The 57,671-nt window shown below is 39.9% G+C and carries 55 protein-coding genes and 1 pseudogene (1 of these 56 cut by a window edge); 10 read left to right on the plus strand and 46 right to left on the minus strand.

Features of this window, described 5'->3' with window-relative positions; all coding sequences use genetic code 11:
- The coding region (locus AC1Q59_RS06085; protein WP_492364907.1) for a hypothetical protein at window positions 1-326 on the plus strand (326 nt) is incomplete at its 5' end.
- 407 nt (window positions 327-733) lie between these two features.
- Here the strand turns inward: AC1Q59_RS06085 and AC1Q59_RS06090 are convergent.
- Both AC1Q59_RS06090 and AC1Q59_RS06095 read right to left on the minus strand, forming a co-directional pair.
- Window positions 734-1,603 carry a proline iminopeptidase-family hydrolase gene (locus tag AC1Q59_RS06090; protein ID WP_492364908.1) on the minus strand — a complete coding sequence of 290 codons (870 nt, stop codon included), beginning with the start codon at window positions 1,601-1,603 and terminating at the stop codon, window positions 734-736.
- Window positions 1,604-1,615: 12 nt separating this feature from the next.
- Window positions 1,616-2,251, minus strand: coding sequence for a hypothetical protein (locus tag AC1Q59_RS06095; RefSeq protein WP_492364909.1), 636 nt, complete (start codon window positions 2,249-2,251; stop codon window positions 1,616-1,618).
- Window positions 2,252-2,424: 173 nt separating this feature from the next.
- On the opposite strand from AC1Q59_RS06095, the gene AC1Q59_RS06100 reads away from it, so the two are divergent.
- On the plus strand, window positions 2,425-2,937 hold the full coding sequence (locus tag AC1Q59_RS06100) for a DUF3231 family protein (RefSeq protein ID WP_492364910.1): 513 nt from the start codon (window positions 2,425-2,427) through the stop codon (window positions 2,935-2,937).
- Window positions 2,938-3,055: 118 nt separating this feature from the next.
- Here the strand turns inward: AC1Q59_RS06100 and AC1Q59_RS06105 are convergent, their stop codons facing one another.
- The 4 genes from AC1Q59_RS06105 to AC1Q59_RS06120 all read right to left on the minus strand — a co-directional run bounded on the left by AC1Q59_RS06105 (window position 3,056) and on the right by AC1Q59_RS06120 (window position 5,917).
- Window positions 3,056-3,370 (minus strand): phage holin family protein, encoded by a 315-nt coding sequence (locus AC1Q59_RS06105; RefSeq protein WP_492364911.1) that lies wholly within the window; start codon window positions 3,368-3,370, stop codon window positions 3,056-3,058.
- Window positions 3,371-3,516: 146 nt separating this feature from the next.
- The gene (locus tag AC1Q59_RS06110) at window positions 3,517-4,398 is read right to left on the minus strand and encodes a DMT family transporter (RefSeq protein ID WP_492364912.1); all 882 of its coding nucleotides are present in this window, start codon (window positions 4,396-4,398) and stop codon (window positions 3,517-3,519) included.
- Window positions 4,399-4,720: 322 nt separating this feature from the next.
- On the minus strand, window positions 4,721-4,915 hold the full coding sequence (locus AC1Q59_RS06115; RefSeq protein WP_492364913.1) for a hypothetical protein: 195 nt from the start codon (window positions 4,913-4,915) through the stop codon (window positions 4,721-4,723).
- A 150-nt stretch (window positions 4,916-5,065) separates the two neighbouring features.
- Window positions 5,066-5,917, minus strand: coding sequence for a VOC family protein (locus AC1Q59_RS06120; protein WP_492364914.1), 852 nt, complete (start codon window positions 5,915-5,917; stop codon window positions 5,066-5,068).
- Window positions 5,918-6,081: 164 nt separating this feature from the next.
- Here AC1Q59_RS06120 and AC1Q59_RS06125 point away from each other — a divergent pair, with 164 nt between their 5' ends.
- Entirely contained in the window at window positions 6,082-6,390 is a 309-nt protein-coding gene (locus tag AC1Q59_RS06125; protein ID WP_492364915.1) for a winged helix-turn-helix transcriptional regulator, read from the plus strand.
- Between the two features lie 55 nt (window positions 6,391-6,445).
- Here the strand turns inward: AC1Q59_RS06125 and AC1Q59_RS06130 are convergent, their stop codons facing one another.
- The 21 genes from AC1Q59_RS06130 to AC1Q59_RS06230 all read right to left on the minus strand — a co-directional run bounded on the left by AC1Q59_RS06130 (window position 6,446) and on the right by AC1Q59_RS06230 (window position 28,958).
- Window positions 6,446-6,976 carry a chromate transporter gene (locus AC1Q59_RS06130; RefSeq protein ID WP_492364916.1) on the minus strand — a complete coding sequence of 177 codons (531 nt, stop codon included), beginning with the start codon at window positions 6,974-6,976 and terminating at the stop codon, window positions 6,446-6,448.
- Window positions 6,973-7,545 (minus strand): chromate transporter, encoded by a 573-nt coding sequence (locus AC1Q59_RS06135; protein WP_492364917.1) that lies wholly within the window; start codon window positions 7,543-7,545, stop codon window positions 6,973-6,975. The genes AC1Q59_RS06130 and AC1Q59_RS06135 overlap by 4 nt, the downstream gene beginning before the upstream one ends.
- A 309-nt stretch (window positions 7,546-7,854) precedes the next feature.
- Window positions 7,855-8,304 carry an Lrp/AsnC family transcriptional regulator gene (locus tag AC1Q59_RS06140; protein ID WP_492364918.1) on the minus strand — a complete coding sequence of 150 codons (450 nt, stop codon included), beginning with the start codon at window positions 8,302-8,304 and terminating at the stop codon, window positions 7,855-7,857.
- 152 nt (window positions 8,305-8,456) lie between these two features.
- Window positions 8,457-10,607: an acetate--CoA ligase family protein gene (locus tag AC1Q59_RS06145; RefSeq protein WP_492364919.1), complete on the minus strand. Its 2,151-nt coding sequence runs from the start codon at window positions 10,605-10,607 to the stop codon at window positions 8,457-8,459.
- A 33-nt stretch (window positions 10,608-10,640) separates the two neighbouring features.
- Window positions 10,641-11,639 (minus strand): TAXI family TRAP transporter solute-binding subunit, encoded by a 999-nt coding sequence (locus AC1Q59_RS06150; protein ID WP_492364920.1) that lies wholly within the window; start codon window positions 11,637-11,639, stop codon window positions 10,641-10,643.
- Between the two features lie 79 nt (window positions 11,640-11,718).
- Window positions 11,719-13,683, minus strand: coding sequence for a TRAP transporter permease (locus AC1Q59_RS06155; RefSeq protein ID WP_492364921.1), 1,965 nt, complete (start codon window positions 13,681-13,683; stop codon window positions 11,719-11,721).
- The gene (locus AC1Q59_RS06160) at window positions 13,680-14,102 is read right to left on the minus strand and encodes a MaoC family dehydratase (protein WP_492364922.1); all 423 of its coding nucleotides are present in this window, start codon (window positions 14,100-14,102) and stop codon (window positions 13,680-13,682) included. Before AC1Q59_RS06160 ends, AC1Q59_RS06155 begins: the two co-directional genes overlap by 4 nt.
- Window positions 14,103-14,113: 11 nt before the next feature.
- Window positions 14,114-14,896 (minus strand): OB-fold domain-containing protein, encoded by a 783-nt coding sequence (locus AC1Q59_RS06165; RefSeq protein ID WP_492364923.1) that lies wholly within the window; start codon window positions 14,894-14,896, stop codon window positions 14,114-14,116.
- A 15-nt stretch (window positions 14,897-14,911) separates the two neighbouring features.
- Window positions 14,912-16,060 (minus strand): thiolase family protein, encoded by a 1,149-nt coding sequence (locus tag AC1Q59_RS06170; RefSeq protein ID WP_492364924.1) that lies wholly within the window; start codon window positions 16,058-16,060, stop codon window positions 14,912-14,914.
- 25 nt (window positions 16,061-16,085) lie between these two features.
- Window positions 16,086-17,258: an acyl-CoA dehydrogenase family protein gene (locus AC1Q59_RS06175; RefSeq protein ID WP_492364925.1), complete on the minus strand. Its 1,173-nt coding sequence runs from the start codon at window positions 17,256-17,258 to the stop codon at window positions 16,086-16,088.
- A 16-nt stretch (window positions 17,259-17,274) separates the two neighbouring features.
- On the minus strand, window positions 17,275-18,063 hold the full coding sequence (locus tag AC1Q59_RS06180) for an enoyl-CoA hydratase/isomerase family protein (protein ID WP_492364926.1): 789 nt from the start codon (window positions 18,061-18,063) through the stop codon (window positions 17,275-17,277).
- A gap of 8 nt (window positions 18,064-18,071) precedes the next feature.
- On the minus strand, window positions 18,072-18,836 hold the full coding sequence (locus tag AC1Q59_RS06185; RefSeq protein WP_492364927.1) for an enoyl-CoA hydratase/isomerase family protein: 765 nt from the start codon (window positions 18,834-18,836) through the stop codon (window positions 18,072-18,074).
- Window positions 18,837-18,854: 18 nt separating this feature from the next.
- A complete protein-coding gene (locus tag AC1Q59_RS06190; RefSeq protein ID WP_492364928.1) occupies window positions 18,855-20,012 on the minus strand; it encodes an acyl-CoA dehydrogenase family protein in 1,158 nt (385 codons plus the stop codon).
- A 55-nt stretch (window positions 20,013-20,067) separates the two neighbouring features.
- Window positions 20,068-21,240: an acyl-CoA dehydrogenase family protein gene (locus AC1Q59_RS06195; RefSeq protein WP_492364929.1), complete on the minus strand. Its 1,173-nt coding sequence runs from the start codon at window positions 21,238-21,240 to the stop codon at window positions 20,068-20,070.
- Window positions 21,240-22,787: an acyl-CoA synthetase gene (locus AC1Q59_RS06200; RefSeq protein ID WP_492364930.1), complete on the minus strand. Its 1,548-nt coding sequence runs from the start codon at window positions 22,785-22,787 to the stop codon at window positions 21,240-21,242. Before AC1Q59_RS06200 ends, AC1Q59_RS06195 begins: the two co-directional genes overlap by 1 nt.
- Window positions 22,788-22,807: 20 nt before the next feature.
- Window positions 22,808-23,593, minus strand: coding sequence for an enoyl-CoA hydratase/isomerase family protein (locus AC1Q59_RS06205; RefSeq protein ID WP_492364931.1), 786 nt, complete (start codon window positions 23,591-23,593; stop codon window positions 22,808-22,810).
- 16 nt (window positions 23,594-23,609) lie between these two features.
- Window positions 23,610-25,313 (minus strand): dihydrolipoyl dehydrogenase, encoded by a 1,704-nt coding sequence (gene lpdA / locus AC1Q59_RS06210; RefSeq protein ID WP_492364932.1) that lies wholly within the window; start codon window positions 25,311-25,313, stop codon window positions 23,610-23,612.
- Between the two features lie 11 nt (window positions 25,314-25,324).
- Complete coding sequence (locus tag AC1Q59_RS06215; RefSeq protein ID WP_492364933.1) at window positions 25,325-26,335, minus strand: dihydrolipoamide acetyltransferase family protein; 1,011 nt, start codon at window positions 26,333-26,335, stop codon at window positions 25,325-25,327.
- Between the two features lie 15 nt (window positions 26,336-26,350).
- Window positions 26,351-27,352, minus strand: a complete 1,002-nt coding sequence (locus AC1Q59_RS06220; RefSeq protein WP_492364934.1) for an alpha-ketoacid dehydrogenase subunit beta — start codon at window positions 27,350-27,352, stop codon at window positions 26,351-26,353.
- A gap of 14 nt (window positions 27,353-27,366) precedes the next feature.
- Window positions 27,367-28,332 carry a thiamine pyrophosphate-dependent dehydrogenase E1 component subunit alpha gene (locus AC1Q59_RS06225; protein ID WP_492364935.1) on the minus strand — a complete coding sequence of 322 codons (966 nt, stop codon included), beginning with the start codon at window positions 28,330-28,332 and terminating at the stop codon, window positions 27,367-27,369.
- Window positions 28,333-28,355: 23 nt separating this feature from the next.
- On the minus strand, window positions 28,356-28,958 hold the full coding sequence (locus AC1Q59_RS06230) for a TetR/AcrR family transcriptional regulator (RefSeq protein ID WP_492364936.1): 603 nt from the start codon (window positions 28,956-28,958) through the stop codon (window positions 28,356-28,358).
- Window positions 28,959-29,971: 1,013 nt separating this feature from the next.
- On the opposite strand from AC1Q59_RS06230, the gene AC1Q59_RS06235 reads away from it, so the two are divergent.
- Window positions 29,972-31,465, plus strand: coding sequence for a pyruvate kinase (locus AC1Q59_RS06235; protein WP_492364937.1), 1,494 nt, complete (start codon window positions 29,972-29,974; stop codon window positions 31,463-31,465).
- 60 nt (window positions 31,466-31,525) lie between these two features.
- On the opposite strand, the gene AC1Q59_RS06240 is transcribed toward AC1Q59_RS06235, so the two are convergent.
- From AC1Q59_RS06240 to AC1Q59_RS06310, 15 genes and pseudogenes are all read right to left on the minus strand, one after another.
- Window positions 31,526-31,948, minus strand: a complete 423-nt coding sequence (locus tag AC1Q59_RS06240; protein ID WP_492364938.1) for a MarR family winged helix-turn-helix transcriptional regulator — start codon at window positions 31,946-31,948, stop codon at window positions 31,526-31,528.
- Window positions 31,949-32,107: 159 nt separating this feature from the next.
- Complete coding sequence (locus AC1Q59_RS06245) at window positions 32,108-32,842, minus strand: SDR family NAD(P)-dependent oxidoreductase (protein ID WP_492364939.1); 735 nt, start codon at window positions 32,840-32,842, stop codon at window positions 32,108-32,110.
- A 13-nt stretch (window positions 32,843-32,855) separates the two neighbouring features.
- Window positions 32,856-33,639 (minus strand): annotated as a pseudogene (locus AC1Q59_RS06250) (SDR family NAD(P)-dependent oxidoreductase).
- A 126-nt stretch (window positions 33,640-33,765) separates the two neighbouring features.
- Window positions 33,766-35,181: an MFS transporter gene (locus AC1Q59_RS06255; protein WP_492364940.1), complete on the minus strand. Its 1,416-nt coding sequence runs from the start codon at window positions 35,179-35,181 to the stop codon at window positions 33,766-33,768.
- Window positions 35,182-35,267: 86 nt separating this feature from the next.
- Complete coding sequence (locus AC1Q59_RS06260; protein WP_492364941.1) at window positions 35,268-36,743, minus strand: aldehyde dehydrogenase family protein; 1,476 nt, start codon at window positions 36,741-36,743, stop codon at window positions 35,268-35,270.
- Between the two features lie 39 nt (window positions 36,744-36,782).
- Window positions 36,783-37,916 (minus strand): acyl-CoA dehydrogenase family protein, encoded by a 1,134-nt coding sequence (locus AC1Q59_RS06265; protein ID WP_492364942.1) that lies wholly within the window; start codon window positions 37,914-37,916, stop codon window positions 36,783-36,785.
- 23 nt (window positions 37,917-37,939) lie between these two features.
- Window positions 37,940-39,136, minus strand: a complete 1,197-nt coding sequence (locus AC1Q59_RS06270; protein ID WP_492364943.1) for an acyl-CoA dehydrogenase family protein — start codon at window positions 39,134-39,136, stop codon at window positions 37,940-37,942.
- A gap of 29 nt (window positions 39,137-39,165) precedes the next feature.
- Entirely contained in the window at window positions 39,166-39,585 is a 420-nt protein-coding gene (locus AC1Q59_RS06275; RefSeq protein WP_492364944.1) for a Zn-ribbon domain-containing OB-fold protein, read from the minus strand.
- 11 nt (window positions 39,586-39,596) lie between these two features.
- A complete protein-coding gene (locus AC1Q59_RS06280; RefSeq protein WP_492364945.1) occupies window positions 39,597-40,760 on the minus strand; it encodes a thiolase C-terminal domain-containing protein in 1,164 nt (387 codons plus the stop codon).
- A 12-nt stretch (window positions 40,761-40,772) separates the two neighbouring features.
- Window positions 40,773-41,189: a MaoC/PaaZ C-terminal domain-containing protein gene (locus AC1Q59_RS06285; RefSeq protein ID WP_492364946.1), complete on the minus strand. Its 417-nt coding sequence runs from the start codon at window positions 41,187-41,189 to the stop codon at window positions 40,773-40,775.
- Between the two features lie 45 nt (window positions 41,190-41,234).
- Window positions 41,235-41,672, minus strand: coding sequence for a MaoC family dehydratase N-terminal domain-containing protein (locus tag AC1Q59_RS06290; protein ID WP_492364947.1), 438 nt, complete (start codon window positions 41,670-41,672; stop codon window positions 41,235-41,237).
- Between the two features lie 6 nt (window positions 41,673-41,678).
- Window positions 41,679-43,865 (minus strand): acetate--CoA ligase family protein, encoded by a 2,187-nt coding sequence (locus AC1Q59_RS06295; RefSeq protein WP_492364948.1) that lies wholly within the window; start codon window positions 43,863-43,865, stop codon window positions 41,679-41,681.
- A 489-nt stretch (window positions 43,866-44,354) separates the two neighbouring features.
- Complete coding sequence (locus AC1Q59_RS06300) at window positions 44,355-46,400, minus strand: helix-turn-helix domain-containing protein (RefSeq protein ID WP_492364949.1); 2,046 nt, start codon at window positions 46,398-46,400, stop codon at window positions 44,355-44,357.
- A 323-nt stretch (window positions 46,401-46,723) separates the two neighbouring features.
- On the minus strand, window positions 46,724-47,188 hold the full coding sequence (locus AC1Q59_RS06305; protein ID WP_492364950.1) for a CD3072 family TudS-related putative desulfidase: 465 nt from the start codon (window positions 47,186-47,188) through the stop codon (window positions 46,724-46,726).
- Window positions 47,178-47,753 carry a CD3073 family putative ECF transporter S component gene (locus AC1Q59_RS06310; protein ID WP_492364951.1) on the minus strand — a complete coding sequence of 192 codons (576 nt, stop codon included), beginning with the start codon at window positions 47,751-47,753 and terminating at the stop codon, window positions 47,178-47,180. Before AC1Q59_RS06310 ends, AC1Q59_RS06305 begins: the two co-directional genes overlap by 11 nt.
- A gap of 215 nt (window positions 47,754-47,968) precedes the next feature.
- On the opposite strand from AC1Q59_RS06310, the gene AC1Q59_RS06315 reads away from it, so the two are divergent.
- The gene (locus tag AC1Q59_RS06315) at window positions 47,969-48,910 is read left to right on the plus strand and encodes an alpha/beta hydrolase (protein ID WP_492364952.1); all 942 of its coding nucleotides are present in this window, start codon (window positions 47,969-47,971) and stop codon (window positions 48,908-48,910) included.
- 184 nt (window positions 48,911-49,094) lie between these two features.
- Here AC1Q59_RS06315 and AC1Q59_RS06320 read toward each other — a convergent pair whose 3' ends face one another.
- Window positions 49,095-50,237, minus strand: a complete 1,143-nt coding sequence (locus AC1Q59_RS06320; RefSeq protein ID WP_492364953.1) for an acetyl-CoA acetyltransferase — start codon at window positions 50,235-50,237, stop codon at window positions 49,095-49,097.
- On the minus strand, window positions 50,234-50,662 hold the full coding sequence (locus AC1Q59_RS06325; RefSeq protein ID WP_492364954.1) for a Zn-ribbon domain-containing OB-fold protein: 429 nt from the start codon (window positions 50,660-50,662) through the stop codon (window positions 50,234-50,236). Before AC1Q59_RS06325 ends, AC1Q59_RS06320 begins: the two co-directional genes overlap by 4 nt.
- A gap of 261 nt (window positions 50,663-50,923) precedes the next feature.
- Between AC1Q59_RS06325 and AC1Q59_RS06330 the strand changes: the two genes are divergently transcribed.
- Entirely contained in the window at window positions 50,924-51,535 is a 612-nt protein-coding gene (locus AC1Q59_RS06330) for a DUF502 domain-containing protein (protein ID WP_492364955.1), read from the plus strand.
- Window positions 51,536-51,639: 104 nt separating this feature from the next.
- Here AC1Q59_RS06330 and AC1Q59_RS06335 read toward each other — a convergent pair whose 3' ends face one another.
- Window positions 51,640-52,188, minus strand: a complete 549-nt coding sequence (locus AC1Q59_RS06335) for a DJ-1/PfpI family protein (protein WP_492364956.1) — start codon at window positions 52,186-52,188, stop codon at window positions 51,640-51,642.
- A 168-nt stretch (window positions 52,189-52,356) separates the two neighbouring features.
- On the opposite strand from AC1Q59_RS06335, the gene AC1Q59_RS06340 reads away from it, so the two are divergent.
- Window positions 52,357-53,217, plus strand: coding sequence for an NTTRR-F1 domain (locus AC1Q59_RS06340; RefSeq protein ID WP_492364957.1), 861 nt, complete (start codon window positions 52,357-52,359; stop codon window positions 53,215-53,217).
- A 102-nt stretch (window positions 53,218-53,319) separates the two neighbouring features.
- Here AC1Q59_RS06340 and AC1Q59_RS06345 read toward each other — a convergent pair whose 3' ends face one another.
- Entirely contained in the window at window positions 53,320-53,706 is a 387-nt protein-coding gene (locus AC1Q59_RS06345) for an FxsA family protein (RefSeq protein ID WP_492364958.1), read from the minus strand.
- A gap of 355 nt (window positions 53,707-54,061) precedes the next feature.
- On the opposite strand from AC1Q59_RS06345, the gene AC1Q59_RS06350 reads away from it, so the two are divergent.
- The 3 genes from AC1Q59_RS06350 to AC1Q59_RS06360 all read left to right on the plus strand — a co-directional run.
- Window positions 54,062-55,072, plus strand: coding sequence for a DUF3231 family protein (locus AC1Q59_RS06350; protein WP_492364959.1), 1,011 nt, complete (start codon window positions 54,062-54,064; stop codon window positions 55,070-55,072).
- 449 nt (window positions 55,073-55,521) lie between these two features.
- Window positions 55,522-56,949 carry a sodium:solute symporter family transporter gene (locus tag AC1Q59_RS06355; RefSeq protein WP_492364960.1) on the plus strand — a complete coding sequence of 476 codons (1,428 nt, stop codon included), beginning with the start codon at window positions 55,522-55,524 and terminating at the stop codon, window positions 56,947-56,949.
- A 155-nt stretch (window positions 56,950-57,104) separates the two neighbouring features.
- Window positions 57,105-57,671, plus strand: partial view of a 5-formyltetrahydrofolate cyclo-ligase gene (locus AC1Q59_RS06360; RefSeq protein ID WP_492364961.1) — the 5' portion only. 177 nt of this gene lie beyond the right edge of the window; only the first 567 of its 744 coding nucleotides appear in the window; the start codon lies at window positions 57,105-57,107; its stop codon lies beyond the right edge, outside the window.

The raw sequence follows: 57,671 nt of genomic DNA on the forward strand, positions 1-57,671 counted from the left end.
GTGATTTGCTAGTTTCTTTGTCCGAAGACCGCTTGGGTTTAGACTCGCTTGTGTGGTTTACTTGTTCCTTTGTCCGAAGTCCGCTTGGCTTTAGACTCCTTTGTGTGGGTTTACTAGTTTCTTTGGCCGAAGACCGCTTGGGTTTAGACTCGCTTGTGTGGTTTACTTGTTTCTTGTCCCGAGGACCGCTTGGCTTTAGACTCCTTTGTGTGGGTTTACTTGTTTCTTTGTCCGAAGACCGCTTGGGTTTAGACTCGCTTGTGTGGTTTACTTGTTCCTTTGTCCGAAGACCGCTCGGCTTTAGACTCCTTTGCGTGATTTGCTAGTTTCTTTGTCCGAAGACCGCTTGGGTTTAGACTCGCTTGTGTGGTTTACTTGTTCCTTTGTCCGAAGACCGCTTGGCTTTAGACTCTTTAAAGTGTTTTACTAGTTTCTCTGTCCAAAGTCTGCTTGCCTTTAGACTCTTTAGAGTGTTTTACTAGCCTCTTAGTCCAAAGTCCGCTTGCCTTTAGACTCTTTAAAGTGTTTTACTAGATTCTCTGTCCAAAGTCTGCTTGCCTTTAGACTCTTCAGAGTGTTTTACTAGCCTCTTAGTCCAAAGTTCGGTCTTCTTCAGACTCCTTCGATAGTTTTACCGCCGCTTCTGTCCAAAAAGCAGCTCACCCCGCCCCCAACCAAGCCCACAAATTAAAAAAAGACCCAGCAAAACAAGCTTAGGTCTTTAGTAATGCATTCATTCAGCCTCACGCAAAAATTCACTAACCACTCTAACATACTCTTCTGTTTCTTCAAGATAAGGCATGTGTGCGCTGTTTTCGTAGACATGAAACTTCGCGTTAGGTGTGAGGCTGCTGAAGTATTCAGTTGATTTTGGTGTGGCCTCATCATTGCGGCCGCAGGTGAATAGAGCTGGGATCGTGATTTCATGCAGGCGTGAAGTGCAGTCAAAATTTTTCAAATTACCCGTTACATGGAATTCTGAAGGTCCCCACATAATATTATAGATTTCAGAATTTCTATTTTTGGCACTTGCTGCGATTTCCTCTGGGGTTCGCTCCAAACTGGAAACAAAACGCTTATTAAATACTGCTGTAGCTTCTTTGTATTCCTCAGAGTCAGTCGTTCCGTTTTCCTCGCATCGCCGTAAGGTTTCCTGAACATCTTCAGGCAATAATTGCCGATTTTTTTCCTGGTCTTCTGCCCATAATGGCGCGCTTAAGCATGGGCTTGAAAAAATTACACTTTTCACGCCTTCTGGCTTTGTAAAAAGATAGGCCGCAGCTAACGTTGTCCCCCAGGAATGACCGAGTATATGTACATTTTTAAGTGAAAGTGTTTTTCGGATTTGCCCTAATTCCTCGACAAAACGATCAATCGTCCATAATGAGGTATCATCAGGCCGATCCGACTTACCGCATCCTAATTGATCGTAAAAAATAACCGGACGTTCATCAGCAAGCACCTTTAAGCCTTGTAACGAAAAATGCGATGACCCCGGACCGCCATGCAGGATGATAACCGGAGTATTGCCAGTTCCATTGTCATGACGCTGATACCATACCTTTCCACCTGTAACCTCTACAAAACCTTCTTGTATAGACATTGAAGTTCCCCCTTACCCATTTATCATTTGATTAGATTCTTTATCAGCTTTAAGAATTCCTTTAATTCCAAGATCACCAAGAATACTTATTACCTTTTCTATCTGCTCGCTTTCCTCTATAACGATTTCATGCGGCTGTATAAGCTGATTTTTTATTTTAAAAGTAAGCTTATACCCATGATCCACGCGTGAATGGAGCCCATATAACTCATGCCAGCGGATAATTTTTTCTGCCTGGTATGAGGCGATTTGATTTAACGAATAATATCTGCTGTTAAGGATAATTCCTTTTGGCAGCAGGTAAAGATTGCCTTTATGCTTGACCATATTGATCAGCAAGAAGAAAAAATAGGCAAAGCTAAGCAGCTGAGAATCAAGCCAATCCGTAAAGATAAGGATTCCAAAAAGAATAGCGAAAAATATAATCACGCCAACAGTTCCCCATTTGACCAGCTGATAGGTGCCCGTATTTTTCATCAGCGGCTGCATCTCTTTCCACTCTGTCGAGATCAGTATGCTTGAAAACTCATGCTGATCTTTAGGATAAATTGCCGAGTCGGTCATTTCAGCCGCTTTCTTTAGGTTTAGCCTATAACGGATTAAATAATAAATACCGAGAATAAAAAAAGCAGCATAAATAAAACTCATTGCTTCCCCCTTAGGAGTCCTTTTTTATAAGTATATCATTAAATATTTACTGTCTTTTAAAAAGGCTCTCCATACCATCAATAATGTCATAACTCATTGGATAAACTACCATCGTGCAGGTGAAAGGTGGCACGAAAATGAATAATATTTCTTACCAATTAAGGAGGCTCACGATGGGAATTTTAAGCGGAAATCCAAAGGAAGAACCATTGCACTACGGAGAAGTCTTTGATCTTTGGGCATCTGATTTAGCTGAAAATGCGATGATTGCCGGTCATCAGGTGATGTTAAATCATGCGGGGGACGAGGATTTAAAAAAATTATTAAAAGAGTCTGTTGAGCTTGGCCAGCAGCAAAAGAAACAAATCGAACAGCTGCTAAAGGAAAACGGAATTGCCTTGCCGCCAGCGTCACCAGAACCGCCTGATGCATGTCTTGAGGATATCCCTGCTGGGGCCAGAGTTCCCGATCCTGCGATAGCGGCCACCCTTGGTGCTCATATTGCCGCAGGTATGGTTGCATGCAGCACTATGATGGGAAAGTGCATAAGAGAAGATCTCGCCATGATGTATGGGCAATTTCATATGCAAAAAGCTGCCCTCGCGGAAAAAGTTCTTCGCATGAACAAAGAAAAAGGCTGGCTCATTCCGCCTCCGCTGCATCATAATAAAGTTCAGGATTGCTAATAATTTTTGCTAATAACGCTTGGATTAAAATGAGTCCAAGCGTTCAATTATTCCGGAGATATGTAATAATGCCAACACTTGTTGGCATTTTTAAATGGGCTGCCTCCGTTTATTAAGATCAGCTCTCTCGATCATTTTCTAATTCTTTATTTTTCCGCTTGTTTCTTGATTCATTCACCCCAAAAATAGTGTGGTCAATCAAATCCCTTGAGATAACTGCTAATCCCGATACAAGAATTCCTTGGATCACAGATTGAATTTCAACTCCATAATAAAGCAGACAGGCAACGCTTGCAAAAATCAATTGAATCCACGGATGAACCCATGAAGGAACGTGCGGAGTTTGCCTTAAAAACAATCCAATAATATATAGCACCGGAACCAAAATCAGTGATTCTTGTCTAATATACACATACAGATTAAAATCCACCATTTCACCTTCTGTTTATATAATCTGTAATATACCCTATTCCTCCCATCTCCAAATCGTATAGATGTTCTCATTAATCTTTTGAAAAAAGGTCCAATAAACATAAAAAAAACCGAAATCAGCTGGATTCCGGTTCCTAAAAACTTCATTTATACAGTAGCGGCCTGTGCCTTCATGGCCCTTCTCTCACTGAGAAAGGTTGACCCAAGAATAAGCATACCCCCGGCTATTTGAATCACGCTCATGTTTTCACCAAGGAAAATTGCGGCAAAAATAACGGCAGAAACAGGATCAAGATAACTAAGCACAGCAATGGTCTGCCCTTTTAATTCTTTTAATGAAGTAAAGTACAGGAAGTAAGCAATCCCTGTGTGGACGATTCCGATAATAAGAATAAATAGGATGGCATTCCAGCCTAGACCGGAAAAGTCCATTGGCTCTTTTGCCCAAACGTATGGGAAAAGCACCACAACCGCGACAATTAACTGCACAAGCGTGGTTTCAAACCCCGATAAATTTTTAATAAACTTATTAATTAAAATGATGGCTGCATATTGCACGGCTGCGAGCAAGCCATAAAGGATGCCAATGAGATGTTGATCGGCGCCGCCCCCGCTACCGCCGCCAAAGTTGACCAAAGCCAAACCAATCATCGCGGCAAGGATGCAGCCTGCATTAAATAGCGTCAATTTTTCTTTGAGAATAAATGGGGCTAAGATTAGTACGATAATCGGCGCTAAGTAATAGCTTAACGTCGCATTGGAAATGGTTGTATATTGATACGCCTGGAATAAGCAGATCCAATTAAAGCCAAGGGCAGCCCCGGATAGGATTAGCAGAAGCGCATTTTGCTTCAATGCCTGGATAGAAATTTTTTGCCTCATTAATATAAAAATCCCCAGCAAAAATATACTCCCTATAGCACCCCTCAGCAAAGCTATTTCGCTCGATGATAGATTGATATTCTTCACAAATAAACCGATGCTTCCCCAAATGAACATCGCAGTTAATAATTTAAATTGAGCTCTCACCAAAGATCACCTTATTTTACTTAAGATTAATAAATATTATTGTAAAATAAATTTATTAAAAAGGGAATAATGAATATTTTTAGAAAAAATGTTTTAGAGGATAATGTTGGTTTAGCTGCTAAGTTGATTGGAGCAAAAGGCGCGAAGACTCCTGCGGGAGTGCGGGACAGGGGAGACCCCGCAGGAGCGTTAGCGACGAGGAGGCTTCCCGAACCGCCCTAAGGTGCGCGTAGCGCCTGGAGTGGAAATCAACGGCTAAATTTAACATTACCTTTAGAAAAGAAAAAAGACACTGCCGGTATGGCGATGCCTTTTGAAAATCCTAGTAGACGAAACTTATATAAACACCAAGGGCAACAACTGATAGCAGAATAATGACACCATATATCATTGATAAATTCTTTGCGTTTCTTTTCGTCTTTTTGCCGTAGTCTTCCTCAATTTTTCCCGCAGCGCGAAGGGTTAAAACGATTGCCGCTAAAATAATGATGACAACCAGAGCGTACATAAAAGCCATGATTTCACCTCTATGATTGTTTATTAGTTTCATATATTGTAGCACATAAATTGGGATTTGGTTTCTCATATTATCATGATGCTTTTAGTAATTGTTAAAAAATTGTCAAAAAAAGATTGCCAGGAATTTCCTGGCAATCTTTTAGGTTTTTTAAACAGTCAGCTTAATCCGATTACCAGAAGGGTCAACCGTAATATATGTTCCCTGTTCTTCTGTTACGGGTGCTCCTACGTTCTTCAGCTGTTCAATTATTTCATTTCGCTTTTCTTCATTTTCCAGCACTACTGTGTATGACTCTAGGCCCACACCGTTCTCTGGAGCAGCTGGTGCACCAATGCCGCTCCATGTATTGATGGCAATATGATGATGGTATTTTCCAGTAGACATAAACAGTGCCTGGCCGGCAAACGAACATACAACCTCAAATCCTAGGCCCTTTGTATAAAATTCACCGGATTTTTCCAGCTCTGAAACATGCAGATGAATATGGCCCATCACCGTGCCAGCTGGAAGGCCGTTCCAGGCAGCACCTTGTCCAGCAGCTAACACTCCTTGCACATCCATTGGCTCTGTTGTCATTACAACCTCGCTGCCATTCCATTTCCATTCTGATGAAGGACGGTCGCTGTAAATTTCAATACCATTACCATCAGGGTCAGCTAAATATAACGCTTCACTGACGAGATGATCCGATGCTCCCTGTACCGGATATTGAATTTGGATCATATGGCTGATAAATTTTCCTAAGTCCGCTCGAGTCGGCAATAGAATGGCAAAGTGATAAAGACCTGACGTCCGCGGCTGTTTAGGAATAACATTTTCAGGCTGCTCAATTTTTAAAAGCACATTTTTTCCATCTGCTGTAAAACTTGCGGAAGAGTCTGTTTTTTCCAGCACCTTAAAGCCGATGATTTGTTCATAAAATTTAAGTGAGCGATCCAGATCCTGCACCTTTATCGTTAACTGGCTCACAAATGTTGTTGGCTTTGAATGAAAATTCATTGTTTTGTCCCCCGTCTTGAAAGAATTTATCTCTATTTTTCCCATTTTATTATTTTTAAGTTACTTACTTTATATAAGTAAGTATATTTTCATAAATTAATAGCGTCAAGTAATTTAATTTTTTGCCATTACGATTATAATATGTAGTAAGGAGTTGATTTCATTTGGATAAGTCAATTTGCCCAAGGTTTGAAAAAGCGATGGGTTTGCTTGGACAGCGCTGGACAGGAATGATCATTTATCAGCTGCTCACTGGACCGCAGCGTTTTTGCCAAATTGAATCCTCAATTGGCGTAAGCGGCAGGGTCCTGTCCGAGCGGTTAAAGGATTTGGAAAATGAAGGAATAGTCAAACGGGAAGTTTTTCCGGAAACGCCAGTCCGGATTGAATATTCACTGACTGAAAAAGGAATGGGCTTGGAACCGGTGATGCGGGATATTGAAAAGTGGTCACAAGCCTGGCTGGAAGCATAAGAAAAGCCCCCGTTTATGACTGCATGATTGCAGTTAACGGAGGCTTTCGTGCCCTTTAAGCTAAGACCAATCCCCCATAAACGAGTGATCCGGCAATAACATAGGCAGGGTGCACTTTTAATTTTTGCATAAGGATGTAGGCTACGACGCCAAGGAAAAGCGTCTGCCACAGCCCTTCCCCTTCATACGAAGAAAAAAAGAAATCAAATGTCATAACTCCAAGAAGCACAGCAATTATTGGCCGAACCACAATCGTCAGCCTTTTGACTTGCGGTGATTCTTTATATTTCATCAATAAGCCTAGAAGACCAATCATAAGAATCAATGATGGCGCAACCGTTGCAAAAACCCCAACAACCGCTCCAAGGATTCCAGCCTGGTCATAGCCGATGTATCCGGCCATTTTCGTTGCAATCGGCCCCGGCAGTGTGTTGGCCATCGCCAGAACTTCACTGAATTCATTGACCGTCATCCAATGATAGCGGTCCACCACCTCGTTTTCAACTAATGGAATGGAGGAAGGCCCGCCTCCGTATCCTAGAATGCCCGGGATAAAAAGAGCCAAGAATATTTGAATATAGATCATGCTGAACTTCTCTCCTTTTTCCCCTCTTCTTTTTTCTTATCCTTTTTTACTAAGGCCCCAATTAGCAGGCCTAAAATAATGATCGCAGGATGGACGTTGAGCAATTCCATTAAAATAACACTTGCCACAACAAAAACAATGGTCCATTTCCATCCTAAAGTCGATTTGGTGGATTTTTTAATAAAATCCCATGTTAACGTTCCCAGCATAACGCCCACAACCGGGACAACAGCCTTTGTCATACCGGCGACCCACGGCTGGTCCTTATAGGCATTCAGCGTTGTCAATAGCACAATCAACAGAATAATTGACGGCAATATCGAGGAAAGAATGGCATTAAGCATGCCGACCACGCCGCCAACCCGGTAACCGATGTATCCCGCCATTTTCGTATTAATTGGGCCTGGAAGTGCGTTTGCTAGGGCCAAAACATCGCCGAACTCATCGGAATCCATCCATTTAAATGTATCCACTACTTCCTTATGTACAAGCGGTATCGATGACGGGCCGCCTCCGTACCCAAGGATCCCCGATCGAAAAAAAGCAATTGAAATATCTAGCTGTTTCACTTTGGCAAGCCACCTCTTTTCTATAAAACTATGAATGCAGCAGAATATGCACAAAATACACTTGTTAACCAAAAACTTAATTTTGATTTCCTTTGTTAATATTTTGTTAATTTCGATTATAGAAGATTAACTCGTAAAAATCTATACTATTTACCATGTTTTTTAATTTCTTCTTTTCTGGTTACCTTTTGAAGATAATCTTTTATATATTGTACAAAATGAAGTTTCAAATGCGTTTTTAGAGACACTTCGTAAAGCGAAAAAAATCCATCGCAGGATGGATTCCCTCGGAAAACATCTATTGAACCCTTAAAGCTTCAGCCCGCTCCTGCTTTTAAACCGCCGCAAAAGTATATGGCTTTCTACTCGTGTGATGCCATTTAAAGCATACAGCTCCTCATTGATAAATCTTTCTAGTGCCTGAAAGTTATCCACTAACACATGCATGTGCAGCGTAGATGGTCCTGTCATTTGATAGCAGCTGGCTACACTGGGGTTTTCCGTTAATTTTTCAGCAACCTCAACCAGCGAACCCGGTTCACAGTCAATTTCAAAAAATGCGGAGACTTCCTTTCCGAACTTCTCGCTGTTCACAACAACCGTAAACTGCTCAATCACCCCATCATCCACAAGCTTTGTGACCCTTTCCCTAACCGCAACCCTGGAAAGGCCTAATTGCTTGCCAATATCAACATACGACATTCGCCCGTTTTTGGTCAGAATTCTGATAATCTTTTTATCAATTTCGTCCATTTCCAACGTCCCTTCTCCGTAAGCTCATTAAGGTAATTATAGGAGAAGAATATAGAAATATAAATGATTTATTATTTAAACATTATAACTAAAACTTTTGGAGCATAATTGTATTCAAAAAAATGCCCTTTATCGCTAATCGATAAAGGGCACTCAATTTAACTATATTGTTCTAGTTGTTTTGCAGCTTTTTTAATCCCTAGTCCATCAATAATCCAAAAATCTCCAGTTTCCGAATTAATAGCTAGAGGATTAATTTCTAATTCAGAGATTTCGTCTTGGTTATCGTAAAAAACCTGGCATATTTCTAGTATCACATCTGCTAATTTATCAAGATCAATTTTTTTCTTTCCTCGATATCCTTCAAATAATTTACTACTTTTCAAGCCTTTTATTCTATTAATTAAAGTTACCTTGGAAATTGGCAAGTACATTGTTGTTATGTCTTTTAACACCTCAACATAAATACCGCCGCGTCCTACTACTAATGCAGTACCTAAGCTTGCATCTTTTTGAATATCGATTATTAATTCTTGATCAAATTTAACCATTTCCTGAATTAATATTCCTTGACAACTAATATTTAAATCCTTTACCCTCGTTAATAATTTATTAATACCAGCTATCATTTGATCTTCATTTTCAATACTCAAAAGAAGTCCACCGAGCTCACTTTTATGCAGCATGTCTACGCTTTGTATCTTAAGCACAACTGGAAAACTAATCTCTTTACTTTTTATTATATTTTTTGCCTCATCCACGTCCATTACTAGTGCCTCTTTTGGAATAGGAATTTGATAACCATCAAATAACCTTTTTGTATCATACTCTGTTAAATATTGTAAATGATTTCCCTCAGAACTTAACATATTTCTCCCTTGCTCTTTAAGCGATTCATTTATAGAGGATATAAACGAAAGATCATTAAGTATAAGCTTTTGGTTTTGGTATCCTTTATACAATTGTGACAATGTCTCTATAGCATCGGGTATATCCTTATATACAGGTATATTAATATCCGAAAATTTTTTTACAATATCGTCAGTCGCACCGACCCATATTACTGAAATATGTTTACTCATTTCAAGATTTATATCTTTAATAGCATGAAATAACTCATTAGAAATACTTTTCATTAGCCCTAAAAATATGACAATATTGCTAACCTTGGTATCTTTATTTAAGATCTCCAGTGTATTTGAAAAAATTGAAATATCACTGACAACATGGCCAGTAACATCCATTGGATTTTGAACAGTTGCAAATGAAGGTATTGTACTTTTTAATTTTTCTTTTGTTTCTTTATCAAAATCTGGTACTTTTAATCCCACCTTCGCTGCTTCATCAGCAATTAATACCCCAGCTCCTCCGGATACGGATATTACCCCAAGAGTATTGGTGATAGGAAAACCTTGATACAAAAGTGTTTTACTAACTCTAATCATTTCACTTAAACTGCGTACACGAATGATGCCTAGCTGTTCAAATAAAGCTTGGTATTTTGAATCTTCCCCAGTGATGGAACCTGTATGAGACGCGGCAGCTTTTCGTCCAGCTTCTGAGGAACCAGCTTTAATTAAAATGATTGGCTTTCCTTTTTGAGCTGCCCTTATAGCAGACCTTTTAAATAGTTCACCGTTCTTTATGTCTTCCAAATAAACTCCAATTACTTTAGTATCTGGATCATCAACTAAATAATCAACAAAATCTGAAGTTTCTAATGTAACTTCATTTCCGGTTGAAATCCATTTACTTAAACCAACACCACTCTTTTGAACCAAATCTAAAAAATATGCAGCCAATGCCCCGCTTTGAGATACAAATCCTAAGCCGCCTTCAACAAGCCTTAGTGATTCTAAGGCTGTTGTAAAAGAAGCTACAAGACCTGATGACACATTTATCATTCCAAGGCAATTGGGTCCTAATATATTTAAGTTATGTTTATCCGCTAAATCTTTTAGTCTGTTTTGAAGTTTCCTTCCGGTTTCACCTGCTTCTGAAAAGCCAGAACTAAAAACAACATAAGATTGAATCCCTTTATGAATACACTTTATTATTTCTTCCTCAACATATTCAGCAGCTATTGCAAGGATAGCTAAATCTACAGTCTCTGGTATAAGATTTACATCGGGAAAACTTGTGAATCCTAAAATTTTATCATATCGAGAATTAACAGGATAAATTATTCCCTTGTACCTTTGATCTAGTAAGTATTTTATTGGTCTCCCCCCAATTTTTGAAGGGTTGGAGGAAGCCCCAATAATTGCTATTGAATTTGCTTCAAACAAGCTTTTGATCTCTTTTCCCATTTCCTAACACCCTTTTTATTTAATTTAATTTAATCAATTATTAAATGGGGTAAGTTTATATCCAAGTGCTTCAAATGCTTTAATCGCTCCCGGATGCCATGGAACAGGCGGAATTGAACCTTCAATTAATTCCCTATTTGTCTGACCTACAATTGCATGGATTTTCTGAGCCTCCTCAAAGTTTTCAAAGAAAACCTTAATAATATCCTCTGTAAGTTTTTCATCAAATTCCTCATTTGTTGCAATCCAAATTGGCGCTCCAACTGTTTTTATATCTTCATTTTGATCTTTATAGCTTCCTGCAGGCATAGTCATTGAAACATAAGCTCCTGCAGGAGATTCATCAATTAACTTTTTCAAAGATTCATCATCAACAGGTATCCAACGAACATCTCTTGAATTGGTAAGATCCACAAAGGAAGGGGTATTGAACCCAATGATGATTGTTATAGCATCAATCGTTCCATCTTTCAAAGCGGATACCTGCTCATCCAAATTAATTGGCATTGGTGTGTAGTCACCTTCTGCTAAACCGTTTATTTCCATTAGCTTTGTCATTGTAATAGCTGCCGAACTTCCTGGGGCTCCCATCCCAACGCGTTTACCTTTTAAATCCTTTATTGTTTTTATGGAAGAATCTTCAGGCACTACAATATTTATAAATGATGCATAAATTGGCCACATTGCTCTTAATTCATATGGAGTGTCAAAGGGGCCCTCTCCTTTATAGGATAATGAAGCGTTTTCTCCTGTATGAAGGATAATATCCGTATTTCCTTCCCTTAACAGACGGTCATTCTCGATTACACCCGCAGAAGGCATAGGGGTGAGTTTTACTCCTTCTAAATGATTATTAACCATTGTTGAAAGTGCAACACCATACATATATCCTGTACCACCAGAAGTCGATGTAGCCATTGATAAATCTTTTATACCACTCTTACTAGTTCCAGTGGAATTAGTTTTTGTATTGTTACTACACGCAAATAAAAATATTAACAAACCGATTAAAACTAAGGAAATTTTTTTCATTTACACCATTCCTTTTATAAGTATTTTTCCAGATATCGGAACAACTTGTTATACAATTCTATTACTCCTTATTTAACCACTAAACCTCTCTTATTCCATTGTTGGTATCTTCTTCAAATTCATTTACTATTTTGCTATTGTACTGGCTTGACCTTCTGACATTTATCCATTGCTGTAGGAGCAATAGTATAATTAAAGTGCCTCCAATTATATCTGTTAGTGTTCCGGGAATGATTAAAAATATTGAGACGGCAGCAAAGACGATTCTCATGATAACACCAATTCTTCGCATAAAGTATCCGGTTGTTGCAATGGAGATTGAGTATACTCCAATTAATGCAGTAATTGTTGGTTGGATGGCATCAACCCAAGAACCTTGAAGTAACAATGCTGGTTCAAATACAAAGAGAAAAGGAAGCAGAAATGCAGCTATACCCAATCTAAGTGATGTTACTGCAGTTTTTATAGGATCAGAGCCTGATAGACTTGCTGCTGCGAATGAAGCTAACGCTATCGGTGGAGTAATTGCTGAAACAATACCAAAATAAAAGACAAAGAAGTGTGCAGCATATTCATTAACTCCCATTGAAATTAAGGTTGGCGCAACAGTAAGCGCAAGCAAAATATAACATGCTACTGTCGGTAAACCCATCCCCAATATTAATGAAGCTATCATAGTTAGAATGAGCAATCCTACAAGTGAGCCTTGTGATAAGGTAACCAAAACATTAGAAAGCTGTAATCCTAAACCGGTAAGTTCAATAACTCCAATGATTAATCCAGCAATTGCAACAGCTACTGATATTGGTGCAATGTCAATAGCCGCATTTGCTATGGCATTCATTGCTTTTTCGAATGATATTCTAGTCCCTTTCCTTATATAAGAAACTAGTATCAATGTAATGATGGCAAAAAGTGCTGAACGCATCGGTGAATATTGCATGCTAACAAGGACAACAAGAACTAGTATTGGCAGCAGTAAGTGTCCGCCTTCAGTAAATGTCTTCCCAAATTTAGGGACCTCGCTTTTTTTCAAACCTTTTAAACCAAGTTTTCCAGCCTCCAAATCCACAACTATATATGCAGTTGCATAGTATATAATTGCTGGAATTATTGAAGCTAAAACGATATTCCAATATGAAACACCTAAAACTTCTGCCATTACAAAAGCTGCAGTTCCTAATATAGGTGGCATCAATTGTCCACCCGAAGATGCGACTGCTTCTACTGCTGCACTAAATCTAGGTGAATATCCTACTTTTTTCATTAGGGGGATTGTTACAGAACCTGAAGCAACAACATTTGCAACCGCTGAACCCGAAAGGGTACCCATTAGGCTACTTGAAACTACGGCAATTTTTGCAGGACCACCTCGAACCCGGCCAACTAAGGACTGCGCAAACTTAATAAAAAAGTCAGATGCTCCTGAGACTGTTAAGAAAGCAGTAAAAATGATAAAAAATATTACCACCGTCGCAACAACAGCAACTGGAGTACCCCATATTCCCTGTGTTGTTATATATGAATGTGCAAGTAGTCTTTCAGTTGAAATTCCTCTATGTGAAAGCAGACTTGGTAAATATGGCCCAACATAAGCATAGATAATAAAAACTACACCTATAATCGGCAGGGACCAACCAAAAACCCTCCTACATGCTTCCAATAGGGCAATGATTAAAAATCCGCCCAGGAAATACTCAATAAGAATCGGACTTCCTTCCCGAATTATTAGGGATTGCCAATTAATGAATAAATAACCACAACTTAATAGACTTCCTAGTACAAAAACGCCGTCAATACCTAGTTGAATTCTAGAAAAGTTTGAATGCACCACTCTTTTCTTCATTGATTGTAAAAAAATGATAAGAAGGGCTGACAATAATAAAAAGCTTCTCTGCTGTAATGCAGGCAGTATTCCCACTACGGCTGTGTATAGGAAAAAAGCTGTTGAGCAAATTGCTATAATCTTAATCAATAAATTTAAGAACCTTTCTAAACTCTTCCTGCTCATAAGTTCTTTATCATCTTTCAGATGTTCACTCAAACATGAAGCCCCCCTTCTAATAACAATTCAGCCGTACCCTTAATTACTTCCTCATTTTCAGAATCGTTAATGCTTACTATTAAATGTAATTCAGAGATAGTAGGAGTTATTGAGAAATTATTTATTTTATCAATATATATAACTGCTTGAATTGTCTCATTTACCTTAACTGGCTTTTTAAACCGAATATCCAAATTCAAATTATTCAAACAGTTCTCCCCGAAGTTATCCGTTAACAATTTCCATAAAAGATTGAGGGAAAGCATCCCATGGGCAATAATACTCCCAAACTGAGTTGTTTCCGCGAATCCCTCATCCACATGAATCGGGTTAAAGTCATTAGACATTTTTGCATACTTTAGAATCCGCTCTTTAGAAATATAAAGCTGATTAGAAACTATATAATCGCCCTGATTCATTTTCTTTCCTCCTACTCTGCCCATAAAATTCTCATGCGGCCTTCCAACAACAGTTCGCCGTTCTCGGATGTTGTTTCCGTTTTAATGATTACCCATTTTCTATCATTCTTTATAAACTTATCGTCAACAGATAAAGTTGTTATTACAACTTCCCCAACTTGTATTGGACGGAAATACTTAAAAGTCTGACTTCCATGAACATTTCCTAGTGGCCTTCCAGTCAGAGTAACGTCATAGGTGTTCATAATTATTACACCGCACATACCAGCAGGAACTATACTATTTTTTGTTTTAATAACGTCATCTGAATATATTTCTTCCCACTGTTGAACCTTTTCATGACTGCACTCAAAAATCTCTTTACCATAAATTGTTCCTACTTTAAGTTCATTGAAGGTTAGCAACTTCTGAAATTGGGGTAAAAATATTTCTTCAGATCTTTTTTCAAATGTCACAATTACCTTGTCACCTATATTTATCACTTCGTTCCTTCCAACGATATTGGACATCATACGAAAGCCTTCATCCAAATCTATCAATGCTAAAACGTATGGGACATCTTCTTTAAATTCAGGACTAGGTGCTCTATAAACATTTGTATAAGTTGAAATTGTCCCAATCCCTCGTGATTCTCGATATTCCATGTTCTTGGATCCGCATTTTTTACAGTGGAAGCGCGGATAAAACTGATTCACCCCACACTCCGAACAATGCTGATATAATAATTTCCCATCACGGCATGCTTGCCAATATTTAGTGGACTCAGCAGTGATGTATGGAACAGGTTTTGTCATCTTTTGCCACTCCCCTTAATTTTTACCTAGGATTAAAGAACAATGCGCAGACAGAATTCCGCCATCTCCATGAACAAAAGCCAAATTTGCGTTCTGCACCTGTCTTACTTGTCCTTCACCCCGCAATTGTTTAACCGCCTCTATAACATGCCATAAACCACCGGCAGCACCAGAATGGCCATAAGATAATAACCCACCATGTGTATTAAGCGGTAATTTCCCCTGTAAACCTATAGCCCCATTAGCAATCTGAGAACCCGCTTCACCTTTCTCAAAAAATCCAATGGATTCCAACTCTATTAATAAGGTTATCGTAAATGAATCATATATTTCAGCTACATCTATATCTTCAATTGAAACGCCTGCTTTTTGGAATGCTATCTTTGAAGATTGTTTACATCCAAACTCTAATAAGGAAGGGGCCTGACTAATATGTTCATGAGTATGACCTTGACCGCTTCCCATAATTCTTACTGGTACATTTTTCAAATTGCGAGCCACTTCTTTAGAGGTGACAATAACCGCACCCCCTCCATCAGACACCAAACAACAATCCAATAAGTGCAAAGGGGTTGAAATGATCTTAGAATTTAGAACATCATCAACTGTTATTGGCTCTCTTTTATGTGCAAATGGATGAAGAGCTGCATGCTCACGCATCGTTACTGAAATTTGAGCCAAATGCTCCGGCTGAACATGATAATAATCCATGTATTTGGTTGCAACTAAACCGTATAATGCAGGGATTGTAATTCCATATGGATATTCGTAATTCGGATGCCCCACCCCAGCTAATGCTTGAACAGCTCCATCTCTAGACAATCCAGTTAATCTGTTATCTCCAGTAACAATTAAAACAGTTTCACATTGTCCAGATTCTATTAATGCTTGGGCGTGCATAATCAATGCACACCCAGTTGCACCGCCCAATTGTACAGAGGCAGTATATTTTGGAGATAGGCCATAGTACTCACAGAAAACTGAACTTAACATAAGGTGAGGTTCCACAACTGAATATGCAGTCAGCACGCCATCAATATCTTCCTTTTTTAGACCAGCATCTAGTAGTGCCTTAGTGGTAGCTTCTGCATGGAGCTGCATCGTACTAGAATCTGGTAATTTTCCAACAGGTGTATCTCCCACCCCGACAATAAATGAATCCATCTTTTCAACTCCTTTAAACAAACTACTATTTCGTTTTTTGCAGTTCGTTTTTCTGAATGAGACCTAATTGCTTAGCAATAATATTCTTTTGAATCTCTGTTGTACCTTCTCCAATTGTATAAACAAGCGCATCTCGCAAGATTCGCCCAACTGGATATTCTCTCATCATTCCATAACCCCCATGAATTTGGATGGCTTCTCTTGCTGCCTTAACTGCTACTTCAGATGCGAAAAGCTTTGCCACCGAAGCCTCTTTATCACACTTGATACCCTGATCTAACATCCATGCAGCTTGATACACTAGTAATCTCGCAGCCTGAACTTCCGTATACATATCTGCGATCTTATGATTTATAGCTTGATAATTTGAGATATTTTGGCCAAATTGAATCCTTTCTTTAGCATATTGACTTGCATTTTCTAAAGCTGCTTGAGCCATTCCTACACAATTGGCAGCAACACCTATTCTTCCTTCGCTCAAGGTGCTCATTACACCCTTAAAATTCCCTTCCAAACCGCCAATGAGATTTTCAGCTGGTACCACACAATCATCAAAAAAGATCTCTGCAGTTTCAGAAGAGCGAATTCCTTCCTTCTTTAGCTTTCTAGCAATTTTAAAGCCAGGCGATTTTGTTTCAACAATAAACAAGCTTATTCCCTTGTACCCAATTTCTGGATTCGTATAGGCAGCAACAATGATATAATCTGCAATTGGAGCATTAGTGATAAATATTTTACTTCCGCGAATGATATAATGATCCCCTTTTTTAATCGCGGTAGTTTTCATAGATTTTGTATCAGATCCAGCATTTGGCTCAGTTAGACCAAAGGCAGCTATTTTTTCTCCTCTTATTGCCGGAATCAAGTATTTTTCTTTTTGTTCATTTGTCCCATACTGGTAAATTGGATAAGTACCTAAGTGAGAATGAGAGGACCAAGTACTGGCAAAACCTTGAGAAACTCTAGATAATTCTTCCCTAAAGATACATTCTGTTATTTTATCTACACCGAGTCCTCCGTATTCAACTGGATATCGAATGCATAAGTAGTTTTCTCTGCCCATTTTCTTAAGAAGTTCCACTGGAAATATTTCTGTTTCTTCCGCTTCATCCACTAATGGGGCAACTTCTTTTTCAAAGTATTTTCTAATAGTTTGTTTAAAAATTTCCTGTTCTTCGCTATATCCAAATGACCACATATTTAATTCCCCTTTTCTAATATTTTTCCCAATTAAAAGGAAGTTTTTGTTTATTTATAAATCGTTCTGTCATTTCCCTGTAGTAAGGAGATTCAAAGGATAGAGCTTGTGCTAGTGCTTCCATCTCCCACAGTGCCCGTTGATCTAAATTAAAGGATTGGTTTAGTATCATTTTTGTTATCCCAATAGAGTCTGTTGATGCATCCAAGAATCTCTCTGCAAATTTGTTTGCTTCTGATAACAAACTCTCACTTGGGTATATTTCATATACAATGTTAAGTTCCTTGGCTTCATCAGCTTTAATCATTCTTGCTGTAAACATCAATTCTTTTGCTTTTGATAAACCGACTATTCTAGGTAATAGGAAAAATCCTCCAAGATCCGGGACTAGCCCAATTCTTCCAAAGATTTGACTGAAATTTGCACGATCACTAGCAAATATAAAATCACAAGCAAGGGCAAGATTAAACCCAGCACCAACAGCAAAACCATCAACGGCAGCAATCACTGGTTTTTCTAAATTCACTAGATCAAAAAACCAATCATGGAGCTTCTGAACTCTTTTACGTCCTTCCTTTGGTGAAAATCCTAGGGACAAGCTTTTTATATCGCCGCCCGCACAAAAATTCCCTCCATTTCCAGTGATTACAAGGACTTTAATATCTTCGTTCTCTCGAACCTCATTAATTGTTTCAGAGATTTCCTTTCTCATCACCATATCAAGAGCATTCTTACTTTCTGGCCTAAACAATTCTAATGTGGCTATTTGGTTCTTAACATAAAAAAGGGTTGCTTTTCTTTCCATTTAATTCATCATTCCTTATGGTCAAACCTAAAACCTGATTTGACGTTGATTTTGTTATCTTTTCGAGTCTTCAAATAGGCTTCGAACATTTTCTCTTCCACAAAGCACAACGATTCTGAATATTCCATATTCTTCAATCGCCATACAGCCTCTTTTCCGGAAATATGGACATCTGGATTCATATTAATTTCATCTATCACATTATTTAGGCGTAAACTTAACTTTTGGTTTGCTATCTTTTCATGAACCAGACCTAACTGAATGGCTGAGTCGATGTCGATCGTTCGTCCCGATAATAATAATTCAAGTGCTCGTTTATATCCCATCACATCAACTAACTGGGGCAAAACCATATATGGAAACTTGCCGTGATGGATCTCAGGGAACCCTATTTTTATATTTTCGGAGGCTATAACCCTATCACTTAGGGCCAAAAGTACCCCGCCAAAGCCAAGAACATAACCATGAACGATACATATCAACGGAATTTTTATGTTACTTAAAGTTCGTGTAATTAACATTAAATTCCTATAATATTCTTTTAGTTCCTTCTCTGTACACGTATCCATAAACTTTAGGTCAGCACCGGAACAAAAACCTTTCTTCCCTGAACCTTCAAAAATTATTACCTTTATCTTATTGTCTTCCTTCCAAGCGTATAGTTGATTTGCGATTGTTTCTGCCATGTAAGGACTTAAGGCATTTATATATCTGGGGCGATTTAATAATATCCGAGCAATACCACCTTCATTCTTACATTCAATTTCCTGCAAAAAACCACCTCTTTATTCTTAATATGATTTAGGCAATCCAAGCATATGTTCTCCAATATAGTTTAAAACCATTTCCCTCGATACAGGAGCGGTTTTCTGTAATCTTAAAAAGGAATAAATATTCATAAGGTCGTATTCTTTGGTATAGGCGTTTCCCCCATGAACTTGTAAGGCAATATCGGAGGCAGCCACACCAGCATCAGCTGCTGCAAATTTTGCAATGTTCGCCTCATTAGCAGCCTTTAAATTATTATCTATATTCCACGCCGCTTTGCGATTCATGAGTTTAGCTAGCTCCAGATGTGCTTTCGCTTCTGCCATTGGGTGTTGAAGCGCTTGATATTTTCCAATGGGCCCAGAAAATACCTCTCTTTGATTTGCATATTCTACAGTTTTCTCCAATACATATTCCCCCAGCCCAATACACATCGATGCCACCATTATTCTCTCGGGATTAAGGGCATCAAATAAATATTTAATACCATTACCTTCTTCTCCTATTAGAGAGTTTGCAGGAACACGTACATCATTAAAATATAGCATCCACTGTTTTTCCACCTTTGCGACATGAACATCTATTAAGCTTTTTTCGATACCTTTACAATTTGTATCAATAACAAACAGGGATAGACCTTTGTAACGGTTATTTTTATCATAGGGGCTAGTTCTTGCAACAAGTAACATATAGTCCGCAATATCAAAGGCAGTTATAAATTGCTTTTGCCCCGAAATGATATATTCATCGCCTACTTTTTGGGCAAATGTGTTTATTTTAAAAGTGTTTGTTCCGGCGTTCGGTTCAGTAATGGCAAAACAGAAAGTCTTTTCTCCCGTAACAGTCCCAGGAAGAAGCCTTTTTTTCTGCTTATTACTTCCATGCTTGTTGACAATGACTGTACCAAGTGCTGGGCTAATTACCAAGAGAACAATAGGTAAACCTGCCCGTGATAATTCCTCCTCAACAAGGGCTAATTCCTGAATACCCAATCCCAATCCACCGTATTCTTCTGGAACAGTAAGGCCTAAATAACCAAGATTTGAAATTTCTCTCCATAATTCGATGGGAAATGTACCCTTCTGATAATTATCTAGCCAATATTTTCGATCATATTTTTTGGTAAGCCTTTTAATATTATTTACAATGCTCTCTTGTTCGTAAGTTAATGTAAAACCCATATTAGCACCTCAGTTATTTATATTATGTTTCCTAAGAGTAATAAGGTCTTATAGACTAATACGACCTCGGCATCCCCAAATTATGCTGGGCAATAAAGTTCAAGATCATTTCCTCCGAAACCGGTGCTATTTTGAAAAGCCGGACATCTCTCCATAATCTTTCGATATGGTATTCCTTGGCATACCCATATCCTCCCATTATCTGCATCGCTCTATCGCATATCTGGAAGGCTGCTTTCCCTGCAATTAATTTGGCTGTGTTTGCTTCAGCTCCATTGGGCAGTGATTGATCATACAGCCAAGCTGCCTTGTAATTCATTAGTTGGGCAACATTTAATTCGGCACTATGCTCAGCTAATGGGAACTGAAGTCCCTGGTAAGCTCCAATTGGTGTATTATTAAAGACAATTCTTTCTTTTGAATAATCAACTGCTAGTTTGGCAGCCAGCTGTCCAGTACCTATTAGACCGGCCGTTGTTACGATTCTTTCAGCGTTTAATGTATCAAGTAGACAACGCCAGCCTTTCCCTTCTTCCCCTATCAATTGATCTTTATGAACTCTCATGTTTTCAATAAAAACAGCATCAGATCTAACCGTATGGGTTCCAACTTTTTCAATTGATTTAGAGGTAATAGCCGGATCTTTAGCATCTACTAAAAACAAACTTATCCCGTCTGTTTTCTTTTGAACCTCTTCCTTGCGTGTTGTTCTAGCAATCAGCAGCATTTTGTCTGCAACATCAACTCCAGAAATCCAAATTTTCTGACCATTGATGATATAATGATCTCCGTCCTTTTTTGCAAAAGTGGAAACCTCTAGTGAATTACTTCCAGCGTTTGGTTCAGTTAAAGCCATGCAAAATTTCATTTCACCTGATGAGATTTTAGGAAGAAATTCACGTTTTTGTTCTTCACTTCCATGAAGTTCAATCGTTACTCCTCCGAAAATAGGAGTTAACATAAACAGTTGGCCTACTGTTGAGCCAGCTCCAGCCTTTGCCAGTTCTTCAATAACCATAGCCATTTCAACTAGGCCAAGTCCTGCACCGCCATATTTCTCTCCAATCGCTACCCCTATATATCCGTTTTTCCCAAGTGTTTCCCATAATTCATGTACAAACTCATGCTTAGAATCCTTTTCACGCCAGTATTCTAAACCAAAGTTCTGGGCAATTTTTCTAACACCCTCTTTTAACATCATTTGTTCTTCTGTAATTTCAAAATTCATTAAACTCGCTGCCTCCTATTTTCCCTTAATTCCCTTTTCAGAACTTTTCCCGAAGGGTTTCTTGGAAGTTCATTTATAAATTCAATCTCTTGCGGAACTTTATATTTTGCTAGTCTTTCCTTACAAAAGGATAATAGCTCCTCTTCAGTGACGCTCTCCCCTCTTTTCGCCACAATATACGCTTTTGGAACCTCTCCCCATTTGGGATGAGGGACCCCAATAACAGCAGCCTCTAATACTTTGGGATTCCCATACAGCACCCTCTCAACTTCAAGTGATGCAATATTTTCTCCTCCGCTTACGATCATGTCTTTTTTTCGGTCGGTAATATAGAGATAGCCCTCTTCATCCACGTATCCCATATCTCCTGTATGGAACCATCCGTTCTTAATTGCTTTTTTCGTTGCTTCTTCATCATTCCAATAGCCTTTAGTTACCTTTGGCCCTCTGAAAACTATTTCTCCAATTTCACCTGGTATAACTTTATTCCCCTCATCATCAACAACATTCATATCTAAATGGATACATGGTTTTCCTACTGAACCTAACTTTTCAATAGTCTTTGATTTTGGAAGAAATGTGTCTCCAGAAACGGTTTCTGTTAATCCATAGGCATCACAGAACCATGCATTTTTGAATAAAGCTTTAATTTTTTCTACTAGTGGCTCCGGCATTCTTTCTCCACCAGCGATGATAAACCTAATAGAATCAAGATTATATTTATGTGCTTCTTCATACTGAAGGAGCATATTGAGCATAGCAGGTGCTAACCAAATATTTGTCGGCTTCTCTTTCTCTATTGTCGATAAAACCATATCAGGATCAAATTTTCTTAATATAACTACACTGCCGCCACGATGTAATACACCACTTGCCGGAAGGTCTAATGCACCAACATGATATAAAGGTCCAACAATTAGAGTTTTATCTTCAGGTGTTATATCAAATGTCCAAATATGGCCGATATTCTTCCAATACAAGTTTTCGTAGGAAATCATTACTCCTTTTGGTCGTGATGTTGTGCCCGATGTGTACATTAGGCGATGCAAATCACTCAATTCAACATGTTCATCAGGAACCTCAGCCCCATAATTGGAATCTATTAGATGGTTGTAAGAAGTCCAATTTTGATCCACTTGAATTGATAGGGATATGTAACTCTTTAGGTCTTTAACATCATTTCTAATGGAATCAATATTTTGATGGAAGGACTCCTCGGTAATGATTGCTTTTGCTCCAGCATTATTTAAAATAAAGGCAATTTCATCTGGAGCTAATCGGAAATTTAATGGAAGGAACACAGCTCCAATTCGATTTACTGCAAATATTATTTCAAAAAATTCAGAACAATTGAAAAGCAAAATTCCTACCCTATCACCTTTTTTTACTCCTAAGGATATAAGTCCCTGCGCTAATGCACTTACCCTTTCATTTAATTGTCTTCCAGTAATTCTCCTATTTTCATAGACAATGATTTCATTATCTGGCTTTTCTATTGACCATTTTTTTGCTAGTGAAGAAAAATTAATAGATCCTTCAAATTTCATCGAACCACTCCTAATACATTTTATCTCCCTTGATATTTTGGTTTTCTTTTTTCTAAAAAGGCACTTAAGCCTTCTACTCGATCCTCTGTGCTAAAGTTAACTAGCCAAGCCTCTGCTTCAAGAGATAGGGCAATATCCAATGAAACTTCACTTCCTTGATTTATTGCTTTTTTGGATTGTTGAACTGCAATTGGACTATTGGCCAAGATTGATTCTGCTAGCTTTTTACTTTCGTTCATTAATTCTTCTTGCGGAACAACTTTATTAATAATTCCTAATTCTTTTGCCTCTTGAACCGCTATTCGTCTTCCTGTAAAAACCAACTCTTTTGCAATTCCCTTCCCGACTAATCTCACCAGCCTTTGTGTTCCTCCCCATCCAGGGTAAAGTCCAATACAAACTTCTGGTAAACCTAATTGAGCTTTATCTGATGCAATCCTTATATCACAGGCTAATGCCAATTCCGTTCCACCGCCTAATGCGTAACCATTAATTGCAGCAATAACAACCTTTCTGCTATTCTCAATTTTTCTTAAAACATTTTGTCCTTTATATACAAATCTTTCTCCTTCAATTACATCCATTCTTTTCATGGCAGCAATATCCCCGCCTGCCACGAAGGCCTTTTCCCCTCCGCCAGTTATTATTACCACTTGAATTCGATCATTATCCTCAATTTGATTAAAGGCTTCCTCTAATTCCGCCAATGTAACATCGTCTATAGCATTAAGGACTTCCGGACGATCGATAGTAATTATTGCGATTCCGGCTTCCAATTTGGTTCTAACATATTTTAATGCTTCCACGTTTTATCCAACCTTTCTATAAATGAATTCCTTTATCTATACTTGCTAAAGCTGCCTCATATAATCCTTCTGACAATGTTGGATGAGGGTGTATGGTGATGGCAAACTCCTCCGGTGTTGCTTCTAGATTTAAAGCTAATACGGCTTCGGAAATTAACTCAGATGCATGCTTGCCAATAATATGAACTCCTAAAATTTGATTATATTTTTTTTCACGGATAATTTTCACAAAACCTTCAGAGCTGCCATTTGTTAATGCCCTGCCATTACTATTAAAACTGTATTTGCCTACCTGGATTTCGTAACCCTTCTCTTGGGCCTCCTTCTCAGTGAGACCAACCGAAGCGATTTCCGGGGATGTATAAATACAACGGGGAACATGCTGATAGTTCATTTTCTTTTTATGCCCCATACAATTTTCTGCAGCGGCAACTCCTTGAGCAGAAGCGACGTGTGCTAGCCGGTCAATCCCTGTCATATCTCCAATTGCATAAATAGAATCAATATTTGTCTGAAGGTATTCATCTACTTTTATTGCACCATCTCCAACTTCTAAGCCTATCTCTTTCAAATTTTGAACGACGGATTTCCTGCCAGCAGCAACTAGGATTTCCTTTACAGCGATATCTTTTAATGATTGTTTGTGTTCAACATAAAGCGTTTTCCCATTACTTTCCGATTTTATCTCCATAACCTTAGCTGAAGTTAATATTTCTACTCCATCTTTTTTGAGAGACCTTTTTAAATACTTAGAAAGGTCTTTATCAAATCCAGTGAGAATTTCATCTTCACTTTCTATTAGTACAACTTTTACCCCAAGTGGTGCATAGATCCCAGCGAATTCACAGCCAATAGCTCCACCGCCAATAATGGCAATACTTTCAGGTAATTTCTTTAATGCAAGTGCCTCTTTATTTGTTAAAGGGTTCGCTTCTTTTAATCCAGGAATAGGCGGTAAAGAGGGCTTAGATCCCGTTGCTAATATGATGTTTTTACTATTTATTGTTTGATGATTACCATTGCTATCTTCAATAACCACGTGATTTGGAGAAATAACCTTTCCAAAACCCTTTAGAAGAGTTATGTTATTTTTATTTAATAAGTAAGAAATTCCTTTTAGAAGCTGTTGAATGATTGCATCTTTCTTCGTATTAAGGATTGAATAATCAATTTCTGGCTTACTATACAAGATGCCAAATTCTTTAGACACACCATGTAGTTTTACAAGTTCTGCACCTTTTAGTAAGGTTTTAGTCGGTATACATCCTGAATTTAAACAAACACCGCCAAGGGTATCACGTTCTATTAGAACAACCTTTCCTCCTAATTGTGCGGCACGAATGGCGGCAACATAACCTCCGGGTCCTCCGCCAATTACAGCGACATCAAAGAATTCTGAATCATTATTATATTCAGATAATTTATTGCATTTTGAGACTGAATCAGGCTGGTTCATATTTACTTCTTTAAATGGTGTTTCAGTATTTGCACTCAATACCGCAAGAGTCTCCCCAACCTTAACCTCATCACCCTCTGGCTTTAAAATAGAACTTAGAATTCCGTCTTCAGGGGCCAATACCTCGACTGTCATTTTCTCAGTTGTTAGTTCAGCTATTGCCTCGTCTTTCTTCACATTCTGCCCTTCCCTAACTAACCATGCGGCAATTTGTGCCTCTTTCATAGTTAAACCTGCTTTTGGCACAATAATATCTATTTTCATATAAATCACCTTTACTCATTTGAAATAATTTCATCGGGATGTTCAATTAAATATTTTATTGTTCCCAAAAACTTTGCAGCGGGTGCCCCATCCATCACGCGATGGTCGAACGAAAGTGACAGTGTCATCGTTTTTCCAATTCTAATTTGTTCGTTTTCAACAATAACATCTTCAATAATTCTGCCAACACCAAGAATGGCACTTTCAGGCTGGTTAATAACCGGAGTGAAACCATCAACCTCATACATTCCCAAATTACTAATAGTAAACCTTCCATTAGCTAGGTCATCTGGCTTTAGCCTGGAATCTCTTGCCCTATTTGCCATTTCTTTGACTTCTAATGCAATTTCACTGATAGATTTTTGATCTGCTGTTTTAATAACCGGTACAACTAATCCATTCTCTATGGCAACAGCAACACCAATATTTATATCATCGTGATAAACTATTTCCTCTTTTTCCAAAGAAACATTGATCCCTTGATTTTTCCAGATACTTTCGGCAAGAATTTTAACTAAAATATCAGTAAAACTAATTTTGAGATTAGATCTTTGTGTCAAGCTTTCCTTAAATTTCACTAGTTTAGAAGCTTCTATTTTAACCGTTAGTGTGACGTGAGGAGCAGTTCTCTTACTCTCAGACATTCTTGCAGCAATGACTTTTCTAATACCCGAAAGTTTAACTTTTTTACTGGTTGTCTTATCAACTGATTGATGAATACTTTTCAAGACATCTGTACTTATGATTCTTCCATTAACTCCAGAGCCTTGTATATCATTTATATTAACTTTTTCGATATTTGCTATATTCTTTGCTAGTGGAGTAATGGTTCTGCGATGAGCAGCAAGTGGGGTGTTTTCTTGTTGTATATTTTGGAGCTTTTTGTAATAGTAAATAACATCCTGTTCAATAATCCTTCCATTTGGACCGCTTCCCTCTACATTGGCTAAGGAAATTCCTATATTCCTGGCATATCGTTTAGCCCTAGGAGATGCAAAAGGAGCTTTATCTGCAATTGACAAATAGTCCTCCTCCTTTTAAAAACTTAGTGTTGAGAACTGTCTTCCCACACATATTTTTTTGACAGAATGAATAATATCATCTTCATTGGGCAAGTAAAAATTTTCTAGAGGTGTACTATAAGGTACCGGTGTAAAAGGTGCAGCAACCCTTTGTATTGGTGCATCTAAATAATCAAAAAGATCTTCCTGAACCATTGCAGCGATTTCTGCACCTACACCGCCAATTTTAACCGCTTCATGAACGATAATTAATCTTCCTGTTTTCTCCACAGACTTCTTTATGGTTTCTGTATCTAGTGGGGTAATTGTCCTTGGGTCAATAACCTCCGCGGATATTCCAATATTTTCAAGTTGTTTAGAAGCCTCAACAGCTTTGTTTACCATCTGTCCTAGAGCAACAATAGTAACATCCGAACCCTCTTTCACAATTTTTGCTTGACCGAAGGGTATTGTATATTCTTCATCTGGAACCTCACCCTTCATTCCATATAAAGCTTTATTTTCAATAAAAATAACAGGGTTATTGTCACGGATGGCTGTTTTTAATAATCCCTTCGCATCATAAGGATTAGAGGGCATTACAACAATTATTCCAGGGATATGCATTAATAATGCCTCAAGGCTTTGCGAATGCTGAGGTCCCGCGTTTAATCCGGCACCGCCTTGTGTACGAATAACTAGCGGCAACGTCATTTGTCCGCCTGACATATATCTCATTTTTGCTGCTTGATTAATAATTTGATCAAAGCAGACGGCAATAAAATCCATAAACATGATTTCAATAACAGGTCTTAAACCTGTTGAAGAAGCACCTACCGCTAATCCAACTATTGCAGATTCACTAATGGGGGTATCTATTACCCGAGAAGAACCAAATTCCTTTATTAATCCCCGTGTGATTCCAAATGATCCCCCTGATTCACCAACATCTTCTCCTGCAATAATTACGGTGGAATCTCTTCGCATTTCTTCACCTAACGCATGGTTAACTGCTTTGTTATATCTAATTACTGCCATATGAATCACCCCTTTTAACTGGAATATACATCTTCTAAAGTTGAAAGCTCATTTGGAAATGGACTTTCCCGTGAAAATTGTTCAGCTTCATCAAGTTCCATTTTTATGGATTCATCTATAGATTCTAAATCATTTTCTGCAATCCCAAATTCCTGTGTTAATTTTGTCCTATATTCTAAGATTGGGTCATTTTTCTTCCAGCTCTCTATTTCACCTTCCGGCCGGTATCGCTGCGGGTCTCCTTCAAAATGACCACTCCATCGATTTGTCATACACTCGACAAGAAATGGCCCTTCGCCTTCTCTGGTACGAGCGATCAATTCTTTCATCGTATGATAAACTTCTAAAACATCATTTCCATTAATCAGGAAACTCTCAACTCCGTATGCCAATCCTCTCTCTACAACCGTTTCTGTTGGTAAATGTTTATCACGGGTTGTAAACTCTGCATAACGATTACTCTCACAAACAAAAATGATCGGCAGTTTTAAGATAGCGGACATATTTAAAGCCTCATGGAAATATCCAATTCCTGTGGCTCCTTCTCCAAAGAATGGAATGACCACTTGACCTTGATTTTTTAATTTTGCCGTTACCCCTGCTCCAACTGCGATGGGCATCCCGGCTCCAACAATACCATTCGCGCCTAGAATCCCCAGTTCCACATCTACTACATGCATGGAACCTCCTTTTCCTTTACAATATCCGGTTTCTTTTCCAAAAAGCTCTGCCATCATTTTTTTGACCTCGGCTCCTTTTGCAATACAGTGGCCGTGTCCCCTATGTGTACTCGTGATATAATCATTTTTTGATAGATTCGTACAAACACCAGTTGCTACAGCCTCCTGACCAATGTATAGGTGTAAGAAACCTGGAATGAATCCATCTGAAAATAATCCAGATACTCTCTCTTCAAACCCGCGTATTTTTATCATTGTACGGTATAGAGAAATTAGTACTTCATTAGGAATGTCTTTCAATACTACACGCCCTTTCATAATCATTAATCTTTATGTGTGTAAATCCCATTGGTTACTATTCCCAAATAGATCCTTGCAAGGTCATCTAATTGCAAATCTCCTTGTGGTTCATACCACTGGTACATAAAGTTACTTGCACCTAGAATATAAAAAAGGGAAATCCTGCTATCTTCTACCGTGAATATTCCTTCTTGCTTCCCCTCTTCTAAAACCTTAATAAATATTTTTTCATATTCGGTTCGTTTCTTTTTAACAATTTTAAAATTTTCGCCTGATAAACTGCCCCATTCTTTAAAGAATATTGTTATATCATCCTTATACTCATGAATAATCTCTAAGTGCGCCTTAAGTAATTTAATAAGTTTTTCCTTTGGTGATAAAGTTTCCTTCTCTATTGTTTGCAGCCTTTTTAATCCTTCGGAAATGAATCTTTCGTGTAGTAGAAAAAGAATTTCTTCCTTACTCTTTAAGTGGTGATATAATCCTCCTTTAGTTAAACCAGCAGCATGGGCAATATCCTGAATAGATGTACCATGATAGCTATTTTTCACAAAAAGGGTTAATGCTGCATCTAATATTTCAGATTTTCTATCTTGACCCTTATTGGGTTGAATGACTTTAGACATTTTTTAACCACCTTGGCTGTAATTTTCTAGTTTTTTATTTATAAATGATAATTGTAGGTACCTATTTATTTAACCTTCCACCTGCCAACCGTCCGGTATGTTACTAACATCATCATACCGACCGTCCGGTTTTTTGTCAATAATACAAATTAAAAAATTCTGAAAATATTTACAACGGATCTCTCTGCCATATCGAAATACCCCTTACTTCAAATAACTGGTTTTAGTTTTTTTACTTTATTATAATTTACCAATTGTCAGGACGAGATGGATTATGACTATCTACCTATCCCGAATCTTTTAATTCCTTCAATGGATTTTCTCTCTGTTCTGTTCGAAGTCTGGGAAGCTTGGGACTGTTTTAATAGATTTAAGGGTACTTAGTCCAAAGTTAGAGAAGCTTCAGACTCCTTTATTAGGCTTTTCTAGCTTTCTGTCCGAAGTCAAAGCATATTCAGACAGCTACACCAATTTCCTGGACTGCTCTGTCCGAAGTCGGGAAGCTTTAGACTCTTTTATTTGATCCAGGTGGTGCCTTGTCCAAAGTTGAAGCAGCTTCAGACTCATTTATTTCATCCAAAAGGGGCTTTGTCCGAAGTTAGTTGAACTTCAGACTCATTCACTGGATTTTACTTCTGCTTTGTCCAAAGTTGGAGCAGCTTTAGACTCTTTTATTTGATCTAAAAGGGGATTTGTCCAAAGTTAATTGATCTTCAGACTCATTCACTGGATTTTCCTTATGCTCTGTCCGAAGTCGGAGCTGCTTTAGACTCTTTTATTTGATCTAAAAGGGGCTTTGTCCGAAGTTAGTTGAACTTCAGACTTATTCACTGGATTTTCCTTATGCTCTGTCCAAAGTTGGAGCAGCTTTAGACTCTTTTAATAGAAAAATGGACAATTCTGTCTAAACAACACCATTTTTTTACACAAATCAGCCCTTTTCAATAGGCATAAGCACCCTTCACCTGCCAGCTTCATAAAATGTCTGATACAGAGCAGTGCGAGGTGAGTTTATGCCAGATCGGGAACTTTTGCTAAAAAGAGAGAAATTAAAGGATCAGCTTATCCAGATCTATAAGGAGATAGATGAAAGTTTGATCATTAAGGAGGAACGGACATCCCTTCCGCCCTCGATAAAAAGCAAACAAAATTTATCTGCCTTTTTAAAGTTTCGAAGCATGAATACCCTGGATCTAGAAGATGAGTTACTTGCTCAAGGTCTTTCTTCGAGCAGAAACATTCATTCTCATGTGCTTTATTCACTTAATGCCATGATTCATAATTTGTCTGCACAGCAAGAAAACAGCCTTCCTTTTATTCATCCTTTCCATCCGGAAGAAGCTGCAAAAATGAAAAACAGCAGAAAAACTAAGTTGCTGGGTCTCCCTCGCAATCATCATTCACAACCTATTATGGTGACACTTGATCGCTCAATGCTGAAAAGCCCAGGCATCTTCACTGATCTATTGAACGCCGGGATGACGATTGCCAGGATTAACTGTGCACATGATGACCCAGAAATTTGGAGAGAATTTTTTAAGTGGTTGCGGGAAGGGGAAAACAAGAATTTCCCGTGCAAAGTATATATGGATTTACCCGGGCCGAAAATCCGCATCACCGAGATAAAATCCGTAAAGGGTTATGGAGAAAAACTTACTATCGAATTAACAGATGGATGTATGGTAAGAATTTATCGTTCGGTTCAATACAAAGAGGAACCCCAAGATAGTCAAATGATTTCAATGGGAATCACTCTGCCAAAAGCATTAACGAATGTGAAAAATGGTGACAGGGTTTATATTGATGACGGGAAAATCAGTGCGGTCGTTATCAATACAGAGGCAGATTATATCGAGGCTAAAATAATAAACGTCCATAAGAATCCTGTAAAATTAAAAACCGGCAAGGGGTTAAATTTTCCTGATTCACTGACCTATCTAAATGTACCAGCCATTACCGCCCAGGATTTGGAATGCTTGCCTGTCATATGCGAGCTCGCAGATATTATCGGCCTTTCTTTTGCCCATCAGCCCCGGGATATTAGACGGCTAAAAGAACATATCGAGTGGCTGACTTCTAAGAATATCGGCATCGTTGCAAAAATCGAAACGAAGGAAGCCTTTCACCATTTGGGGAAAATTCTAATGGAGGGGCTTAATTTAGATTCATTTGGGATAATGATTGCCCGTGGCGATCTTGCTGTTGAAATGGGGTTTCCCCAGCTTCCAAGCCTGCAAAATTCCATCATGCTTCTTTGTGAGGCAGCTCATATTCCAGTCATTTGGGCAACGGGTGTGCTAGAAAGAATGACCAAAAAAGGGGTTCCAGCCAGAACAGAAATGACCGATCTCTTCCATGGGCTAAATGCCGACTGCATTATGCTGAATAAAGGCCCCTATATTACAGATGCCGTCCACTTGATTGGGCAGGTAGACGAAACGCGCGAAATACTAATGCAGGAACGGAATGACTCATTGTTTTTTCCGTTTGTTCAATATGGTTTTTAAGCGGGGCTTTGGAAAGATTATTCCAGTTCTCGCTTTAAACAAGTCGCAGTTATGTCCAAGCTATTCCGATTCTGAGTTTAATTTTTCGTATATCTTTAGAAGCTGCTGGTGTTCCTCTCCAGACAGTTTTCCGAATAGGTTTTGCCTTAGTGCACTTCCCTTCTCCTGCGCTTTTTTGACCATGTCGATTCCTTGTTCAGTTATGCCTAAATAGATAATTCTCCTGTCTGCCGAATCATTTAGTCGAACAGCCAATTTCTTTTTGACAAGTTTTTCTGCCAGGTGGGTAAGGGTTGGAGGGGTCAATCCCAGAGCTCTGGCAATATCAGAAGGCCGGCTCTTTCCATATTGCCTTAAGTGACTGAGGATAAGAATATGTGAAATCCCAAGGTTTTCCCCAAATAATTTATTCCACTCAATGATTAAATTGTTTGTGACCTTATCCATCGTATGAATCAATTCAAAAATCGTTTTCTCTTCCATATGTATTGGTCCCTCGCTTTCTATGAGTAAAGCATTAACGCACTGGGGGACTGGCCCCCATTGGTGCAAAGCATTAACGCACCGGGGGACTGACCCCCAACAGTTTAAAGCATTAACGCATCGGGGGACTGACCCCCATTGGTTTAATGCGTTAACGTGTTATTGTGCTGAGAATCCGCCGTCTATGATGAGTTCGGCTCCGCTGATGTAGGAGGATTCGTCGGATGCCAGGAATAGGGCTGCGTTTGCGATGTCTTCTGGCTCGCCTAAGCGCTGAAGCGGTGTTGCCTGGATCAGGCGTCCTAGAAGGTCTTTGGATGAGCTAAGTCCTTGTGTCATTGGTGTGTTGATAATTCCTGGGAATAATGCATTTACGCGGATTCCCTGGCGGCCGAAGGTGGTTGCCGCTGCTTTTGATATCGCACGGACCGCCCCTTTTGATGCTGAATAATGATTAAAGCCTTGGCCAATTTGCGCGGTATAAGAGGAAATATTAATGATGGATCCCTTATTATTTGCCGCCATGTATGGAGCCACATGCTTCATTCCTGCAAATGGTCCAAAGCTATTAATGGACATCATTTTTTGCCAGTCATCCAGATTGATTTCCTGATAAGGCTTTTCTGAAGAGATTCCTGCGTTATTTACTAGTATATCAATTCTTCCGAAGCGATCGTTCACTTCTTTGGCAAATTCCTGCCAGCTTTCATCCGATGCTACATTTAATTTCATGCCATGCACATTTTCTTTCTGATTTGCCCGTTCAAGTGCCTCTTCATTAATATCTGCTGCAATTACAATGGCACCTTCTTTACTGAAAAGATCCACCATTTTTTCGCCAATGCCTGAAGCTCCTCCAGTTATTATGGCTACTTTATTATCTAAACGTCCCATGTACGTTCACTCCTTACCGTAATTTAATTGATCCGCCATCCACCATAAAAGTCTGGCCAGTTATATAGTCTGAATCCTTGCTTGCCAAAAAGACCGCTGTTCTGCCAATATCTTGTTCAGGATCGCCCAAACGGCGCAGCGGAATTTTATTAAGCATTGCCTCATATAGATCCGGGAAACTCTTACTCCATTGCTCCACCCCGGGTGTAAGAGCAATTGGGGAAATTAAGTTCACATTAATCCCATCGGGGCCCCACTCGTTTGCCGCAACACGCGACATTCCGCGGATGGCCTCTTTGGCTGCTGCATAGGAAGTTTGGGTGACTTGACCATCCAATCCCGCTCCGGAAGCAAAATTGATTACTTTCCCTTTTGTTTTTTTCAATTCGGGATAGGCCGCCTGCATAAAATGAAAGGTCGGATAAAAGCTTGTCCCGAATGATAAATCAAAGTGTTCAAGGGTTGTTTCCATAAAAGGTGCCTGTCTGGACACGTGTGCATTATTAACCAGAATATCCAGCCGGCCAAACTTCTTCACAACCTCTTCGACAATTCCGGATATATTTTCCTTTACTGTAATATCCTTGATAAAAAGCATACCTTCTGTAAATTTGATCCACATCAGCAAAGGTCTCTTTGCCTTTTTCCTCATTCACATCAACAATGGCAATATGTGCCCCTTCCTTAGCCATCGCAAGAGCAATCCCCCTGCCGATGCCCGAAGCACTGCCAGTGACAATCCCAACCTTGCCTGCTAATCTCATAAAAATGACCTCTTTTCGCATATATTTAGACATCTAAATATTAGGTACCTAACTATAATATCATCATGGGCTGCGGTTTGCAATTAGATATACCTGCCTATTTTTGAACAATGAAATCAGCTGGACTGAAATGAAATTCCAGTCCAGCTGACTAATATTTTACGTCGTAATAGTCGTTTCTGAATCTTTCGTTTCGCTGATTAGTTCCTCTGAATCTGGCTGGTTTCCTCGTTTAGGAATTAAAATCAGAAATAGAAAGGATATCGCTGTAAAAACTGTCAGTAAAATAGCGGTTGAAGCAAGGGCTCCTGCGGCGTTTCCGCCTTTTGCAAATATAGCAAAGGTCACAAGGGCAAAGGATGCACCTACTCTAGAGGCCACATTTTCTATAGTGACATAGGTGAATGAAACAACGCCTAAGCGGGAAGGGCTTGCCTTGGAAACGATGACGGATTTCACGACAGGGCCGACCATGCCGATGGAAGTTCCGATTAAGCTCATCGCGATAAACAAATACCAAAAGGAAGTATCGATTTTTGCCATAGAAAGCATTCCAACCCCTGCTATTAGCACACCGATGCTAATACCGATTAATCTTCTGGCTGTATACCTATTCATTAAGCTTCCGCTTATTATATTGGCCAATGCCATTGTTAAAAATAGCGGGAATTGCAGCAATCCAACAATGGTAGAAGATTTCCCTTGAACCCCCTGCACAAAGAAGGTTAATACATACATGACACTGCTAAATGACATGTACATAATAATCGCAATGGCTGAAGGTACCCAAAAGGTCCTCGTCTTTGCATATGGAATATCAAGCAGCGGCTTTTTGTGCTTTTTTTCCACGACAAGCAGCAAAAGAAAAGAGACAACAGCGACAGCAAAAGCAGGAACCCACATCCAAGAAGAAATGCCGTAATTATTAATAAAGGTAGGAACCGATAAAAGTCCTCCCAATAATAAAAATACAAATAAGACTCCAAGGAAATCGAAGGAAGCGGACTTTTCTCCTTTGACATTTGGCACGCCAAAAGCAAACAGCAAGAAGGTGATTACACCAAAAACTCCGCAAAGAATAAAGATTGAGTTCCACCCTAATTGATCAACAAACATTCCGCTCAGCAATGGTCCTGCTAACCCGCCAAGCACGGTATAAAACCCATAAATCCCCATGGTTTTTCCGCGCTGTTCATTGTTAAAGTATTTACCGACAAATGTGACTCCTGCCGGAATGACAGCTGCACCAGAAAATCCCTTTAAAAAGAGTCCAAAAACTAATACCCAGAAAATTGGAGCGAATGCAATCAAGAAGGATCCAACAGTAAGCAGAACAGCCCCGAATAGAATGACCGCCTTTTGTCCAAGGGTATCAGAAAGCCAGCCCATTAATGGCTGAAAACCAGTAAGCCCCAGGGCAAAACCTAATTGCATATAGACCGAATATCCTGCACCTAAACCAAAATGCTCCAGCATTTTTGGATAAGCCGGGATATGTGTTGCTTCAGCAAATACCACAAGAAGAATTCCCAGACATAAGAAATGAAAGGACCTCCGAACGGACTTTTCCCCCATATTTCCGCCTCCTACTTTCGAAATATTTATTCAAAAATTTCAGACTATTTATTTCAAAAAAAGAGACAACGATTAGTTGCCCCTATTTACTCTCCCACTTCAATCATGCAGGTCTTTTCCCTCGTATTTTCCAGGATCGCATCCTTGCCAAAACCGCTGTCTTTAAAACCGCCAAATGGCAATTCAGGTCCGACTCGGCGATACGTATTCACCCAAACATTGCCTGATTCTATTTTCTTAATCATCCGATGTGCGCGATCTAAATTCGCCGTCCAGACACCTGCTCCTAAGCCATAATTAGTATCATTCGCAATAGCAAGCGCTTCTTCCTCTGTATCAAAGACCATCACAGTTGCTACTGGTCCGAAAATTTCCTCCTGGCATACTCGAAGTGAATTACTAGTTACCTTAATTAAAGTTGGTTCTACCCAGTACCCCCCCGAACACGCTGGATCCTCTGGCAATAAGGCATCTCCGCCATAACGCCCGCCTGCCAAGATTTTTCCGCCTTCTTGGATCCCTAATTCAATATAGCTGCAGACCTTTTTATATTGGGCCTCATTGGCGATTGGGCCCATAGTTGTTTGCGGATCCATGGTATTTCCGAGTTTAATATTTTTCGTCAATACTTCCTTCATTAAATAAATCATTTCATCAAGGACAGATCTTTGAATTAGAATTCTTGAGCCGCCAACACAGAGCTGTCCGGCATTACCGGTGAAGATTCCATTCGTCGTCACCCCTTCGGCGGCTTTTTGCAAATTGGCATCTGCAAAGACAATATTCGGTGACTTTCCTCCAAGCTCAAATGTAAGCGGCTTTGGTGCCTGGGCCGTTGATCGGGCAATCGCTTTTGCGGTGTTGACCGAGCCGGTTAACGTTACCCGACTGACATCTTTATGGCTGACCAAAGCCTCTCCAGCCACGCCATCCCCCGAAACTACATTTAAAATCCCAGGAGGAAGGATGGTGTTAAGCAGCTCTCCGTAGCGCAGGCATGAGACTGAGGCAAACTCCGATGGTTTGATCACCAGTGCATTTCCTGCTGCAAGCGCATAGGCCGCCTTGATCGTAAAAGTAAATAACGGTGAATTCCATGGGAGTATCCCTACAACGACTCCTAATGGTTCTCTTAATGTATAGCCAAACGTCCGGGAATCCAGCTGAATAGTCTCTCCTCTGCTGGCCATAGAAGCAGCACTGGCCGCATCATACCATATACTTGTTAAAGCGGGGATAAGCCCATAGCTTGTTTCGCGGATAACCCAGCCCGTATCTTTTGTTTCTAGTACAGACAATTCCTCTGCGTACTCTGACACAAGATCCCCAATTTGCCTTAAATAGGCTGACCGTTCTGCTGCAGAAAGCGCCGACCACTGGCCAAAAGCACTTTTTGCTGCAGAAATGGCTTCTTCGGCATCCTCAGGTGAGCTCAAAGGAATGGCAGCCCATACTTTGCCAGTAGACGGATCTTTACTCTCAAGCGTTTTTCCTGAAAAAGCAGGGACTTGCTTGCCGTTAATGATATTATAAAACTCTTTTATTTGCCTAACTGTCTCCATCTTTTTCCCTCCTTTTTTGAACGAGTTGCAGAAACCCTTTTACCAGCCTAATGCAGCAGCAGCTTTTTCATAATAATATTGGCTGCTTCCCAAGTAGTTTTCATAAAAGCGGGCCCGTTTGACGAAGAGATGACAATCGATTTCCTCCGTAAAACCTATTCCCCCATGAATTTGGACATTATGTCCGGCACCTTTGATAAAAGCCTCTGCTGCGAATAATCGTGCACAAGCAATAGCTTGAACTCGGTCCTCTGTCTGATTTTCCAGTGCCCAATTTGCGTAATAGGCGAGTGACCTTGCTGTTTCAAGATCCACTTTCATATCAGCGATTCGATGTTTAATCGCCTGAAAACGCCCAATCGGCTGGCCAAATTGCACCCTGATCTTTGCATATTCTGCTGCCATATCAACAACTTTCTCCATACCGCCAACCATCGCTGCAGCAAGTGCCGCATTAAACGACAGCAGGCCTTCCTCGATTACTTCCCACCCCTTGTGCAAAGGCCCTAAAATTTGCGACTTGCTTACCCTCACCTGATCAAAGGTAATTTCTGCCAAATGCCGCGATTCGTCTATATTCTGCAGTCTGCGAATTTTTGTTTGCTCCGACATATCAACAATGATTAGGGTAATTCCTTCTTCTCCCTCTCCCTCTGAGGTACGTACGGGCAAAATGACACTGCTGGCAATTTCCCCATCCGGCACTAAAGATTTTGTACCATTTAATAGAATGGCATCACCTTCTATGTCTGCTGTCATGCTAATATCTTTAGGATTGTAGCTTCCGCCAGGCTCCAGCCAAGCAATCGAAACGGTATGGGTCCCCTCAGCAATCGCCGGCAAATAGGTTTCCTTTTGCTCCTTCGTTCCAAATTTCTCAATGATCGGCACGGCAAAGGCATTTGTTTCCACATACAAACCAGGCATCACATTTCGGCCCCACTCTTCAAGGACGGGAATGAGGTCCAGGGAACCCATCCCCATTCCGCCATACTCTTCTGGGATATTGATGCCTGCACATCCTAATTCAGCCAGACCCTTAAAGATAGATTGATAGTGCTCAACATCACCTTTGATAAAACTGCGGGCAATTCTCGTTTGCCCTTTATCGTTTAAATATTTTCTAACATAGCTGCCAAACATTTCTTGTTCTTCATTTAATGAAAAATCCATTATTTTTTCACCTCCTATTTAACTTAGCGTCCCATATCTTTTGGTAACCCGAGAATCCGTTCTGCGATCGTATTTCTCTGTACCTCACTTGTTCCCCCGCCAATAGTCATTCCAAATGAATACAGGTAGTTTTCCTGCCAATATGAGTCCCCATAAATGGCATCTTCTTTCCATAGAACCCCGCGATGGCCTTGAATGGAAATCGATTGCGCAAACAAATCTTTTGTCAATTCACTGACGATCAGTTTATCCATGGACCCTTCTGCCCCTGGCTGGCCATTTTTTAATGTCTTCGTTAAATTTCGGTAATAGTTTAATAGAGAGCCGCGAGTTCGTGCATAAAGGTCAACCATTGTTTTTCTGACAAAAGGAATTTTAACTAGGGGACGTCCATCCTCCTGTAATTCTTTTGTCAGAACGGCCAAATCCGCAAATTGCTGTTCGAGAGTAAATACCTGGGCGCCAATCCCTGTTCTTTCATGCATCAGCAAGGCGATCATGACTTTCCAGCCCTCATCGGCTTCTCCAACAATATCAGCGTCATAAGCGATCGCATCATTTAGATAAACCTCATTAAAATCATGTTTCCCATCCATTTGAATAATCGGCCTCGTCTCTACCCCTGGCTGCTTCATATCTAAAAGGAAAACAGTGATCCCTTTATGTTTTTTCTCTCCTTTACTTGTTCGTGCCAGCAGAAAGCAGCGGTCTGCCAGGTGTCCAAAACTCGTCCAAACCTTTTGGCCGTTGATGACCCATTTTTCCCCATCCCTGATAGCGGTTGTCTGAATAGCTGTTAAATCCGATCCCGCATTTGGTTCAGAATAGCCTTGACACCATACCTCTTCACCTGTAAGGATTTTTTGGATATAGGCTTCCTTCTGTTCTTCGGTTCCTATTTGCATTAAGGTTGGTGCCACCATGTGAATGCCAACGTAATTAACAAGGGGCGGCGCTTTTACACGAACCATCTCCTGCTGATAGATGATCTCCTCCATTAATGTTGCATCACGGCCGCCATATTTTTCAGGCCAGGCAATGGCTGCCCATCCGCCCTCATATAATTTTTTCTGCCAATCGCGCAAGAACTTCGAGTACTCTGCAAGCTCTTTTGGAAGCTCTCTTTTTCCATGAAGCCACCCTTCCGGCAAATTTTCCTCAAGCCATGTACGAAGTTCCAGGCGGAAGGTCTCTTCCTTTTCTGTAAAAGAAAAATCCATTCTCTTCTCCTCCTTTCATCAAAACCGTATTAGGACAAACGCTCCCATTGCGGCAGGGCGCGGTCTTCAGTTATATCTACCCATGTCATGCAAACATCCATGCCAATGCTGACATCCTCAGCTGAACAACCAATAATATTCGCGATGATCTTTACGTCTGGAGCCTTATCAAGTTCAACAACCGCGATGGTATAAGGTAATTCATCCTGAAACCCTGGAAGAAACGGCCGGTAGGAGGTGACAAATGAATAAACCTTTCCTTGAATATCGCTGCCAAGATTCTCCCAGCTTAGCTCTGTGCTGCCGCATTTGGCACAGGCTGGCCCAGGGGGATGCGAATAATGCTGGCACCTGCTGCATTTTTGAATTACTAGCTCGTGACGGTCGGCTCCGTCCCAATAGGGGTGATTATCCTGGGTTTTTAATGGTATTGGTTTTTGATAGCCCATAACTTTTCCTCCTAGTTTCGTAGAATCATCGCGCCGGCAATATCTGGACCCGCCCATCCGGTGCAAAGGCCTATTTCACAATTTTCCACTTGGCGATCGGTCCCTTTATATTCGTGGCGGAGCTGGCGGACGATTTCAAGAACATTATTCATTCCATGTGTATACCCTTCTGAAAGCATTCCTCCTGCTGTATTGCTCGGCAGTTTGCCTCCCATTCGCAGGTTCCCTTCTGCAACAAAGTCTCCTACTTCCCCACGCGGGGCGATGCCATAAGCCTCCAGCTGACGCAGAACAACCCAGCTATAGCAGTCATAAATCGATGCGACATGCAAATCCTCTGGCTTTACACCTGCTTTTTTGTAGACTTCAGGAGCCACGTAATCAGAAGCAACTTCAGATAAATTGGACCAGTAATGAGCATGTGATACACATTGTCTGGCGGCCATACCCATGACATATACCGGCCTTGATTTGCAGTCCCTCGCTTTTTCAGCGGAAGTGACGATAATGGCATTAGCCTCGTCTGATTCCAGACAGAAGTCATGTTTATTAAATGGATAGCTTAGAATTGGCGTATTCTTATAATCTTCCATTGTTAGAGGTTTTCCGTAAAAATACGCTTTTGGATTTCGCTGCGCATGCTCATAAAAGCTTACACATACATGACCGAGGTGCTCTCTTGTGATGCCGGTTTCATGCATGTGGCGTGTCGCAAATAGGCCAAACCATTGCCCGGGTCCGCCCGCTCCATAAGGGATAATAAAGCTGCCGCCTTCAATGGCCGACTGCAGCATATTGACATCCCAGCCTCCGCCCCCCATTCTGACTCCTGACCGGCCATTCATGGATCTGTAGATAAGAACGGTGTTGACTTGACCGGTTTCGATTAGACCAATAGCATCAGCGATCAGCATCTCTGTGCTGCTGCCGCCGCCCATAATATCTTTGACATATTTAGGCCGGACACCTAAATAGGTGGCTAATTGATGGGATGTACAGGAGTCATTCTCGCTATAGCTCATAAATCCATCAATATCCTTAGCTTCCAGCCCTGCATCCTGAATGGCTGCCCTTGCTGCATCTAACGCTAAGTGCAAGGGTGTCGTTCCTGAATTTTTGGACCGCTCACTCTCTCCTACACCAACAATGGCGTAGCGATCTTTTATATTTGCCAAAATAAATCCCTCCTAAAAGAAACGTAAACTTGCTTGCCCTGTACCAACAGCTTTTCCAGGCGCTTTTTCAGCTCTTAACTCTAAATCTGCAAACCTCTTTCCATCTTCTTCATGGACTTTGCGAATGACAGCGGAACATGTAATTTGATCACCTGGCCTGGTGATAGCACCAAATCTCATTCGGAAATTTGCGATTTCTGCAGAAGCACCAGCCAATTGATTCACATACTCCCCCAAAAATCCCATGACGAGCATTCCGTGGGCGATGACCCCAGGCATCCCAATCTTCTGCGCAAATTCATCATCTGTATGCAGAGGGTTATAGTCCCCTGAAGCACCCGCGTATTTCACCAGCTGCACCTTGGTAACAGCCGGTTTAACCATGGGTTCCAGCCCCTGTCCTTCTTTAAGATCCTCGTATACTAACAACCTGTTACCCCCTTTTTACGTTTTGGTTAAAAAGATATTTTTATATTAGATGGAACGGTAGATAATATTCGTCCGGCTGATCACAACCAGATTTCCCTTTTCATCTGTCATCTCTGTGTCTAAGACTAAAAACTGCATTGTCCCGCTCTTTCCTTCACGCTCATAGACATCTGAAACCTTCATTTGACAGCTAAGGCGGTCACCTGGCCGGATCGGGCGAGTATATATAAATTCCTGTTCCCCATGCAGCATTCTTCTTTCGTCTAACTCCAGCTTGATGCCCTCACCTTCTGCACCGATGGCAATCGGAAAAGTTGGCGGGGCAATGATTCCGCCATATGGCGTTTTTGCAGCATACTCTTCATCAAAATAAAGAGGATGATTATCACCAATTGCCTTCGCAAACTGGCGGATATGCCTTTTCTCTACTTCAAAAATAAACTTCGGACCTGTTAACCCAATGATGCTGCTGTCTAATTTCATCCTTGCTTACCTCCCAGCCTCCGTTTTTTCAAGGACTGAAGAAGCAGCAACAATCAACGCATCAGCTGCCTTCACACCCTTCTCATAAACAATGATCGGATTGATATCTAACTCTTCAATTTTCCCTTCTGCCTCCATCACTAGATCGGATACGTTTAGAAGAACATTCATAATGGCCTCAAGATCAGCAGGCCCCTGTCCCCTGACTCCTTTCAGAATGGCCTTTCCTTTTATCTCCTCAATCATCTCGGCAGCATCCTGCTTAGTTAATGGAGCCACCCGGAAAGAGATATCCTTAAAGGTTTCGACGAAGATTCCGCCAAGACCAAACATAATCACTGGCCCGAATGCCGAATCATTTGTTACACCAACAATGATTTCCGTGCCTTTTGGGAGCATTTCGTGAACAGATACACCTGCGATTTGAGCGTCTGGGTTATATTTTTTCGCTGAATCGAGGATATCGGCAAAGGCCTCGGTAACTTCATGGTCATTTTGGATCTTTAATCTAATCCCGTTTGCTTCTGTTTTGTGCGGGATATCTTTGGAGTCAATTTTTAACACAACCGGATAGCCGATTTTATTTGCGAGATCGACTGCCTCCACTGCTGTTGAAGCGAGGGCTTTTTTTGCAGTCGGGATCCCATAAAGTTCCAGTATCTGACTCGATTCAAACTCACTTAGGGCCGATCCATTTTTCAATAATTCTTGCATGGTTTGCTTTGAATCATGCTGACTTGTGCTGTTTCCTGCATCTTCTAAACTAGCAATTTGATGTTTTCGGTATTTCTCGCTATACTCTACTAGTTTTGCCAGTGAACCAATTGGATTTAAGTCGCCTGTAATAACCGGGATCCCGTTTTTCTCCAACCCTTCCGTCCCATCTGGCAGGGACATTCCCGCTAACGGGAAGCTAGTAATGAGAATAAACTTATCTGACTGTTTACATGCATCAATAAATTCCTTGAGCAGCGGATGATCCTTCCCCCATTTCATTGGAAACTCAGTGAACACGATATTATCAACCTCGGGATCTTCCAGCAGGGCTTTTAGCGGTGCAATAAATAGCTCTGGATTTGTTACAGATGCAGCCGCTGTTAAATCAATCGGATTAGATGCACTTGCAAATGCTGGGATTGTTTGTTTGATTTTTTCCCTCGTTTTCTCTTTAAGCGGGAGGATATGAAGCCCATGTGCTTCACAGCGGTCAGCTTCATTGATGCCACGCCCGCCCGAACTAGTAATAATCACTGTGTTTCGTCCTGTTGGCAGTTTCCCAGATAGGAAAAGTTTTGAGAATGAGATAATTTCTTCATAATCATTCGCTCTGACAATGCCTGTTTGTTTAAAAAAGGCATCATAGATTTGATCTGAACCTGCTAATGAACCAGTGTGTGAGGCGGCTGCTCTGCTTCCAGCGGAACTTCTTCCGGTTTTCATAACAATGATAGGTTTGTTGCGGTTTAAAGCTGCTTTAGCTAACTGGCGAAGTTTAGCAGGATTTTTTGCCCCTTCTAAGTAACCGCTGATCACCTTTGTTTTTGGATCATGAATCATATACTCTACGATATCCTCAAATCCCGTATCCATTTCATTTCCTACGGTGACAAAGTAATTGAATGACAATCTATGCTGTGCTGCAGCCATATACGTGAGTACACCAAAGGCACCGCTTTGAGATACATAGCCGACCGCTCTCTCGTCCTGCAGCGGATAGCTCATGACAGCTGGTGAAAAGGTTCCTACCAGTCCATTAATGGTATTTACGAGGCCGACACAGTTTGGTCCGATTAGGCGGATTCCATGCTTTTTGGCAATCTCAGCAATCAACTCCTGCTCTCTTGCTCCCTCTTCGCCAATCTCGGAATAGCCGGAAGCAAAAATAATAGCGGCCTTCACCTTTTTCTGGGCACAATCCTCGATACTTTGCTTTACTTGACTCGCACTTACACAAAATATGGCTAGATCAACAGATTCCGGAACAGCTACGAGCGACGGATAACAGGTTAACCCGCAAACCTCATCTGCTTTTGGATTAATCGGATAGATCCTGCCGGCAAACTGGCCGTCCAGCAAAGCTTTAACCTGGATATATCCCAGCTTATTCGGATTCTGTGATGCCCCTAATACGGCAACAGAACGCGGATAAAATAATGGGTCAAGGCTCACTTGGGAAACGCTTTCATCAATCATGTTTCACACCCCTTTTAAAAATTTGTGAATTTTCTGCTATTATACGAAAGGGATTTTTAACCACACGAAAAAAAATTCCCATTATATTATTTAATTGTTAGGCGGTAAAAAAATAAAAAAATAGCGGAAAACCGCTATTCTATCAACAGCAAAAAAAGTTTTGATTTTTTTATGTACGCGATTGTCCCGACATTCATTCATGACCGCCTCGACAAAGGGAATTGATAAGCTCGGAAAATTATTTTCAATTAATTAAAATAAAGCTTTGTTAAACCTAGCCGTTGATTTCCACTCCAGGCGCTTCGCTTTCCGGGGGGCGTTTTGCGAGCCTCCTTGTCACCTACGTTCCTGCGGGGTCTCGCTTCAACGCTGATCCACCAGGAGTCTACACACCTTCCGTTCCAATCAACTAAGTTGCTAAAATAAATTACCTTTCACATAGCTAAAAATAAAAAGACCCTAAAGCATTTCTTATGCCTAGGGTCCTCATTATTGAAAGTAATGCAGCCATTTCTGCACCTTATATAGAATTTTTTTAGATGGAACCTTAATCCCTCTTTCAATATGACTTAAATAAGAAGGAGAAATCCCCAATTCCTCTGCCACTTGGGTTAAAGACAACTGATGCCGATCCCGAACCTCCCTCACCTGAACTCCGATGCTTTCGTCGGTTTCTTTGGCGGCTTGATTCTGAAACTGCACGTTGTTTTTTCCCTGAAGATTCTTTTTAATAGGACGATAGTGTTCCTTAATGGATTCTGGCGGAGAAATGATAATCATCGATTGAAGCCAGATCCTGCCCCAGCCTTTTTGGTCAGCGATTGACTCCTCCCATTTTTCATAATACCAGGACTCAATAACTCCATCCTCCTGCAAGGTATCAAGTGCTTTTTCCAGCCGTTCCCTTGTGCGAGACGGGGTTCGTTCGTTCATTTCAGCTCCAAGAGCTTCAAGGAGCGTCGAGACTTTGTTTGGCTGTAAGAATTGTCCTTTTCTGGCCTGAATTCTCCAGCGCCAGCTTAAATATCTTGCCAGCCTTTTTTCCCAAGTTTTCCGATAAGGGTCATAATGCAGGACCTTCAATGGAAGAAGGGCCACTTGCCGTCCAGACCCGACTAATAATTTGGCAAACACTTTATCTACTTTATATCTTATCATCTTATCGGATATTTCATTGGTAACAGGGCACTCCTTCCTGTCTTCATCAACGAAGATAAATGCACGGCCCTCAAGTTTCGTTTCAGCGCGCCTTCCATTTTCATAAAAAACAGCTTTATCTAGGCTTATCCATAACTTCTGAATAATTGAAAGCGATTGCAAAACTTGATTGCGCTGTTTCTCCTCGTAGCCGCCTCGCCTGCCGTCTCCTCCTAATTTTGGCTTTAAGCCCCTGATAGCAAGCAAATCGTCAAGCTGAATTTCTACTATGTCCTCTGAATGTTTGGCATTTGATATAAAAAACGTACAGAGCGCGTCCAATATATCCGCTCCCAGGTCAGAAAGAGCTTTTATATCTTCCCATGTCTCTTTTACAATGGTGTGATGTTTTTTAAATGAATAATGGTCTTTTTTAAAAGGTTTAATTTGCAGCAAGCCTTCCATGTTTCCTTTAACAAGGGAAACCGTTGGCCATAGTGATTCATCAGTTTTACTAAATTTCAGTTTATAGAATGCTTCTCGAACAGATTGATATAACGCATTATTCAGCACATAAATACAGCTTTGTGCTGCCGTATGAAACGTTAATTCATTTTTTATATTAGCAGATGGAAAATCATGGGGGAATAGACCCTCCTTACATGTAAGCAGGGATTCAATTTGCTGAATTGAGCTGTTTTCAAGATTAAAATACTCAATAACTTTCTTCACCCAGTCCAACGTATATTTATTAACAATATCTGCGAATTTTTGGATGAAGTCGTGGTTTTTAGTTAAATTTTTCGAAATGTGTTCATAGAAAAGATCATTTAATTCCTTTTTATCCAGCTGAGCTATTCGACTGGGACCGAGGGATTGGGCCATATCTTCAAGTACCCACTCTGTTAAGTGAATCCGGAACCAACTGCAAAAATGTTCCCACACATGATTGTCCATTAAAAAAGTGTCTCTCTGTAAAATATCATTAATATTCTGGATTGATTGTTTCTTTAGGTGTTTATCATTAAGAATAGAGGAAAGAGCTGGTGAAAACTTTTTATTTTTAATAAGCAGATAGGTAACGATATTTTCGGCAATTTGCCAGATTAATCTTTTTCTTGCCACAAGGCGAAGGCTATTAAATACCGGAGCACTCTCTTGGTATACATGGTCCCAGATGACAAAAGAATTTGATCCTCCCAGTTCTTGAAAAATGGGGATGTCCGCGGGAGACCCTGTCAGCTGATCTAATTCTATATTTCTGCCATCCTGCGATTGATCTTGTTCATAGATACAGAGAATAAGAAAATGATCGATTTGAGCTGATAATTTTTTTGCTATGTGTGGATCGCCTTTGCCGCCCAACTGAATCTGACCGGAACGATTATTAGTTAACATTATTACCTCCTCGACTTTTGTATAATGAAAATACACTTTTCAGACAAGGAAATGAGCTAATTAAAAGTGTAGCATAGGCTTATGTAATATTCAATGTTTTCTGAATATTACTGTTGGGAGTTGTAAAATAGAGGGTTATTCCAATAAATAAGACTGGTATTCTGACAAGTTTGTTCATTTGCCGGATACTCTTGTCAAAATCAAGGGCTCTTTCTGACAGACATGAATCCTTTTCCCTTGCTCTTGTCCGAATAAAACTGAAAAAACACGGAAGGCCGGTCTTTTTTCCAATTAGAAAACAAAAGAACGGCCACTTGTTAATATTATTTGGTAAAATGTTCATTACTATTAAATACAGGGTTTTGCTGATTCGGCAAGTACCATTTTTGATCGATTTGAATATGGTTTTCCGCTAGAAGGGTTTGAAATTCTTCCATAAAAACTCCCCGGGACATATCACAGGATGGACTGCTTTGAATGCCGAGAGTTCCAGCGATTTGAAAGCCAGATTTTAGATATTCCTTTATTTGTTTGATGATTGGCGTTAAAATTTGCCGGCAGTGGCGCCGGTATTCTTCATTATCATATTGTTCATACGTCATCGGCGGCCGGTCTAAACCAAGAAAAGTAAACTCTGGACATGGCAGCTGGATGATGCCAAACCCTTCTTTTTGTATCCAATCCACTGCTGAAGGGATCGCACCCATGCTTCTTGCTTCACCTTCAATCACAGTATTTTGATTTAAGATGCAATGAGAAACAATAATTAGTTTTTTGCTACGTTGCATGATCATGACTTCCTTTATATAATTTTTGGAATAAAGGCAGCTTTACAATGATGAACATGACTAGTAGACACGTAACAATTTTGTCAACAAAGTTGCCAGTAATCCGAGATATGAAGGTTGAAGCAAATATCGTTTCCCCTGAAGCCCTCAGCCAAAGAACAACGACGTCCATCCCGCTTCCATTAAGCCCTCCAAAAACACCTACGGCGATAGGTGTCCCAATCAGCGGGGCGATAATCGCTAATAAAAATCCGGTTACTAAAGCAATGTACCATTTCGCAAAGTTAAATTTTCTTGCCATGAAACCAACAACGATGGCAATGGCTACATTAACCAGCCCGAAAAAAATAGCTGTTGGACCTGTTGTTACTCCAAGTACAATATTTGTCAGCAAGCCCGTTAATGCACCCCACCACGGACCAAACAGGACAGCCATTAAAACCGTTCCTATCGTATCAAGAAATAATAGCGGGATTTTCATAGCGGATACGACTGTCCCTAAGACAACATTCATGGCAATGCACAGGGCGCCATAAGTCAAAATACTTGTTTTCCTTTGGTCCATTCACAACTCCCCTTATTTTAAAAATGGTTGGCCGATACCCCTATTTATATTTTGCTAAATCCGGATTATTTCTGTTTTATGAAAAAATAGAAGCATGGTTCGCGGTAAAAGAACACCCATTCCTATAACTTAAAGGCCGTTTTAGCTTATACTTCTAAATAGGGAGTTCAGCTGCAGCTGATGAATACATTATTAACCAAAATACCAGGAGACCAATGATGGAATATATGAAGGAAGTTATAAAAAATATTCAAAACGATGATCAATTGCTATTTACATACGATCCGCGTCCTTTGAATGAGGATATAAAAAAATACCTTGAATTTTACCATTTGCCATCAAAAAACATTACGTACTCTTACGGTTATGAAAAGGCAGCGAGCGAACGGCTGTTTATCCAATCCTTTCGTCCTTTAAAGGTTAAGGCAAACATCCTTCTTCTTCACGGTTATTATGATCATGCTGGAATTTTAGGCAGAGCCATCAGGTTTTTCGTTGGGCAAGGTTTTCATGTACTAACCTTTGATCTGCCGGGACATGGATTGTCGAGTGGTAAACGGGCAATAATTACAGATTTCTCCTTCTATAGGGACAGTGTCCGGGAAATCGTGCACAAGCATCTATCCCCAAGCCCTTTTCCGGTTTACTCCGTTTCGCACAGCACTGGGGCAGGTGCTGTTATCGATCACCTGCTAAACAGCGAGGACAGATCCCCTATTGAAAAAGCAGCCTTCATAGGACCGCTTATCCGTTCCTATCGATGGGAGGTTACGACCTTCGGAATGAAGCCATTAAAGATGGTTACCCCAGAATTAAGAAGAGTTTTTCGAAGTAATTCATCAGATACTGATTTCTTGCGTTTTATAAAGCAGGACCCGTTGCAGCATAATAAAGTCCCGCTTTGCTGGCTGGAAGCATTAATGAAATGGAATGAATCACTAAAGGAAAGAACGCCTAGCCTGACCCCCATTCTTGTGATCCAAGGAAAAAAGGATACCACCGTGGATTGGCGCTATAATATCGCACTTTTGCAGGAAAAGTTCCCAAATATCGACGTACAGCTTATAAAAAATGGGAAGCATCATTTATTGAATGAGAAAGAGCCAATCAGAGATCAAGTGTTCTCTTCCATTCATAAATTTTTTGAAAAGGTCTAAAGGCCGATAAGCATTAAGCATACCCATCAGTCTTATAGAACCTTTCATTATGTTTTTTTCAAGACTCATTTATTGGTGCTGCTGAGCGGGCTTGGTCCAAAAAAACAAAAAGCAGAGCGGTTCTCTGCTTTTTACTCTTTCCTATTTTAGGAACCTTTCTCAATCCAACCAAGCCTAATGAATCCTAGATTTGTTCGTTTGACAGGATAGCTGTTACCTGGCTTGAAAGTGTTCCGCCGTTGCCGTGGACAAGTGCAATATCGCATTTTGACAATTGGCGCTCTCCGGCCTCACCGCGTAGTTGTCTTACTGCCTCCGTTATTAAGAAAATTCCCAGCATTCCCGGGTGCCCACTTGAGAGGCCACCGCCATTTGTATTCACAGCTAACTCTCCGCCTGGAGCGATACGGCCATTAGAAATAAAAGCGCCTCCCTCCCCTTTTGGACAAAATCCTAAATCCTCAAGGAATAAAATGACATTGATTGTAAACGCGTCATATAACATTAATAAATCAATATCAGATTGTTTAACACCTGCCATCTTAAAAGCACTTTCACCTGAAAACTTAGCCGACGTTTCAGTAAGATCAGGCATCTCGCTGATTACTCGATGGGAATGAGATTCCCCCGCGCCGCTTAGATAAACGGGTTTTTGTTTTAAAGAGCGGGCACGTTCAGCCGATGTTAATACAACCGCTCCCCCGCCATCGGTCACAAGGCAGCAGTCTAGTTTATGAAGCGGTGAACTGATCATTGAAGAATTTAATACATCTTGGATAGTGAGAGGCTCTCTTTTTGAAGCCTTTGGATTTTTCATCGCCCACTGTCTCGCTGCTACAGCAACTTCTGCTAGCTGTTCACTTGTTGTTCCATACTGCATCATATGGCGTCTTGCAGCGAGCGCATAAGAACTTATTGGATACATAGCACCAAATGGTTCCTCAAACGGGTTCTTTTCTGACATGCTCACTAATTTTCCAGCATCGCTTCGCTGGGAGCTTCCATAACAAATCAGTGCAACATTACATAGTCCCGCCGAGATGGCTGCTGCGGCATGCAATAAATGAGAAACAAAGGAAGATCCTCCAATCGTAGACGAATCAGTATAAGTTGGAACGATCCCAAGGTATTCCCCTAAAGAAAGCGTTGGCAAATAATAATAAGCAGAAGAAGAAAAAAGTCCATCTACCTCTGATTTATCAATTCCAGCTTCATCCAATGCACGTTTAGCAGTGATCGCCATCATGTCCAATGGAGACAGTTCCGGAGTATACCAGCTATCTGTTTCAGCAATCCCAACAATAGCTACTTTCCCTTTAATACTCATAATGTTTTTTCCCCCTCTATGACACGAAAAACTGGAAAGGTGAATTCTTCTGTAACCTTTTTAAATTCCACTTTTACGGGTTGATTCATCGCCAGGTTCTCTGGATCTTCGGTTCCTACGATATTTCCCATTACCCGAATCCCCTCGGCCAAATCTATTAAACCAACGACGTATGGTACATCATTTTTAAATACGGGATTAGTCGTTCGATAAACGACAGTAAAGGAATAAATCTCTCCCTCTCCTGATGCCTCATGCCAGGTAAGATTTTCCGACATACACTTGGGACAAACCACTCTGGGATAAAAAATGGATGACTGACAATCGCCGCATTTTTGAAAAATAAACTTTTCCTCATTTAAAGCCTGCCAATATTTTTGTGAAACCTCACCTTTTACCTGTGGCAATGGTTTATTATATTCCATTAAGCACACTCCTTTTTTAGTTAAGAAACGATACATATTCCTGAAATAAGACCAGCCTACCTATAATTATTAAAACATCTTAATTGAATAAGAATCAATACATTTCACTGAATATATAGAATATTTAATATTTTATCTTGGCATTAAAAAAGCATTATCATCATTCTATTTCCTGCTATAATCAACAAAAGAGCAAAAGCTATCGAACCGTACCATTCAATTTTTGCCATATATAGACTTTGAGTACTGGAGAAGATAAGTATGAAACGTGTTTTACAAAATTTTATAAAAGGAATTCTGACGAGTGTCCCAATCATCTTAGTCGTTTACGTCGTTTATCAGCTATTTATGTTTTTAGATGGGTTACTGGGTCATTATTTAAGAGCTTATTTTAAAGAAGATTACATTCCCGGAATTGGTTTGCTGCTCAGTTTGATCCTAATCACCATTTTAGGCTGGTTATCGAACAAAGTATTCACGGGAACTATATTTCGGATCATTGACAGATTACTAGAAAAAATTCCGCTCATTAAAACACTTTATTCAGTGAGCAAAGATACGATCTATTCATTTCTAGGCGAGAAAAAATCCTTTTCAAAAGTGGCATTGGTTACCATTCCCGGAACGGATATGAAATGCATTGGATTTATTACAGCCGAGGATTTAGAGGGATTTTACAATCCGCTAAAGGACCATGTTGCTGTCTATATCCAACAAACCTTTCAAATCGCTGGGCTTACGCTGCTCATACCGAAGGAGCAAGTTGAAATGATCGATGTAAAGCCGGAAGACGCAATGAAATTTGTTGTGTCAGGCGGTATGACCTCCAAAGAGGGATCAGCAACAAACCAAAGAGCTGTATCACCTGATTAAAGGGAACAGCATTGAGCATGTATTTGATCCACTGGTACTGGTAGTATCCAAACAGGTATTTAGAAAAAACAAAAAGCAGAGGCCATCTCTGCTTTTTGTCTTCCCTAGTTTAATTGCTTAATAAACTCCCTCATAAATCCTGGCAAATCTGGCCATGCATGACCGGATACGAGGTTTCCTTCTACATGCAATGGGTTTTCAATATAGGTCGCCCCTGCTGCTTCGACGTCCGGTTTGCATGCGATGTACGCAGTCATCTCTCGTCCTTCTAAATATTGACGAACTGTTGTCAGTACTAGGCTCGCATGACAAATGGCTCCAACCGGTTTGTTCTTTTCAAAGAAATGTGCAACAATCCGCGGAACGTTCTCATTTAGACGAATGTATTCCGGCGCTCTTCCTCCAGGAATTATTAGGCCATCAAATTCTTCTGGATTCACATCCTCGAAGGCTACCTGAGAATCAATTAGGTATCCTTTGCTTTCTGTATACGTATCCCAGCCTATGAAATCATGGACAACGGTTTGCAGCTTCTTTTTGGAAGGTGCAGCAATGGTGACCTCATACCCTTCTTCAAGGCAGCGAAAATATGGATAATAAATTTCCAATGCTTCTACGGCATCACCAGCAATAATTAGTACCTTTTTAGACATATGTAATTCCTCCTTTCAAAATTGGCAAAAATGCCCTTATTTATATATTCTTGAAGGTTTCTAAAATTCCTTTGATTTTAAAAAAGTTGCCAGTATGGACAAGCAAACAAGCAGAAACAACAAACTTTAATATATCTATATTAATTTTATAAAATAGGGGGTGATTATTTGATTGATAATCGTATTGTTAATGGCGGATTTGAGACGGGAATGATCTCACCTTTTACAGGTAACAGAATCGCTATTGAAAGCTCATCAAGCCATTCTGGTCCTTTCAGTGCGAGATTAGTAGGCGGAACAAGCACCAGTTTTCTTTCACAGCTGGTCCCTGTATCTCCAGGTGAAAACTTTGAATTCTTCGTATCCCTCGCTAAACTCGGAACGAATACCAGTGCTTCCATTTCCATTGTCATTTCATACCTGGATAGCAGGTCTAATATATTAGCAACCCCATTAATGATCAATATTCCGAGCGGCCGTCTTACAAATGATTGGATTGAAATCTATCGGACAACTACTCTTGCACCCGATTCCACTACACATGCACGAGTAGTGATTACAAAGAATTCTGCCTCATTTAATAGTGCAAGTGTTCTTGTTGATGATGTAGCGCTTCTGGCTGTTTCCGCATCCGTATCAGGCGGTGATTTAACGGTGGGCGGCAACGCAACTGTACATGGAAACCTAATGGTGGAAGGAACAACTCAATTAGGGAATGAATCATTTAGAGATACAGTAAAAGTAGTTGGAAATCTGGAGACACTATCGAATACCAGCTTTTTCGGACCAAATAATGTATTCACTGGCTCCATTTTCCTTTCCAATAATTTAGAAGTCGGAAGTGAAATCATCGGCAGCGGGAAAATCACTGCCTTCACTTTGGATTTATTCGGAAGCGAATCAACTACTGATACTTTGGTCGTCCGCTATGGTGACCTTATCGTATCGGGGTCAGGATTTGGTGTTGTACTAAGAGCACCGAATGAATCCCTTTGGAGATTAACAGTTGATAACAGCGGCAACCTTTGAACAGAACCTTTTAATTAAGAATACTTTCATCAGTCATAAGTATATTTTTTAAAGCAAAAAAGGATAGATAAGGTCATATAACTCTTTATCTATCCTTCCCAATTATCTTATTATTTTAATATTTCCATGCTGAATTCTTTTTCTAATAAAATTCATCATAAATAATTTAAAACCTTTTCTTGTCGGCGGGAAAAGCAGCAAAAAGCCCGTAATATCAGTAATGAAACCAGGTGTTAATAATAGAATTCCGCCTATTAAGATGCATATTCCATCCAAAACGGCACTGCCTGGGATTTGTCCCAGCCGCATTTGGTCCTGAGCCTTCTGAAGTGTTTGCAATCCTTCTCTTTTTGCTAAATAAGCACCGATGATTCCAGTTGCTAAAATGACTAGTATTGTCGGCCAAATTCCAATGGTTTTTCCGGATAAAAGCAGCATGGCTATTTCTGCCGCAGGAACAATAACAATAAATAAAAATAAATACCGCATAATGGACTCCTTCCAATCGGGTTAATTCTATTATAGTATGAACGGCGATCCACCCCAAGTTTTTAAACTGGTTAAAACAACTCAAACGAAAATTCCCGCGAATATCTAATATCAGACAAATTGTGCTAAATTTTGACGGCAAAAGCAGGAAATGTCTGATTTTGCGCTTTCCCAAGAAATAAAGAATAAATATTTCGCCATTATTACTCACAAATATGCTCTATTCCCTTATTTTCCCCACCGTTTTTTTTGAAAATTAACATTTCCAAGGGCCGAGAAACCGCCTCTTATCTGAATAATTTTCGCCTCATAGAACATACTTCAAAAAAAAGAGTGCGTTTAGGAGGCAGGACTTTTGAAACATGAAAACCCTTTAAGTTCCTCGGAGCTTGGCACGCTGTGGATTACATACCAGGAAAAGACCATGATTCTTCGCATATTGGAATACTTCATAAAAAGGTCAGATGACCAGGAAGCAAAGAATATCATGGGAATGTTATGGCAAGAAGTTGATTATTATGTTGCGCTTATTAGAAAAGTTTTTGAAAGTGAAGGGGCAGCCATACCGATCGGGTTCACACAGGAAGATGTTCATTTAGACGCTCCTAATTTATATGACAATGGTTTTGATATCATGTTTATTCGAATTTTAAAGGAAATAAGCATGGGAATGTACACAATTAATATGAACATGGCCTACCGAGTTGACGTGATGACAATTTATGAAGGATTGACCACCGTAACCCATAAGGCATATAAATTAGCTACCCTTTATTTATTAAAAAAAGGAATTCTGACTCGTCCGCCAAATATTACCATGCCAAAAACAACGGAAATCATTAAAAGCAAAAAATATATGAGCGGATATAATCCATTCAGTGAAAAGCGGGCGTTAAATGCGATAGAAATTGGCTTTCTTCATCATGGCATTGAAGCAAATAACATTGGTATACAGCTAATTACCGGTTTCGCCCAGAGCGCCAAGAATAAAGAGGTTAGACAATATTTTGAAAAAGGAAAAGAACTGGCCAAAAAGAATATAAAAACGTTTCAAAACTTGCTTTTAGAAAGTGACATTCAATTTTCGGCCACTTCAGGCAGTACTGTAACCGATTCAACGATTGCACCATTTTCTGATAAGCTAATGATGTACTGCGTTGATTATCTCAATGGATACAGTATTGTTGGAAATAGCTTTGGGACATTTTTCACATTAAGAAATGATATTTCCCTAAAAGTAACATTAATAGCGAAGGATATCTTTTTCTACGGCCAAGAAGGGCTAGAAATTATGTTTAAGCATGGCTGGTACGAAGAGCCCCCTCAATCTGAGGATCGAAATACCCTAATAAATGGAACACAATAATCAGTGCCTTTTGTACAAAATAGTAATAGTGTTATTTTTAACACTAAAATTCAATGTGGAGGGATCGCTTTGAATACACTTATTAAGCTAGTATCTACCTTAATCACGCTAATTATTAATGGTACATTCTTACTTGAAAATATAAGTTCACGTTTAAAATCCTCATTAAGGATGACAATTTTCGCGTAAGAGTACAGTATTCTTGTCTTTCTAATCCCACATTGTATGCCATAAAAGGTAAGCGATCCTCATTTTGCTTACCTTTTTTTGTTTTCAAAGAACTATTAAAACATGAACCAAACCTCAATTTCCGTAACTTTTTTCACAAAAACACGAACATTTATATATAATACATAAAAAATATTCGTAAATATCATTGACATCACATTTATTACATTGGTATAGTGTTCATGTAATATTCGACATCATCGTTCGGGAGGAAAAGTTTCGTGAATTCATTTGGATTGTCAATGATCGTGTTTAGCCTGCTCCTTATGGCAGCAGTCACTTATTTTGGATATGTTTTTAGCAAGAGGACCTTAAAAAACAATGACTCGTATTTTACAGCAGGCCGTAATATTACAACGGCGTTTATGACAGCTACCTTTATTGCCTATGCGGTTGGGACAGGCTTGATTTTCTCACCTGCAGAATCTGCTTATTTAGATGGTGTTACAGCCATGATCGGCTATGCTTTAGCCCTTTCTATTGCTTATTTCGTATTTATTCCTGTAGCACGAAGAATAAAGTCGTTGATTCCTCAAGGAAATACCATCGGGGAATATGTAAAAGTGCGTTATGGAAACACCATGTTTGTTGTGGTTTTATTTGTTATTATTGTGTACCTATTTTGTCTGTTAGCTTCAAATTTTATTGGCGCAGGTATCGCGTTTCAATATTTAGGAGATATTCCTATTTATCTAGGAGTCTTAATCATTGGTGTACCGGTTATTTTTTATACAACTTACGGCGGACTTGGTGCTGCTATTTTCACAAATGCCATACAGGCTTTGCTTCTAACCCCTCTGCTATTTGTAACAGCTTGGATTGCCTTTACAAACTCAGGTGGCACAACGAAAATCTATCAAGGCATTATGAAGAATTCTCCGGAATTTCTAAACGTTTTTAACCCTTCTGGTGTTAAATTTGCTGTAATGATTATTATTGCTGTATCCGCAGCGGAACTTTTAAACCAGGCCCTCTGGCAGCGTGTCTACTCGGCGAAAGATTTTCGTGTGATTAAAAAAGGGTTAATTAATGCCTCTATCATGACATTCCCAATGGCCATTATTGCTGCTGCATTCGGACTTATTGCTATTGCGATGAATATGGATCTGCCGCATCCATCAATTGGAACGGCTCTTGTCGCACATGCTTTATTACCTGAATGGGCATCCATGTTATTTGTGATGGTCATTGTCCTTGCTGTTACATCAACAGGATCTGATTCTCTTTCTGCCTTTGCATCTACAGCTTCTCTGGATATCATGAAAAGCTTTTTCCCAAATATGTCATCGAAAAATGCGGTTAAAGCTGGACGTATTGCTACAATCATTTTCGGTGTTGGTGCGATGCTTGTCGCATTTAAAGCACCCTCAATCTTACAGTTACTGTTACTGGCGGACTTAGTTGCTTCAGCAGCAGTGGTTCCTGTTATTGCAGGGTTGTTCCATTCTAAAATTACTGGTGGTATGGCAACAGCCGGCACTATTTTAGGAATGATCGTTGGACTTCCGCTCTTCTTAATGGGAGAGAGTCTGTACAGCTTCTTGGCCGCTATTATTGTGTCTTCGCTGATTGTCTTTATCGGTGGAGGCCTATCTAAAAAAACCTACAATTTTGATAGATTAAAAGAACAAATTAAAAATCTTGAATAAGAAAGGAACGAACCAACATGATCTATTCATTAGGCTTTTTCAATACCCTACTTTGGATTTCATTGATTGGCTTAGTTGTGGTCTTTGGATTTCAAATATGGTACTACGCCGCAGAATTCAAAAATAAAAATTAAGTAATGAAGGAGAGTTTTAACGTGAAAATAAGCAGTGAACAAGCTAGAAAACAAATTTGGGAGCAATTAAAAATCGTCGGCAAGCCAGACTCCCGTTTTCACTGGGACTTTGCCGAATTTATTGCAGATTATGAAGACAGTGATCAAAATGCCGAACTAATTCGCGAAATGGATGAATATAAAAACGCCAATATTCTCTTCATTACCCCTGATAACAATATGAGAAAACTAAGAGAGTTTGCTTTGCTTGATCAAAAAGTCATTCTTATGACAACTTATGGGATCAACCGCGGTTTCCAAGTGATTCGCCCGGGAGCGGTACCTGAAGGAAAAGAAGAATTTGCTTCCACTCTAGATGGAATTGAATTATATATGACACCAATCACCTTACAGGAAATCAAAGAAGAATTTAATCATGTGGAGCTTCTCTTTACAGGGGCTTCAGCTATGACTCCTAGCGGCATTCGCTTCGGAAAAGGACACGGCTATTTTGATTTAGAATGGGCGATGATGTGGTCAATGGGACTTGTCGACCTATCTTCCGTTGTAATTGGCATGGGTCATGACTGCCAGGTTGTCGATGCAGAT

This window comes from Cytobacillus sp. MT66 (assembly GCF_058792595.1).

What these genes read in the sequence shown, in the direction of transcription:
- AC1Q59_RS06090 (WP_492364908.1), bottom strand. Translation starts at nt 1,603, where the DNA reads ATGTCTATACAAGAAGGTTTTGTAGAGGTTACAGGTGGAAAGGTATGG.
- AC1Q59_RS06095 (WP_492364909.1), bottom strand. Translation starts at nt 2,251, where the DNA reads ATGAGTTTTATTTATGCTGCTTTTTTTATTCTCGGTATTTATTATTTA.
- AC1Q59_RS06100 (WP_492364910.1), top strand. Translation starts at nt 2,425, where the DNA reads ATGGGAATTTTAAGCGGAAATCCAAAGGAAGAACCATTGCACTACGGA.
- AC1Q59_RS06105 (WP_492364911.1), bottom strand. Translation starts at nt 3,370, where the DNA reads ATGGTGGATTTTAATCTGTATGTGTATATTAGACAAGAATCACTGATT.
- AC1Q59_RS06115 (WP_492364913.1), bottom strand. Translation starts at nt 4,915, where the DNA reads ATGGCTTTTATGTACGCTCTGGTTGTCATCATTATTTTAGCGGCAATC.
- AC1Q59_RS06120 (WP_492364914.1), bottom strand. Translation starts at nt 5,917, where the DNA reads ATGAATTTTCATTCAAAGCCAACAACATTTGTGAGCCAGTTAACGATA.
- AC1Q59_RS06130 (WP_492364916.1), bottom strand. Translation starts at nt 6,976, where the DNA reads ATGATCTATATTCAAATATTCTTGGCTCTTTTTATCCCGGGCATTCTA.
- AC1Q59_RS06145 (WP_492364919.1), bottom strand. Translation starts at nt 10,607, where the DNA reads ATGGGAAAAGAGATCAAAAGCTTGTTTGAAGCAAATTCAATAGCAATT.
- AC1Q59_RS06150 (WP_492364920.1), bottom strand. Translation starts at nt 11,639, where the DNA reads ATGAAAAAAATTTCCTTAGTTTTAATCGGTTTGTTAATATTTTTATTT.
- AC1Q59_RS06160 (WP_492364922.1), bottom strand. Translation starts at nt 14,102, where the DNA reads ATGAATCAGGGCGATTATATAGTTTCTAATCAGCTTTATATTTCTAAA.
- AC1Q59_RS06165 (WP_492364923.1), bottom strand. Translation starts at nt 14,896, where the DNA reads ATGACAAAACCTGTTCCATACATCACTGCTGAGTCCACTAAATATTGG.
- AC1Q59_RS06170 (WP_492364924.1), bottom strand. Translation starts at nt 16,060, where the DNA reads ATGGATTCATTTATTGTCGGGGTGGGAGATACACCTGTTGGAAAATTA.
- AC1Q59_RS06175 (WP_492364925.1), bottom strand. Translation starts at nt 17,258, where the DNA reads ATGTGGTCATTTGGATATAGCGAAGAACAGGAAATTTTTAAACAAACT.
- AC1Q59_RS06180 (WP_492364926.1), bottom strand. Translation starts at nt 18,063, where the DNA reads ATGGAAAGAAAAGCAACCCTTTTTTATGTTAAGAACCAAATAGCCACA.
- AC1Q59_RS06190 (WP_492364928.1), bottom strand. Translation starts at nt 20,012, where the DNA reads ATGGGTTTTACATTAACTTACGAACAAGAGAGCATTGTAAATAATATT.
- AC1Q59_RS06195 (WP_492364929.1), bottom strand. Translation starts at nt 21,240, where the DNA reads ATGAATTTTGAAATTACAGAAGAACAAATGATGTTAAAAGAGGGTGTT.
- AC1Q59_RS06200 (WP_492364930.1), bottom strand. Translation starts at nt 22,787, where the DNA reads ATGAAATTTGAAGGATCTATTAATTTTTCTTCACTAGCAAAAAAATGG.
- lpdA (WP_492364932.1), bottom strand. Translation starts at nt 25,313, where the DNA reads ATGAAAATAGATATTATTGTGCCAAAAGCAGGTTTAACTATGAAAGAG.
- AC1Q59_RS06220 (WP_492364934.1), bottom strand. Translation starts at nt 27,352, where the DNA reads ATGGCAGTAATTAGATATAACAAAGCAGTTAACCATGCGTTAGGTGAA.
- AC1Q59_RS06230 (WP_492364936.1), bottom strand. Translation starts at nt 28,958, where the DNA reads ATGTCTAAAGTCATTCAACCCAATAAGGGTCAAGATAGAAAATCTGAA.
- AC1Q59_RS06235 (WP_492364937.1), top strand. Translation starts at nt 29,972, where the DNA reads ATGCCAGATCGGGAACTTTTGCTAAAAAGAGAGAAATTAAAGGATCAG.
- AC1Q59_RS06240 (WP_492364938.1), bottom strand. Translation starts at nt 31,948, where the DNA reads ATGGAAGAGAAAACGATTTTTGAATTGATTCATACGATGGATAAGGTC.
- AC1Q59_RS06245 (WP_492364939.1), bottom strand. Translation starts at nt 32,842, where the DNA reads ATGGGACGTTTAGATAATAAAGTAGCCATAATAACTGGAGGAGCTTCA.
- AC1Q59_RS06255 (WP_492364940.1), bottom strand. Translation starts at nt 35,181, where the DNA reads ATGGGGGAAAAGTCCGTTCGGAGGTCCTTTCATTTCTTATGTCTGGGA.
- AC1Q59_RS06260 (WP_492364941.1), bottom strand. Translation starts at nt 36,743, where the DNA reads ATGGAGACAGTTAGGCAAATAAAAGAGTTTTATAATATCATTAACGGC.
- AC1Q59_RS06265 (WP_492364942.1), bottom strand. Translation starts at nt 37,916, where the DNA reads ATGGATTTTTCATTAAATGAAGAACAAGAAATGTTTGGCAGCTATGTT.
- AC1Q59_RS06270 (WP_492364943.1), bottom strand. Translation starts at nt 39,136, where the DNA reads ATGGATTTTTCTTTTACAGAAAAGGAAGAGACCTTCCGCCTGGAACTT.
- AC1Q59_RS06275 (WP_492364944.1), bottom strand. Translation starts at nt 39,585, where the DNA reads ATGGGCTATCAAAAACCAATACCATTAAAAACCCAGGATAATCACCCC.
- AC1Q59_RS06290 (WP_492364947.1), bottom strand. Translation starts at nt 41,672, where the DNA reads ATGAAATTAGACAGCAGCATCATTGGGTTAACAGGTCCGAAGTTTATT.
- AC1Q59_RS06295 (WP_492364948.1), bottom strand. Translation starts at nt 43,865, where the DNA reads ATGATTGATGAAAGCGTTTCCCAAGTGAGCCTTGACCCATTATTTTAT.
- AC1Q59_RS06300 (WP_492364949.1), bottom strand. Translation starts at nt 46,400, where the DNA reads ATGTTAACTAATAATCGTTCCGGTCAGATTCAGTTGGGCGGCAAAGGC.
- AC1Q59_RS06305 (WP_492364950.1), bottom strand. Translation starts at nt 47,188, where the DNA reads ATGCAACGTAGCAAAAAACTAATTATTGTTTCTCATTGCATCTTAAAT.
- AC1Q59_RS06310 (WP_492364951.1), bottom strand. Translation starts at nt 47,753, where the DNA reads ATGGACCAAAGGAAAACAAGTATTTTGACTTATGGCGCCCTGTGCATT.
- AC1Q59_RS06315 (WP_492364952.1), top strand. Translation starts at nt 47,969, where the DNA reads ATGATGGAATATATGAAGGAAGTTATAAAAAATATTCAAAACGATGAT.
- AC1Q59_RS06320 (WP_492364953.1), bottom strand. Translation starts at nt 50,237, where the DNA reads ATGAGTATTAAAGGGAAAGTAGCTATTGTTGGGATTGCTGAAACAGAT.
- AC1Q59_RS06325 (WP_492364954.1), bottom strand. Translation starts at nt 50,662, where the DNA reads ATGGAATATAATAAACCATTGCCACAGGTAAAAGGTGAGGTTTCACAA.
- AC1Q59_RS06330 (WP_492364955.1), top strand. Translation starts at nt 50,924, where the DNA reads ATGAAACGTGTTTTACAAAATTTTATAAAAGGAATTCTGACGAGTGTC.
- AC1Q59_RS06335 (WP_492364956.1), bottom strand. Translation starts at nt 52,188, where the DNA reads ATGTCTAAAAAGGTACTAATTATTGCTGGTGATGCCGTAGAAGCATTG.
- AC1Q59_RS06345 (WP_492364958.1), bottom strand. Translation starts at nt 53,706, where the DNA reads ATGCGGTATTTATTTTTATTTATTGTTATTGTTCCTGCGGCAGAAATA.